Origin of the sequence: Paraburkholderia sp. IMGN_8, from assembly GCF_038050405.1 — a bacterium.
Classification (GTDB): domain Bacteria; phylum Pseudomonadota; class Gammaproteobacteria; order Burkholderiales; family Burkholderiaceae; genus Paraburkholderia.
Map to the genome: position 1 here is coordinate 852589 of NZ_CP150900.1, position 56284 is coordinate 908872.

Below are 56284 nucleotides of genomic sequence, written 5' to 3' on the forward strand. Positions count from 1 at the left end.
GCGATCATCAGCAAGCCGAAGCTGCTGTTGCTCGACGAACCGTCGATGGGTCTGTCGCCGATCATGGTCGAGAAGATCTTCGAAGTGGTGCGGTCGATCTCGGCGGAAGGCATGACCGTGCTGCTGGTCGAGCAGAACGCGCGTCTCGCGTTGCAGGCGGCGAATCGCGGCTACGTGATGGACTCGGGTCTGGTCACAATGTCCGGCGACGCGAAGCAGATGCTGGATGATCCGAAGGTACGGGCGGCGTATTTGGGTGAATGAGTCGGTGGGTAAGCCGGTTTGAGTTTGCCATGCCTATGAAAAAGGCCGCATGCGAATCGCGCATGCGGCCTTTTTCTCTTCTGGGCGCGCCGGGAGCTTAAGCTGCCGATGCAGCCGCTTCACCCAGACGCTTGCCGAGACTGATCACCTCATCGGTGCGATAACCGAGCGCCTCGTAAAACGCGCGTACATCGGCCTTCGCGGACAACACCTGCAAATTCAGCTTCGGGCACCCGCGTTCGGTCAGCGTTTTTTCGACGTGCGCGACGAGACACGTGCCGATGCCATGCCGACGCAGCGAAGCATCCACGGCAAGCGAATACAACCATCCTCGATGCCCGTCGTAACCGCCCATCACCGTGCCGACGATTCGTTCGTCGAGCACGGCGACAAAGAACAGTTCCGGTTGCGTCGCCAGCTTGTTGGCGATCGACAGATGCGGATTGCGCTGCGGTTTCGTCATGTCCCGGTATTCGGGGAATGCTTCTTGCCACAGCGCGACCACGGCACCGGTGTCGCTCGCGTCGAAGCGGCGGATCGATAGCGTTGCGGCCGTCGTCATACGCGCGCTCTGGACGGTTACAGCGTGTCGAGAATCGAACGCAGCATCGCCATCATCTGGTCGATTTCTTCGTTCGTGACGTTCAGCGCCGGCATGAAGCGCAGCAGGTTCGGACGCGCCGCGTTCAGCAGCAGGCCGTCGGGCTGCATCACGCGCGCTTTCTCGACGATCTGATTGCCGATGTCCTTGCCGAGCAGCAGCGCACGCAGCAGGCCTTCACCGCGTTCGCCCGCGAAGCCGCGTTCTTCCGACAATTCGAGCAGCTTCGTGCGCAGATACTCGCCGCGCGCGCGCACGCCTTCGAGGAAGCCAGGCGCCGTCAGTTGCGAGATCACCGAGTAGCCGACCGCGGTCATCAGCGGATTGCCGTTGTAGGTGCCGCCCTGATCGCCCGCTTCGAACACCGCGATTTCAGCCTTTGCCAGCAGTGCCGCAAGCGGCACACCGCCGCCGATGCCTTTGCCGAGCGTCATGATGTCCGGCTCGATGCCCGACAGCTCATACGCGAACAAGGTGCCTGCACGGCCACAGCCGCTTTGCACTTCGTCGACGATCAGGAGCACGTTGTGCTGTTTGGTCAGCGCGCGCAGTTGCTGCATGAATTCGCGGGTGGCCGGAATCACGCCGCCTTCACCTTGAATCGGTTCGAGCATCACCGCGACGGTCTTCGCGGTGATGAGCTTTTCCACCGACGCGATGTCGTTCAGATCCGCCTTCGGGAAGCCCGGCACTTGCGGCGCGTAGATCGTGTCCCAGCCCGGCTTGCCGCTTGCCGACATCGTCGCGAGCGTGCGGCCGTGGAAGCTGTGGTCGAACGTGATGATTTCGAATGCGCCGTCCTTGAATTTCTTGCCCCACTTGCGCGCGAGCTTGATCGCGCCTTCGTTCGCTTCGGCGCCGCTGTTCGCGAAGAACACCTTGTCGAAGCAGCTGTGCTGCGTGAGCAAACCGGCGAGTTGCGCCATCGGGGCGTTGTAGAACGCGGGCGATGGATTGAGCAGCAGTTGCGCCTGCTTGTTCAGCGCTTCGATCATGCCGTCGTTGCAGTGGCCGAGACTATTGACCGCCCAGCCCTGGATGAAGTCCAGATATCGCTTGCCGTTATTGTCGTAGAGCCACGAGCCCTTGCCGTGCGTGAAAACGATTTCGGGCCGGTTCGTGATGTACATCAGCGACTCGATCGGGTACTCATTGAAATTCATGACGGCAGGCTCCAGGCGACGGGGTGAAGGGTGAATGAAGGTTTGGCCAAATGTGAAACGGGGGCCAGGGGAAACGAAAAAGCAAACAAAAAAGCCACGGCATGCCGTGGCTTTCATGATTCGAACAGCTTGCGCCTTTGTGCGGCGCGAATCCGTGACGAAGCCAGCGGCGTCCCTAGGGGAGCGGCGAGCGGCGACGTCGGAGTTCGGACTGGATGCGGTTCATGCGCGAAAGAATACGACAACGCGTGCGATGGTGTAAACCATGAATTTGCATGGATGCGTATCAAGGCGGATTTCTTCGCATCCGCCTTATCGCTGACATGTTGCTCACGAATGGCCCGACCGTCGTACGATCAGGCCGCGTACCCCCTCAAACCGCGTTCGCCAGATCCGCCGCGCTGGTAAACGAATCCGCATAGAACTCGTCTTCCGGCAGCCTATGATGCTGGGTGAAATCGCGCTGCGCCGATTCGACCATCACCGGGGCGCCGCACGCATACACCTGGTACGCCGACAGATCGGGCAGATCCTCGATCACCGCGCGATGCACGAAGCCGACGCGGCCCGTCCACGCATCGCTCGCGTCCGGCTCCGAGAGCACCGGCACGAACTTGAAGTTCGGAATCTCTTTCGCCCATTGCTCGGCCAGTTCGAGCAAATACAGATCCTTCTTGCGGCGCGCGCCCCAGTAGAGCGTCATCGGCCGGTCGAGGTTCTTGAACACCGCGTGTTCGACGATCGCCTTCAGCGGCGCGAAGCCGGTGCCCGAGGCCAGCAGCACGATCGGCTTGGCCGAATCTTCGCGCAGAAAGAAGGTGCCGAGCGGTGCCTCGAAGCGCAGGATGTCGCGCTCTTTCATGGTGTTGAACACGTGATCCGTGAAAGCGCCGCCAGCCATGTGACGAATGTGCAATTCGATCGGACCTTCGGCGTGCGGCGCATTCGCCATCGAATAGCTGCGGCGTTTGCCGTCCTTCAGAATGAATTCGAGGTACTGCCCGGCCAGATACTGCAGACGTTCGTTAGCGGGCAATTGCAGTTTCAGCACCACGACGTCGTCGGCCTTGCGCTCAATTGCGTTGACGCGGCACGGCAGCTTCTTGACCTGCACGTCGCCGACGCCGGCTACTTCGCGGATATCCACTTCGAGATCGGAGCAAGCCGTCGCGCAGCAGAAGAGCGCCATGCCACGCGTCTTCTCGTCGTTCGACAACGCCGACGACGAATGCTGACGCTGCTCGATCTCACCGCTGACTACGGTGCCTTTGCACGAACCGCAGGCGCCGTTCTTGCAGCCGTACGGCAGGCCGATGCCCTGGCGCAAGGCGGCGCTGAGCACCGGTTCGTCCTGTTCTACCTGAAACTGCCGGCCGCTTTGCCGGAGAGTGACGTTAAATGCCATAGAGTGTTCGTTCGAAATCGAAAAGTCGGTAATCGTTGTCGGACCCGCGGTGCCAACTGTGCGGTACCTGCCGCGCTTGACGGCTACAATGCGTCCACCATGAAAGCGACACGAAACTTCCGCCGGCCTCGCGTGTTGATCGTCGGTTGCGGCGATGTCGGCATGCGCTGCGTGCCCCTGCTGCAGCCGCGCGCGCATGTCTTCGCGCTGACCAGCCACGCCGGGCGCCGCGCCGAATTGCGCTCGGCTGGCGTGACGCCGCTGATCGGCGACCTCGACGCGCGCCGCAGCCTGAAACGGCTCGCGGGCCTCGCGCCGACCGTGCTGCATCTCGCGCCGCCGCAAAAGACCGGCGATGATGACCGCCGTACCCGCGCGTTACTCGCTACGCTGAGCGCCCGCCGGAGTCGTGCTCCGCGTGCCGCGCGCGGCACGGTTGCGCCGGTCGCGCGGCTGCGCCGCGTTCGTGCTGCATGGATGGAATCTGAAGCAGCCAATATTGTACCCGACGGGGTACGGCGAACCGCCGGCTCGCGCCCGCCCGTGCGGCTGGTTTATGCCAGCACGACGGGTGTCTATGGCGATTGCGGCGGCGCATGGATCGACGAAACGCGTGCACTGCAAGCAGCCAATCCGCGCGCCAGGCGTCGCGTGTCCGCCGAGCGGCAACTGCGGCGCGCGACGGCTCAAGGCGCGATCGCGGCAAGCATTGCACGGATTCCGGGCATCTATGCCGGCAACCGTCTGCCGCTGGCGCGGCTCGAAAAGCGCACGCCGGCGCTGATCGACGCCGACGACGTCTACACCAACCATATCCACGCCGACGATCTCGCCGCGATTCTCGTGCGCATGGCCACGCACGGCCGGCCGGCGCGCGTGATCCACGCGTCGGACGATACGTCGCTGAAAATGGGCGAGTACTTCGATGTAGTGGCCGACGCGTTCGGCTTCGAGCGTGCACCACGCATCACGCGCGCGGCGGCCGAGCGGCAGATCGAGCCGACTTTGCTGTCGTTCATGCGGGAGTCGAGGCGGCTCGTGAACCGGCGCCTCAAAGAGGAATTGCGCGTGCGACTGCGTTATCCAAGCGTTGAAGATTTTCTGTGTGAGGTTCGCGGCACAACTGACTCTCGAACCACCGGCGAAGCTAAAGGGCCCGATTAAGCTCCACAGTTCGATCCAATGTGTTCCGCCGCGAGCAAAAAGCAACCGCCCCAGGCATCGCCCGAAAAAACGCGCGCCGAGCCGGCCGTGCGCCGGCCGCGCGTGACCCAGCTGCCTTACGTCAACGCCGGCAGTGCCTCCAGTAACAGGAAGCACAGCATGGCGCCGATCAAGGCGCCGATAAGGTTCGGATGATACTTGTGCCGCAGCCGCATCGTGGCCAGCAATCCGCCGATCAGGACCACCCCGAGGCACGTGAAAGCAATCATCACGTACGAGATCTCGACTGTGTCGTGGATGACCATGGCGCCCCTCCTTGAACTCTTTGTAGTCTTTGTTTAATCGAGTATAGAGCGGGTCGTAAGGAAGGGCATGCTGCGATGCAGCGCGCGACAGCGCTTCCAGCAAGGGGTTTGTGCGGATGCGAACATTTTTTTCGTGGCCGCTCAAGGCTTTAAAAGCGCGCTACCTGTTTACCCGCTCCGTAAAGATCCGAGGTCGGTTTCGTCGAGCCATTGCCACGCGCCTTCGGCGAGTGTGACCGGCAATGCAAGTCCGCCGATCTGCTTGCGGTGCAACGCTTCGCAGCGGTTGCCTGCCGCGGCGATCATCCGCTTGACCTGGTGATATTTACCTTCCATCACGGTGAGTTCCAGCGCGTGATCGCCGCGAGCCTGTGCATTCACGGCTGCGATCGGTTTGGGTTCGCCGTGCAGCAAGACGCCGTCGCGCAAGGCGCTCAGTTGTGTGTCGTCGATCGGATGGCGGGTGGTTGCGACGTACACCTTCGGCACCTTACGTTTGGGCGACGTGAACGCGTGCACGAACTTGCCGTCGTCGGAAAGCAGCAGCAGGCCGGTGGTGTCCTGATCGAGTCTGCCCACGCACTGAACGCCGCGTGCGGCGAACTGCGGCGGCAGCAAATTGAACACGCTCAGGTGATGCTGCGGCTCGCGCGAACATTCGTAGCCGGCGGGCTTGTTCAGCAGCAGATAGGCATGCTCGCGATACGGCCAAACGACACCGTCGACGCTGAACTGGAACACGCCGTCATCGGTTGCGAAAACGGTGTCGGGATCGGTGAGGACAATGCCGCCGATTGTTACGCGAGCGTCGGTGATCAGCGCGCGGCATTGGCGGCGCGAGCCGAAACCTTGAGTAAAGAGGATGCTTTCGAGATTCATGGCGAGCGAAGAATAACACCGCAAGAAGCGGAGCGCCGCGCGGGCGCTGATCATCGTCATGTCGCCGGCCGCGCGTCTTGCGCGGCTTCCCGAGCGTGCCGCAGCCGCGTGATGAAAACGGATTTTCATCGCGCAGCGTGACTGCGTGGCTAGTCTCGCCCGGTCATCGGGAAAAACCCGCGAAAATGAAAATGAATTTTTTTCGGTGAGGTTTTCATGTAAATATAATTTCATGCATTTTGACTACGCCCTGCAGGAAGTCCCCTTGGGGGACGGTGGCAGCGCCACTTCGCTCGCATGATCCATCACGCATCCGCTGCATCCAATCCCGCCGAGCAGGCAATCGCCGCGCGCATCACCGCGGCGATGCCGGTTTTGACGCCGATCCATCGGCGCATGGGCGACTACGTGCTGGCCAATCTGTTTCGCTCCGCCACCATGCGTATCGACGAACTGGCCAGCGTGGTGGGCGCATCGGTGGCAACGGCGAATCGCTTTGCTCGCGCGCTCGGTTTCGATGGTTATCCCCAGTTTCGCGAAGCGCTCGTTCGCGGTTTCGAAGCCACGCTCGCGCCAGTCGAACGGCTGCGTAGTGCGCAAGAGTCGCTCGCTCCCGGCGACAATCTGATCGACGCGTCGCTCGAACAGGCGGCAACCAATCTGCACTCCACCCGCACCGCGATCGATAGTGCCGCCGCCGAAGCCGCCGTCGAAGCAATCATTGCCGCGCGCCGTGTTTTCGTGCTTGGCGCGGGCTCCAGCGCGTTTCTCGCGGGCTTGATGGAGCACGGCCTGATGCCGTATCACGACAACGTACAGTCGCTCGCGCTGATCGGCGGACCCTCGCATGCCGCGCGGCGTCTGTTCACTTCGGACGAAGGCGATCTCGTCGTCGCTATCGCGTTCCCGCGTTATGTCGAAGACACCATCGAACTCGCACGCCGTGCCGCAAGCCGCGGTGCACGCGTGCTCGCGCTGACCGACAGCCCGCGCTCGCCGCTCGCGCAATTCGCCGATCTCACGCTCTATATCCGCTCCGAACGGCGGCTTGCGGCGAACGCCGATGCAGCCGTGCTGGCCGTCATCGAAGCGCTCTGCGACGCAGTTGCGTATCGCGCGAAACGCTCCGTCAAAGCGGCGGCGGGCGTGACCGAATTCGTGTTGCCGTGGCTGACCGATCCACAAGCCGTGCCGTCCAGTACGACGGATCAGCCGGAGCGCGCTTCTACCCGTACCACCCGCGCGACCAAAGCGAAACGATGAACTCCAACGCAGTCATTGCCATTCACGGCGGGGCAGGCACCATCCTGCGCGCGTCGATGTCGGCCAGCGCCGAAGCCGAATACCACGCCGCGTTACACACAGTGTTAAGCGCCGGACAGCGCGTGCTCGCTGACGGCGGCAGCGCACTCGACGCCGTCAGCGAAGCCGTGCGTCTGCTCGAAGATTGCCCGCTCTTCAATGCGGGCCGCGGTGCGGTGTACACGGCGGCCGGCACGCACGAACTCGACGCGGCCATCATGGACGGCAGCACGCTCGAAGCCGGCGCGATCTGCTGCGTGAAGCGCGTGCGCAATCCGATTCTGGCTGCGCGCCGCGTGCTCGAAGGCAGTGAACACGTGTTGTTTACCGGCGAAGGCGCGGAAGCGTTCGCGGCCGCGCAAGGTCTCGAATTCGTCGAGCCGGCGTATTTCCATACCGAAGCGCGTCATCGTCAATGGCTGCTCGCGCGCGATCAAAAACGCGCGATGCTCGATCACGACGGCGCGACGCTCGCTGCAGGTGAGGACGACCCGATGCCGCACGAACCGATCGACCCGAATCGCAAGTTCGGCACCGTCGGCGCGGTCGCGCTCGACCAGCACGGCCATGTGGCGGCTGCAACGTCGACGGGCGGCGTGACCAACAAGCAGGTCGGCCGGGTCGGCGATACGCCGCTGATCGGCGCGGGCTGCTATGCGGACGACGCAACCTGCGCGGTTTCGACCACCGGCTCCGGCGAGATGTTCATGCGCATGGTCGCCGCCTACGACGTCGCCGCGCAGATGGCGTACCGCAACGTCTCGCTCGAAGAAGCGGCGAACGACGTAGTGATGAACCGTCTGCCGAAGATCGATGGCCGCGGCGGTCTGGTCGCCGTCGATGCGCGCGGCAATGTCACGCTGCCTTTCAACACCGAAGGCATGTATCGCGGGTTTGCCCGCCTTGGCGAGACGCCGATGACGGCGATCTATCGCTAAGTCCGTCCCGCGCAAGCACGGCTGGTGCCACTTTCATCGCGTGAGCCACTGCATGAACTACCGCTAGCCGCGTTCGAATTCAAAGGAATCCATCGTGCCGATTTCCTCGCACATCGCCCGCCCGCTTATCGAAACCCTGCCGCCGCAACGCGTGCTCGCGGTCGACGATCTGTCCGTCGCGTTTCGCAGCGGCGAGACGACCTTCAACGCGGTGCGCAATCTGTCGCTGACGGTCGAGCGCGGCGAGACGCTGGCGATCGTCGGCGAATCGGGTTCGGGCAAATCGGTGACATCGCTCGCGTTGATGCGGCTGATCGAGCACGGCGGTGGGCGCCTTGCCGGCGGCAGCATCGCCTTCCGGCGCCGCGACGGCAGCGTGCTCGATCTCGCGAAAGCGTCGTCCGGCACGATGCGTTCGATTCGCGGCGCCGACATCGCGATGATTTTCCAGGAGCCGATGACCTCGCTCAATCCGGTTTTCACAGTCGGCGACCAGATCAGCGAGGCGATCGCATTGCATCAGGGCAAGAGCCGGGCCGCCGCGCATGCTGAAACGCTGCGCCTGCTCGAACTTGTGCGCATCCCTGAAGCGCGCCGCGTGGCCGCACGCTATCCGCATCAGTTGTCGGGCGGCATGCGGCAACGCGTGATGATCGCGATGGCGCTGTCGTGCAAGCCCGCGTTGCTGATCGCCGACGAACCGACCACCGCGCTCGACGTGACGATTCAGGCGCAGATCCTGCAGCTGATCCGCGGCTTGCAGGACGAGATGAACATGGGCGTGATCTTCATCACGCACGACATGGGCGTGGTGGCCGAAGTGGCCGATCGCGTGCTGGTGATGTATCGCGGCGAGAAAGTCGAAGAGGGCGCGTCGGACGCGCTGTTCGCCGCGCCGTCGCATCCCTATACGAAAGCGCTGCTCGCAGCCGTGCCGCGATTGGGCGCGATGGACGGCACCGATCGGCCCGCCAGGTTCCCGATTCTGACGGTCGAGCAAGCGGCCTTGACCGGTACCGACGAAGCCGTTCGACCCGCAGCCGCTGTAGCCGAACAAGCGCAACCGTCGATCGACGAAAGCACGCCGCCAATCTTGCGCGTGCGTGATCTGATCACGCGCTTTCCGGTCAGGAGCGGTTTGTTCGGCCGTGTGACGGGCCGCGTGCATGCGGTCGAGAAAGTCAGCTTCGATTTGCGTCCTGGCGAGACGCTCGCTCTCGTCGGCGAATCGGGTTGCGGCAAATCGACGACGGGCCGTTCATTGCTGCGTCTCGTCGAAAGCAAGAGCGGCTCGATCGAATTCAACGGCAAGGACATCAGTTCGCTGACAGGCCCTGCGCTGCAAGCGTTGCGCCGCGATATCCAGTTCATCTTCCAGGATCCGTTCGCCTCTTTGAATCCGCGTTTGACGGTGGGCTTCTCGATCATGGAGCCCTTGCTCGTGCACGGCGTGGCGAAGGGCGCAGAAGCACAAGCGCGGGTCGCGTGGCTGCTCGAGAAGGTCGGCTTGCCGCCCGAAGCCGCGCGCCGTTATCCGCACGAGTTCTCAGGCGGTCAACGGCAACGCATCGCCATCGCGCGCGCGTTGGCGTTGAATCCGAAAGTCGTGATCGCCGACGAATCCGTTTCCGCTCTGGACGTCTCCGTGCAGGCGCAGATCGTCAACCTGATGCTCGATCTGCAACGCGAACTCGGCGTCGCGTATCTGTTTATTTCGCACGACATGGCGGTGGTCGAACGCGTCAGTCATCGCGTCGCGGTGATGTATCTCGGCCAGATCGTCGAGATCGGTCCGCGCCGCGCGGTGTTCGAAGCGCCGCAACATCCGTACACGAAGAAGCTGATGGGCGCGGTGCCGGTGGCCGATCCGGCGCGCCGCCATGCGAAACGGATGCTTGCCGCCGATGAAATTCCGAGCCCGATTCGCGCGCTCGACGACGACCCGATCGTGGCGCCGCTGGTCGCGGTTGGACCGGACCATTTCGTCGCCGGGCATCGGGTCGGCGGCGCTTACTAAATTCTGCTTATTAAACCCTGATTTTTGACCTGACTCTTCACTCGCATCACATAACCCCGTTTCATTTCGCTGCCTGGAGCCAACCTCATGAACCTGCTGATCCCGTCTTCTCCGTTTCGTTTGCGCGCGCTGGTCAGCGGCGGCGCGGTGGTGTTCGCGATGCTCGCGGGCAATGTGGCGCACGCCGAAACGACTGCCGTGATGGCGGTCGCCTCGACCTTCACGACACTCGATCCGTACGACGCTAACGACACGCTGTCGCAAGCCGTTGCGAAGTCGTTCTATCAAGGCATGTTCGGTTTCGACAAGGACATGAAGCTGGTCAACGTGCTGGCCGACAGCTACGAAGCAAGCGCGGATGCGCGCGTCTACACGATCAAGCTGCGTCAGGGTGTCAAGTTCCAGGACGGCACCGACTTCAACGCCGCGGCGGTGAAGGCCAACTTCGACCGCGTCACCGATCCGGCGAACAAGCTGAAGCGCTACAACATGTTCAACCGCATCGACAAAACCGAAGTGGTCGATCCGTACACAGTGAAGATCACGCTGAAGGCGCCGTTCTCGGCGTTCATCAACGTGCTCGCGCATCCGTCGGCGGTGGTGATCTCGCCGACGGCGCTTAAGAAGTACGGCAAGGACATTGCGTTCCATCCGGTCGGCACCGGACCGTTCGAACTGGTGAAGTGGGATCCGGCAGGCGATCTGACGGTGAAGAAGTTCGACGGCTACTGGAAGAAGGGCTACCCGAAGGTCGACGCGATCGACTGGAAGCCGGTAGTCGACAACAACACGCGTGCTGCGTTGATGCGCACCGGCGAAGCGGACTTTGCGTTCCAGGTGCCGTTCGAGCAGGCCGCGCAATTGCAGTCGAGCCCGAAGGTCGATCTGATCGCGTCGCCCTCGATCATCCAGCGCTATATCAGCCTGAACGTGAATCAGAAGCCGTTCGACAATCCGAAGGTGCGCGAAGCGCTGAACTACGCGGTCAACAAGGAAGCGCTGACGAAGGTCGTGTTCGCCGGTTATGCGACGCCGGCTGACGGCGTAGTGCCGCAGGGCGTCGACTACGCGACGAAGCTCGGCCCCTGGCCGTACGATCCGGCGAAGGCGCGCGAACTGCTGAAGGAAGCGGGCTATCCGAACGGCTTCGAAACGACGCTGTGGTCGGCCTATAACTACTCGACCGCGCAGAAGGTGATTCAGTTCGTGCAGCAGCAACTGGCGCAGGTCGGCATCAAGGCGCAGGTCGAAGCGCTCGAGGCGGGGCAGCGTGTCGCCAAGGTCGAGAGCGCTCAGGACGCGGCAACCGCACCGGTGCGGATGTACTACGCGGGCTGGTCGTCGTCGACGGGCGAAGCGGATTGGGCGATCACGCCGCTGCTCGCGTCGGTGTCCTTCCCGCCGAAGATGGTCAACACCGCGTACTACAAAAACGACACCGTCGACAGCGATCTGAAACAGGCGCTCGAAACCACCGATCGCACGCAGAAGGCCGCGCTTTACGCCGATGCGCAAAAGCGTATCTGGGCCGACGCGCCGTGGATCTTCCTCGTCAAGGAGAAGGTCGTGTATGCGCGCAGCAAGCGTCTGTCGGGTGCTTACGTGGCGCCGGACGGCTCGTTCAATTTCGACGAGATTGCGATCAGGTGATGAGCTGACCGTTGAGCGCGGCGTGTTCCATAAGGGCACGCCGGCCGGACGGCCGCTTTCTGACGATCCATCGTTGCCTGCACCATTGCCGGATTGGGTTTCATGCTGAACTTCCTTGTCAAACGTCTCTTTGGCCTGCTGCCGACGCTCTTTATCGTCTCGGTGCTGGTCTTCCTGTTCGTGCATCTGTTGCCGGGCGATCCGGCGCGGCTCGCCGCCGGCCCCGATGCCGACGACGCGACCGTCGCGCTGGTGCGCGCCGACCTCGGCCTCGACAAGCCGATGCCGCAGCAATTTGCTCACTTCTTCGTGAAGATCGCGCACGGCGACTTCGGCACGTCGACGCGCAGCAAGCGGCCGGTCAGCCAGGAAATCGGCGAGCGTTTCATGCCGACGCTGCTACTTACGCTTGCCAGCATGGTGTGGGCGGTCGTGCTCGGCATGGGCATCGGCATCGTTTCGGCGGTGTGGCGCAATCGCTGGCCGGACCGGCTCGGCATGACGCTCGCGGTGTCGGGCATTTCGTTTCCGGCCTTCGCGCTCGGCATGCTGCTGATGGAGATTTTTTCAGTGAAGCTCGGCTGGCTGCCGATTGTCGGCGACGGTTCGTGGCAGAGCTACGTGTTGCCGTCGCTCACGCTCGGCGCGGCGGTGGCCGCGGTGATGGCCCGCTTCACGCGCGCCTCGTTCGTCGAAGTGATGAACGAAGACTTTGTGCGCACCGCACGCGCCAAAGGTGTGCCGGAGTGGCTCGTGATCGTCAAACACTGCCTGCGCAACGCAATGATTCCCGTCATCACGATGATGGGTCTGCAGTTCGGCTTTCTGCTGGGCGGTTCGATCGTTGTCGAAGTGGTGTTCAACTGGCCGGGCCTCGGACGCCTGCTGGTGGACGCGGTTTCGATGCGTGACTATCCGGTGATTCAAGCCGAGGTGCTGTTGTTCTCGCTCGAATTCATCATCATCAATCTGGTGGTGGACGTGCTGTACGCCGTCATCAACCCGACCATCCGTTTCAAGTGAGGCCCGCATGAGCATCTCAGTCGCCGAGGCGAATGCGGCCAAGGCCGCCCTCGTAGAAAGCACGATCCGCACACCGTGGAGTGAATTCTGGCGCAAATTCAGTAAGCAGCGCGTGGCGCTCGCCGCGGGCATTTTTGTGTTGCTGTTGATCCTGGTCGCGATCGTCGCACCGCATATCGTGCCGTACGATCCGGAAAACTTTTTCGACTATGACGCGTTGAACGCGGGGCCAACGGCTGCGCACTGGTTCGGCGTCGATTCACTGGGCCGCGATATTTTCAGCCGCATTCTGGCGGGCTCGCGTATTTCGCTCGAGGCCGGTTTTCTGTCGGTGGCGATCGGCGCGGTGATCGGCACGTTCTTCGGCTTGCTGGCCGGTTACTACGAAGGCTGGTGGGACCGTATCACCATGCGGGTCGCCGATGTGCTGTTCGCATTCCCCGGCATTCTGCTGGCGATCGGCGTGGTGGCGATTCTCGGCAACGGCATGATCAACGTGATCTGCGCGGTGGCGATTTTCAGCATCCCCGCGTTTGCGCGGCTCGTGCGCGGCAATACGCTGATGCTCAAGCAACTGACCTACATCGAAGCGGCGCGCAGCATCGGTGCATCGGACTGGACGATCATCGTGCGGCACATTCTGCCGGGGACGATTTCGTCAGTGGTGGTGTACTTCACGATGCGTATCGGCACGTCGATCATCACGGCGGCGAGCCTGTCGTTTCTCGGACTCGGCGCGCAACCGCCGACGCCGGAGTGGGGCGCGATGCTCAACGAAGCACGCGCCGACATGGTCACCGCGCCGCATATCGCGCTGTTTCCGAGTCTCGCGATTTTCTTCACCGTGCTGGCGTTCAACCTGCTCGGCGACGGTTTGCGCGATGCGCTCGATCCGAAGCTCGAGCGGCCATGAGTTTGACTGAACTTCAAAACGCGCCGCATATCGGCATATTGCCGCGCGGTTCACTTGGCACGATCGCCGATGTGCAAGGCGTGACAGCCGGACATTGCACGTTGGACGAAGGTGCTGTGCAAACCGGCGTCACCGTGATCCATCCGCACCATGGCGATCCGTTTCTCCACAAGGTGCCGGCTGCTGCGTCGGTGATCAACGGCTTTGGAAAAAGCGTCGGGCTCGTGCAGGTCGAAGAACTCGGCGTGCTGGAAACGCCGATCGCTCTGACCAACACCTTTGGCGTCGCGGCGGTGGCGCAGGCGCAGATTCGCGCGGCGATCCACGCGAATCCGCGGATCGGACGCGAGTGGTCGACGCTCAATCCGTTGGTGTTCGAATGCAATGACGGATACCTGAACGATATCCAGGCGCTGGCAGTCGGTGAACAGCATTACAACGAGGCCTGCGCTGCGGCAAGCACTCACGTCGCAAGCGGTTCGGTCGGCGCGGGGCGCGGCATGTCGTGCTTCGATCTGAAGGGCGGAATCGGCAATGCATCGCGCGTGGTCGACGTAGCGGGGCAGTCCTATACCGTCGGCGCATTGGTGCTGGCTAACTTCGGCCGCCTGTCGATGCTGACGATCGACGGCGTGCCGCTCGGCCGCGTGCTGGCCGAGCGTACATCCAAAGCCGCCGCGGCGGCAGGCAAGCCGGAACAAGGTTCGATCATCATGATCGTCGCCACCGACGCGCCGCTCGACGCGCGCCAACTCAAACGTCTGTCGTTGCGTGCAGCGGCCGGCCTTGCACGAACCGGCTCGGTGTATGGCCACGGCAGCGGCGATATCGCGTTGGCGTTTTCAACGGCCTACACCGTGCCGCACGATTCAGATTTTGTCGCACTTCCGCCTTTGCTCGCGGACGCGCGCCTCGATCCGTTATTCCGTGCCTGTTCGGACAGCGTCGAGCAAGCGATTGTCGATGCGTTGTGGAGCGCCTCCTCGGTGACGGGCCGCGACGGTCATCGGCGGTTATCGCTGCACGACACCGCTGCCGACCTCGCTCAACTTCTCAAGCAATCTTCCTGATGAAAGTCCTGATTTCCGCCGACATCGAAGGCGTGGCCGGTGTGTTCCATCCTGAGCAAACGCGTGCGGGCAACGGTGAATACGAAGCCGCGCGCCGCTGGATGACGCTCGAAGCCAATGCCGCGATCGAAGGCGCGTTCGCCGGCGGCGCGACGCACGTATGGGTCAACGATTCGCACGGCGGTTTCCGCAATCTGTTGCCCGATCTGCTCGATGCGCGCGCCCAGCTGGTGCTCGGCAAGCCGCGCACGCTCGGCATGATGGCCGGGCTCGAATACGGCGCGGCGCTCGTGTTCATGATCGGCTATCACGCCATGTCGCAAACGCGTGGCATCCTCGCGCACACCATCAATAGCTTCGCATTCGCGCGGGTTTCGCTGAACGGTGTCGAAGTCGGCGAGGCGGGATTGTATGGCGCGCTGGCGGAAGAATATGGCGCACGTGTGGCGCTCTTGTCCGGTGACGATGTATTCGCCGAGGAAACGTCGCCGCGTTTTCCTGGTGCGCGTTTTGTCGTCACCAAGAGCGCGACGGGTCACGCGAGCGGCGTCACGCAAACGCCGGCCGCCGCACGTGACGCGATCGAAAGTGCCGCGCGCGAAGTGGTGCAACAGCACCTCAAGGCCGGTCATGCGCCGCAAGCCGCTCGTGCTGAAGCAAAGCCCGTCGAATGCGAATTGCGCGTGCAAACCACCGCGCTTGCCGATCTGTTTTGCCAATGGCCGACGCTTACGCGCGTCGACGCCGTCACGTTGCGCTTTAGTGCGGCATCGGCGGAACATGCGGTCCGTATGTTGAACTGCCTGTCAGCGATGTCGTTCATGCTGCGCTAGCCGCATACCAAAGAACGATGCCGGGCAAAGCTCGCGCATACGCCCGAAGTTGCCTACTGCTGCCGGCTGAGTTCTCTCGCCGCCCGATCGATCACATCGGCGATCGCGCCGGCGTGCGACACCGGCGCAAGATGGCTCGATGAGATCGGCACGACCTTCGCACGCATCCGGTCAGCCATGAACTTTTCGACTTCAGGCGACACCGCGCGATCCTTCGTTGTCAGTACATACCAGGAGGGTTTTTCTTTCCATCCCACCTGGCTGACGGTTTCGCTGAACGCCTTCGCGGCGATCGGCTGTTGCGCGGCGGAGAGCACGCGCGTCAGGTTTTCGGGGACGTCGGCGGCGAAGTCGGCGTGATACCTGGTGCGGTCGAACCAGAGAAAGCCGGTCGGGTCGGCGGCGATGTTTTTGCCCGCGGGCATCGGCGCCGCGCGTTTCATCAGATCCATCGCCGATTCATGCAGGTCAGGCGCGATCGCCGCCACGTAGACAAGGCCGGCGACGTTCGGCGCATTCGCGCTCGCTTCGGTGATCACCACGCCGCCCCAGGAATGCCCAACCAGCATGGTCGGGCCATCCTGACGCGCGAGCACGCGGCGGGTGGCGGCGACGTCGTCGGCGAGGGAGGTGAGCGGGTTCTGCACCGAACTTACGTGATAGCCCTTCTGCTGCAGCTTCGCGATAACGCCATTCCAGCTCGACCCATCGACGAAGGCACCGTGAACCAGCACGACGTTGCGCACGGGGCCAGTCATCGGCGCTGCGGGTAGCGGGGCGGCTGCGGCCGGCGCAGCGGGTGCTGCTGGCGCTACTGGTGCGGGTGCTGCTGCTGGCGTTGCCGGCGTTTCGGGAGCCGGCGATTCCATGTCTGGCGCGGACGCCGGTTCGGCGGCGGATTCGGCAGTGGGTGCCGCGGTTTGCGCGACGGCGCTCGCCCCAGCGAACCAGAGACACAAAGCAGCAGCGCAAAGCAGACGTTTGGGCGACATGTTGAATCTCCGAAGGCTGAAACATCGACTAGGGCAACATACCGAAGCGGCACGCCTTGTCAATCGATATCGTCGCGGTTAGGTGCGGTGCAGAACCAAGGGCGGGTTGGTCCCAGTATTTAGGCAATATCGGCCGCGGTAAAATTTTTGGTTCTGCCCGGCCAGACCATAAGTCTGATCGGGTGATCGATATCCATACTCTGGGGCGCAATTTTGAATAGTGCACAGCGGCAAGATGGCCTGAAGCGCGGGCTTAAGAATCGCCACATCCAGCTGATCGCGCTGGGCGGGGCGATCGGCACGGGCCTCTTTCTCGGCTCCGCCAGCGTGTTGCAGGCAGCCGGCCCGTCGATGATTCTCGGCTACGCGATCGGCGGCATCATCGCATTCATGATCATGCGGCAGCTCGGCGAGATGGTGGCGCAGGAACCGGTCGCCGGTTCGTTCAGCCACTTCGCGTACAAATATTGGGGCGATTTTCCCGGCTTTCTGTCCGGCTGGAACTACTGGGTGCTGTATGTGCTCGTGAGCATGGCCGAGCTGACCGCAGTGGGCACCTACGTGCATTACTGGTGGCCGGGTGTGCCAACATGGGTGTCTGCGCTGGTGTGCTTCGCCGGCATCAACGCGATCAATCTCGCCAACGTCAAAGCCTACGGCGAAACCGAATTCTGGTTTGCGATTATCAAGGTGGTTGCGGTGATCGGCATGATCCTGTTCGGCGGCTATCTGCTGATCAGCGGTCACGGCGGTCCGCAGGCCTCGATCACCAATCTCTGGGCGAATGGCGGCTTTTTCCCGCACGGTTTCCACGGCCTGTTCATGATGCTCGCGGTCATCATGTTTTCGTTCGGCGGCCTCGAACTGATCGGTATCACGGCGGCTGAAGCCGACGATCCGCAGCGAAGCATTCCGAAGGCCGTGAACCAGGTGATCTACCGGATCCTGATTTTCTACATCTGCTCGCTGACGGTGCTGCTCTCGTTGTATCCGTGGAATCAGGTGGCCGCCGGCGGCAGCCCGTTTGTGATGATCTTCTCGCAGATCGGTTCGACGCTGACGGCGAATGTCCTCAACGTGGTGGTGCTGACCGCGGCGCTGTCGGTGTACAACAGCGGCGTGTATGCGAACAGCCGGATGCTCTACGGTCTGGCGGAACAGGGCAACGCGCCGCGTGCGCTGATGAAGGTCGACCGGCGCGGCGTGCCGTATATGGCGATCGGTCTGTCGGCGCTCGCCACCTTCACCTGCGTGATCGTTAACTACCTGATTCCTGCCGAAGCGCTCGGCCTGCTGATGGCGCTCGTCGTCGCCGCGCTGGTGCTGAACTGGGCGCTGATCAGCCTGACGCATCTGAAGTCGCGCAAGGCGATGGTTGCGGCGGGCGAGACGCTGGTGTTCAAGTCGTTCTGGTTTCCCGTGAGCAACTGGATCTGCCTCGCGTTCATGGCGCTGGTCCTCGTGATTCTCGCGATGACGCCGGGCTTGTCGGTATCGGTGTGGCTCGTGCCGGCGTGGCTGGTCGTGATGTGGGTCGGCTATGCGTTCAAGCGTCGACGCGCGGCGGCGGGTGGCGGCGTGACGGTGGCGGAGTGATAGGGGACGTTAGGCTGCGTGGCGTGCGGTCTTCCGTGCGCACGCCGCCTGACCGACGCGAGTGGCTGGTTGGCTGCGCTGTTTGCTGCAATACGCGTAGACTGCGGGCGAGATCGCCAGAAACGACAAACCCCGCAGGCAGAACGCGCTGGCGGGGTTCGAGGAAAAGCTGAAGACTGTGTGTCTGTTGAACGCAGTCGAATTCTTGGTGCCCAGGGCCGGAATCGAACCGGCACGCCTTGCGGCGGGGGATTTTGAGTCCCCTGCGTCTACCAATTTCACCACCTGGGCAGGTCTTGCAGCGCGAGCGTCAGGTTATGGCGCGCGGCGAAGACCGAGATTATGGCCGAAAATTCGACGGCGGGCAAGCCGGTCACGTCCAACGCCTCCACGGTCTTCAAACCGTGCGGGAAAACCGCTCGAGGGTCTGCTGGCCGAGGTAACGGTCGAACACCATCGCGATGTTGCGCACCAGCATGCGTCCGGCCATCTGCACTTCGAGCTTGCTGCCGTTCACCGACACCAGCCCGTCTTCCTCGAAGCCGCGCAAGCGTTCCAGTTCCGGCGCGAACGTATCGGTGAAACGAATCCCGTAAGCGGCTTCGAATTCGCCGAAGCGCAGCTCGAGATTGCACATCAGTTGCGTGATCACATCGCGACGCAGACGATCGTCCGCGGTGAGCCGCACACCGCGCGTGATCGCGAGCTGGCCAGCGTCGATTGCCGCGGCATAGCCGGGCAGATCCTTGACGTTCTGCGCGTACACATCGCCGACCTTGCCGATCGACGACGCGCCGAAGCCGATCAGATCGCATTCCGCACGCGTGCTGTAGCCCTGAAAATTCCGATGCAGCGTGCGCTGTGCCTGAGCGCGCGCGAGTTCGTCGGTGGGCAGCGCGAAGTGATCCATGCCGATGTAGACGTAGCCCGCGCTCGTCAGCCGCTCCACAACCCGTTGCAGGAGCGCGAGCCGCACCGCCGGCGAGGGCAGCGTGGCAGGGTCCATCTGACGCTGCATCTTGAAGAGCTGCGGCATGTGCGCATAAGCGAACACCGACAACCGATCCGGCGCGAGCTCGAGCATTGTGTCGAGCGTGCGGCTGAAGCTGTCGACGGTTTGATGCGGCAGGCCGTAAATCAGATCGACGCCGATCGAGTGGAAGTCCGTGTCACGCGCGGCCTGCATCACCGAAGCGGTCATATCCAGCGGCTGAATCCGGTTGATCGCCTGTTGAACCACTGGATCGAAGTCCTGCACGCCGAGGCTGAGCCGATTGAAGCCGAGCTTGCGCAAATGCGCGATAGTCTCGGGCGACGCCTCGCGCGGATCTACCTCGATCGAATATTCGCCCTCGGTATCGGGCCGCAACGTGAAGTGCTGGCGCGCCGCTGCCATCAGTTCGGCCATTTCGTCGTGCGACAAAAAGGTCGGCGTACCGCCGCCCCAATGCAGTTGCGACACCGGGCGCCGGGTGTCGAAATGCGCCGCCTGCAGGGCCATTTCACGCTTCAACCGTTCGACGTATGGACGCGCGTGCGCGCGGTTCTTCGTGGCGACCTTGTTGCAGCCGCAATAGAAGCACACGGTGTCGCAAAACGGAATGTGGAAGTACAGCGAGAGATCCGTGGCGGATGCGCCTGGGTCGGCGGCGGCGCGTAAATAGTCGGCGGAATCGAACTCTTCGCGGAACTGCAGGGCGGTCGGATAGGACGTATAACGTGGACCGTTCGCGCTGTATTTGGCGAGCAGGTCGGGGCGGAATAGCGTGTTGGCGGTGGTCATGAGGGGCTCGGGTCTGACGGCCACCGTTGAAGAGGCAGGAGCCGGCGACGTCACACGACCGGATCGAACAGCGCGGGCGCCTCTTGAGCGTGGCCTTTCGTATCGGTCAAGTTTACGTGAGCGATTGCATGCCGGATTGTGTAAAAAGGTCGCACGTGAGGCGATGGCACAATGCGAGTCTGGTGACGTGTTGCCGATGTTCGATTTCAGGAAAAATGCTGTGAGCGATTTAGCGACAAGCGGGGTAAAGAGCGCTGTGAAGCGCGAGTCCCCGTTTCATGTGGACGGTCACGCGTGCCGCCCCGATTGCGGCGCGTGCTGTATCGCGCCGTCGATTTCGAGCCCGATTCCAGACATGCCGCAGGGCAAGCCGGCGGGCGTGCGCTGCGTGCAGCTCGGCGACGATCTGCGCTGCGCTATCTTCGGTCAGCCGGAGCGGCCGGCTTGCTGTTCCGGTCTGCAACCACAGATGGAAATGTGCGGCACGAGCCGCGGCGAAGCGCTCGCCTGGCTCATCGAACTTGAAACGCAAACTCAACCGCAACCGGCGCTGCGCCGATAGCACGCGCGCCGAGCCGCCACGCAATCCAACACGGCAAACCAGCCCAACACAACGCAACCGCATGCTCGAGAAGGCTTCCACAGGAGATTTCGCATGACTCGACCCGCTGCGCCGACCCGGCGCCGCTTCTTGCTTGCAGCGCTAACAAGCTGCACGGCGTTTGGCATCACGGTGTCGCTGACAGCCTGCGCCGCGTCGATTTTTCCGTTCATCCCGTCGCATTACACGTTCTCGCAGCAGCAGGTGCAGGACGCGGTGCAGCGTAAATTCCCGTATCAGCGCACGGTTTCGCAGGTGTTCGAGGTCGCGCTGACCAATCCAGTGGTGGGCTTGCTGCCGGACGCCAACCGGGTCTCTGTGAAGCTCGACGCGCGGCTCGCGAGCCCGTTCATGCCGCAGCCGGTCGACGGTGTATTCACGCTGTCGAGCGAACTCGCCTACGACTCCGCCAGCAAGTCGGTCGTGCTGAAGTCGCCGAACGTCGACAACGTGAGCGTGAGCGGTCAGGCGCAGGCTTACACGCAACAGATCAACGCCGCCGCCGCGCTGCTCGCCACGCAGTTGCTGACCAACTATCCGATCTACACCTTCAAGCCCGAACAGCTGCAATTTGCCGGTGTGAACTACGAACCCGGTACAATCACCATCCTTACAAACGGCATACGCGTACAAATCGTCGAGAAGTGACGACGTGCGCGGCCGGCGGGGCCGCGCACTACCGTGCTGACCCTGTTCCGACTATCTACAGCGATAAGGGTCACGGATGGACTGGCTAATGGCTTGCAAGGCGCTGATTCTGGGCATTGTCGAAGGGTTGACGGAGTTTTTGCCGGTGTCGAGCACCGGCCATCTGATCGTCGTGGGCAGCCTGCTCGACTTCACTGACGAACACGTGAAAACTTTCGATGTCGTGATCCAGCTCGGCGCAATTCTGGCCGTCTGCTGGGAATTCCGCCGTCGTATCGGCAGCGTGGTGGCGGGTCTGCCGAGCCGGCCTGACGCCCGCCGTTTCACGCTGAACGTGATCATCGCGACGATTCCCGCAGTCGTGCTCGGCTTGCTGTTCGAAAAAGCCATCAAGGAGGCGTTGTTTTCGCCGGTGCCGGTTGCGTTCGCGCTGGTGGTGGGCGGCGTGGTGATCCTGTGGGCGGAGGCGCGCCAACGCGCGCGAGGCGACGCCGCGCCGCGCGTGCAGAGCGTCGACGATCTGACCCCGCTGGATGCGTTGAAAGTCGGCCTCGCCCAATGTTTCGCGCTGATCCCGGGCACGTCGCGCTCGGGTTCGACGATCATCGGCGGGATGCTGTTCGGTCTCGATCGGCGTGTCGCCACGGAGTTTTCATTCTTTCTCGCGATCCCGATCATTTTCGGCGCGACCGCGTACGAGCTCCACAAAGGCTGGGAAGTGCTGTCCGTCGACACGCTCGGCATATTAGCGCTGGGCTTCGTGGCCGCCTTCGTTAGCGCCTTCATATGCGTGCGTTGGCTGCTGCGCTATATCGCCGCGCACGACTTCACCGCGTTCGCGTGGTACCGCATCGGCTTCGGACTGTTGATCCTGCTGGTGGGCTACAGCGGGGCGTTGAGCTGGACGGAATGAGTTTTTAGTCCGCCCTGAATAACCCGGAGAGCCTCGTGCGACGGAGCTTTTAGGCCGAAATGGTGTTGTGAGATTTGCAGGAACCTGGCACATTAACGCGAGAATCCTGCATTTTTCGACGAGGTGCAGATGGGCCCGAAGACACCTATGCCGGAACAAGATTTCTTCCGGCATCCGCTGCGCGAACAGATCAACCTGAAGCATCCGCTGGTGCGGTTGGCCGAGCTGATCAACTGGGAGCGGCTGGGCGCGTTAATGAGCGAGAGCTTCGTGTCGGGCAAAGGTCGACCGGCGAGCTCGCCGCGCCTGATTGCGGGGCTGCTGTATTTGCAGCACACATTCGATCTGTCCGACGAAGAGGTCGTCTGGCAATGGGTGGAGAACCCGTACTGGCAGGTGTTCACCGGTGAGACCTATTTGCAGACCGAACCGCCGATCGACCCGTCGAGCCTGACGCGCTGGCGCAAACGACTGGGCGAAGCCGGCGTTGAAGAGCTGCTGGCCGAGACGATCGAGGCGGCCAAACGTGCCGGTGTGATCAAGGCCGCGAGCGTGAAGCGGGTGATCGTCGACACCACGGTGATGGAAAAGGCGATCTCCCATCCAACCGATTCACGCCTGCTCGAGCGGTGTCGCGAACATCTGGTGAAGGCGGCCGCGCGGCATGGCCTGAAGCTGCGGCAGAACTACAACCGCGAGGCGCCGCGTCTGGGGCTGCAGATTGGCCGCTACGCTCACGCGAAGCAGTACAAGCGCATGAGGAAAGCACTGCGCACGCTGCGTTCACGCGTTGGACGGGTGATGCGCGATGTGGAGCGACAGGTCGCCCAGGTGGCAGACCCCGGCCGTGCTGCATTGATGGAGCTGATTGGCCGCACGAAGCGCATCCTGGCGCAGAAGCCGAAGGACAAGAACAAGCTGTACGCGCTGCATGCGCCGGAAGTCGAGTGTCTGGCCAAAGGCAAGGCGCGCAAGCCATACGAATTCGGCGTGAAGGTGTCGATCACGACGACTCACAGGGAAGGACTGGTAGTTGGCATGCGCTCGATGCCGGGCAATCCGTATGACGGTCATACGCTGGCTGAAGCGCTGGAGCAGGCGGCAATCCTGAGCGACGTCACGCCGGAAGTCGCCATCGTCGACCGTGGATACAAGGGTGTCGCCGTCGACGGCGTGAAGATCTACCACCCGGGCCTGCGGCGGGGTATCACACGCGGACTACGCGCGATGATCAGACGGCGCAGCGCAATCGAGCCAGCCATCGGTCACATGAAGACAGACGGAAAACTCGATCGGAACTGGCTCAAAGGTGCGCTGGGCGACGCGATGCACGCGGTGCTGTGCGGCGCTGGCCACAACCTCCGGATGATCCTGAGGAAGCTACGGCTTCTTTGCGTCTTTATTCTGGCTGCCATGCTTAACCGCCGCAATGCTGCGGTCCCATCGCCGTAACGCCGGTGGTCGGCAAAACGAATTGTTCAGGACGGACTTTTTAGTCGCCGCTCGAAAGAAATGAAAAAGGTCCGCGAGAAATGCGGACCTTTTTTGCTTTTGGTGAACGCGCTATGGAGCGGTTTTACGCAGCTTTGCGCTTCCTGAACACCAGATCCCACACGCCGTGTCCGAGCCGCAGCCCGCGGCGCTCGAACTTAGTCACCGGGCGATACTCGGGGCGCTGCGCGTAGCCGTCGGCGGTGTTTTCCAGCGCGGGTTCAGCGCCCAGCACTTCGAGCATTTGTTCAGCGTAGTTCTGCCAGTCGGTCGCGCAATGTAGATACGCGCCCGGCTTCAGACGCGAGACAAGCAGCGCGACGAACTTCGGCTGGATCAGCCGGCGCTTGTGATGACGCGCCTTGTGCCACGGGTCGGGGAAGAAGATATGCACGCCGTCGAGGCTGTCCGGCGCGATCATCTGTTCGAGCACTTCGACTGCGTCGTGTTGGATGATGCGGATGTTCGACAACCCTTGCTCGCCCATCAGCTTGAGCAGCGCGCCGACGCCCGGTTCGTGCACTTCGACGCCGAGAAAATCGTCGTCCGGACGATGCGAGGCGATCTCCGCGGTGGTCGCGCCCATCCCGAAGCCGATCTCCAGCACGCGCGGCGCCTCGCGGCCGAATACGCTGTTCCAGTCGGGCTGCTGCGGCGTGAACGGCACGACGAAACGCGGTCCGAGTTCATCCATCGCGCGGCGCTGGCCGGTCGATACGCGGCCGGCGCGTGTGACAAAGCTGCGGATGCGGCGTCGATGCAGTGCTGCTTCGGCGGGTGCGTCGTCTTCGATGGGTTCGTCTTCAGTTTCACCGGAATTCGGCGGGAGGTCGTCCGGCAAGCCGGCGTCGTTTGGATCGTGGATCATCGTCGGTGCTGCTACAAGGGTGAGGGCTTCGAGGCTGCGTGGCGTGCCGTAAGGCGCGGTCCGCGCGGTCGTGCGGCTCGGGCCGCCGCTCGCACGGGTCGCCATGCCAAACCGCCGCCACTACAAAAAAGCCGCCTTCATGGAGGCGGCTCGTGCTGGATTCCGCTGAAAGCTCAGCAGGAGGTGGAGCGGGCGTTGCAAGTGCGCGTAAGGTAGCACAACCGAAAAGGGTGCGTCCAGACGGCGGGTGGACTGAAATCGGGAGTGAGATTACATTCAGATTACCGAAATTTCGATTCGTATGATCTAATTGATCTGTAATCCATCCCGTTGCAACGATTATCAAAACGAAAATCAACCATGGGCAAATACGCACACAATCATCGTCAGACAAAAGCGGCCAAAGAGAGTTGGGTCGCTATCGGTCCGACTGCCGTTCCGGCTACCTCTCAGAATGCGCTTCGTAAAGCGATGTCCATTGAAGGGGTGCCGCTGACTCAATTCAACGACTTGCTGTGGCTGATGGCGCAGGAGTCTGGCGGCGTAGTGGACTTGCTTAATCCGAAGTCCTCGGCGCGCGGGCTTTACCAATTATTGCCGCCCCAATATGAGCTGAATCCGAATGGCGAAAAATCGTTCGGTAATGCGGTCGAAGAATGCCAGGGCGGAATTCGCTATATTCTCGGCCGGTATTACACCGCCGCGTCCGCGCGCGTGGTATGGGAAACGAATCATTGGTGTTGAAGCAATGAGAAGGCTTCTGTTGATGGGCTTTGTTTCCGCCATTTGCTGTGTCGGTGCGGCGCGAGCCGCTGACGTCAACGTGCCGCGCTTTGAAGATTTTGCCGTCAGCGACACGTTTACCGGTAAAGCGGCGAAAGTGCGGCTCGTATCCGCGGACGATAAGGAATATGCCACGCGTATACGCGAAGCCAGCCATCAGAGGCCGAATTTCGCCGGGCACTATGTGCTGGCAAGCTGGGGATGCGGGGCGTCCTGTGTATCGAGCGTCGCGATCGATGCGAAGACCGGTCACGTCGCCTGGCTGCCTTTCACTGTGTGTTGCTGGGATGTGGATGTGAAGGAGCCGATCGAGTCCCGGCGCGATAGCCGCTTGATCGTGGTTCACGGTAGCAGGAACGAAACGGGCAGCGGGACTTACTACTACGTGTTGGACAAAGGCGGCTTCAAGCTGGTCAAGGCCGTTGAGAAGACCGCGAAGAAGTAGGCTCGAGCTGGCAAGTCGCCAAGGCAGGCTGGAAAAGCATTGGAGCGGGCGATGGGAATCGAACCCACGGCTCTAGCTTGGGAAGCTAGGGTATTACCATTATACGACGCCCGCAGAGCGCGCTATTTTACAGGGGTTTCGGCGCTTTGGGGAGTCGGGATCGTGTTCAGTGGCGTGAAAAGTGTATGCACTTCGGGATTTTTCGCTGGCATCGCTCGGAGAGCGATCTGTCGCCCGCGGTGAAGGGGCCAGTTCAGAGTTCGGCGTATGATCACACCTTCTATTGCTACAGGCGACTGGCGATGACGCCAACTAGCGTTCCATTCCAAATATCAACCCACGCACAGTCCGAAATCGATCGATTTAGGGCTCTCGCGGAGCATTGGACGAGTGCCGCGCAGCATGTCATCGTGTCGTACTTGGCTATCGAGGCCGCAGGTACAAAGTGGCTCCACTGGGCGATAGTTCGATACGTCTATGAGACAGTCCAGCCGATTTTGCTCGAACCTTCCGTTGTACGGCTCGACGGTGTCGTAGTAGGGCGAGTGCCGATCGATTTGGCGAACGCGAACTTCGATCTTGATCTAATCCTCTGCGCAGGGCAGCTCAAGATCAATGGGGAGGTCTACACCCTGCCACAAACTGACGGGAATTCACTGAGTGCAACGTTTTTTGCGGACAATCATCCTCAGGCTCAACCAAGCCAGGCGAGATCCCCAGCGCTGATGCTGTCGGCCGGCCGGGCGCTGAATGTGGATCCGCGATTTCTCGGAGATATTGAGCATCGGGTGCGATGTCTCGATACTCCCTACGATGGCTTGGCCGACTTGTTGAGTGAGCATCTGTTGCCCATTGCAGTCATGCAACGTACAGAAACGGCCATAGAAATCTTGCTCGAAAAGCCTGCAGAGACGAAGTTGGCCGATTCGACGATCAGCGATGGCAAGCTTTCAGCTAAGATCGTCGCTAGCCCGCGTGTCGATCCGACCTTGCTCAAGATCGGCGTGAAAATTGTCCCTGACAAGCAGAACGCTACGCGGTTGTCGATACCTGGGGCAAGGCTTGCGTGGTCCGCTCAAGAGGATGGGCTAATTGCCGCACGAGTCGAGCAAGATGTTGGCGATACCCCGGTCTGCCAAGTCTTTCTCAGCTATGGTGGACATCATATTTCGCGTTGGTGGGTGGGTGATTCCACAAGACTGCCAAGTCAGCGCGCGGCATTCCTTGCTCAATTCGACAAGGATCTTACAAAGCTGCGCGAAGAACTACTGTCCCGCGAGTCGCGAGGCCACCCTTTCGAACGAGTCTTTGCTCTTGTTCTGGAAGAGCTTGGCTTCGACTGCATGTATCTTGGAGATGTGTCTCACTTGCAGGACGCGCCGGACATCTATTGCGAGACTCCAACGCGAAGGATCGCGGTGGTTGAGTGCGCGGCAGTTGTTTCTAACGCATCCGAAAAGCTTTCGAAGCTACATCAACGTGTTCTGCGAATAAGAGATAGTTTTGTCGCACAGCGACTCGGGAATGTTCAGGTAAATGGTGTCCTCGTCACGAAGCATGGAGATGCAGAAATCGCGCCATTTGCCGAGGAGGCAGAGCGGTTTGGACTGGGCATTGTCGGACTCTCTGCGTTAACGCGTCTTGCGGATGGATTGCGCTTACGGGTTCAGCCTGACGCCCTATACGACGCAATATTCAGTCCCGTCCAACGCTCTGCCGATCTATTCGATCAAGTTGGTGCAGGTACAGGAACCACTCCGTCGTCAATCATATAGTTAGCTCTTCTAGGCGAAGATCTTGGAGGGCGTTCCTCAAGAACATGCAACGAATCCATAGAGATCCAGAACGTTTTGGTCCACTGGAACTGGCTGATTGTATCGGGACAGCAAGAAACATCGACCTTGCTCAAGTCGATAGTGCCATCTCCTTCACAGAATTGCTTGGCGCGGCCCGGACTGACGAACGTTTGCTTCACGGGAAACGAGTGGAGAATATGTTCGAGTATGTTGTCGCCTCACTCGGGAAATCGTTGATCATCAAGCGGGAAGATGCGGGAGAAATAACTTCCCTCGATCCGCGGGTTCAACCGCCGGACTATCGGGTTGTATTGAAGGACGGATCAGAGTATTTGATCGAAGTTAAGAATTGCCATGTACACGGCTTTGATCAGGCGTTTTCGATGTCTAGAAAATATCTGGAGCGACTGAGTGCGTACGCCAATTTGTTCAAAAGGCCCTTACTACTCGCGATTTATTGGTCCAGCCTGCGTATGTGGACGGTTGTAAAACCAGAGGAGGTTTTGACGCGTAGGGGTGCGATTCAACTGAAGTTCGCGGACGCAATGATGCATAACTGGTCCGTCCTTCTCGGAGATATGATGCTGTCAACGATCCCGCCGTTGACTTGCAGAATTTGGGCAGATAAAAGTAAGCCTCGGGCGCTGCAGCCTGACAACACTTTACGCTTCATCATATCAGCCATTACGTTCTATGCAGCGGGGTATGAGATCCTCACCGAGGAGGAGAAGGTGTGGGCTTTGTATTTCATGCTGCATTCGCGATGGACAGAGACAAAAGCCGAGCCCGTGTTGAATGGTGATCAGCTCGAATACATCGAATACGAGTCAGCTCCGCGCGACGATACGCTGGAACACGACTTCCAGCATCTCGGAACGCTAAGTGGGATGGTGTCAAGCTACTACAACTATTTAACGGTCTCAGAAGACGGGAAAGTGACTCGACTGACCCCTTCCATTGGGCCCGCTGCCTTAAGCTTAAGTCTGCGCGAAGGATTCTATGGTGACGTGTTAAAGCTTTGGATGTTCGAAGTGTGGCCGAGGTCAAAGCCGGAAGGTAAGCTGATCGAAGCTTAAGGGAACGACACACGCTCGACGTAGGGAGCCATCGCTATTTCACTACCTTTCGATTTGAGCAGTAGCTTTGACGATGAATGTTGCTCTGCACCTTTTACGGAAGCTGGAGACACCTCATGGAACACGAGATGTTGATAAGAAACTTCCGCGATGCTCTTTCCTCAATAGCCGAGCCACGACTTTTCGAAACAGAACGTGGCTTTCAAGGGGCACTTCTCGCGGAACTGCATCGACTTGTCCCACTGCCTGTTGGTACCGTGATCGAGCAGGAATACCAAAAGCGCTTGCAGGTGCACGGCTTGTCGCAGCGACCCGATATCATCATTCACGAACCGTTTGACCCGACCCGACATCGAACCCCGGCCGAAGGTAATCATGCCGTGGTTGAACTCAAATTACAGGCTACGCGCGCGCAAGCGATTGTTGACTTCGGCAAGCTCTGCGTCATTATGGACGTGCTCGAATATCCGCTTGCGATATTCGTTAATGTCGGATCACCGGTCAATCATGTCGAGGCTTCCCCACCTGCATTGCGCGGCCGTCTTGTCTGCTTCGCTGTTTGGAAGGAGGGAGCAAGCGTCAAGGTGATTGAGGATCGGACATAGTTGGTCGCGTATCGCCGGCCAGATTTGCAGACCGGCGATGGCCATTCAGGACGATTTTGGCCGAGGGCCTACCGCGTACCGAATTCTGCGACAAGCTGGTACACACGCTCGAAGAAGTGTCGGGCTACGAGTCGGGCGACGTTGGGTCGGCGCTGATCGAATCGGCGTGGGCTCAGTACACCCAACCTCACCGTGGCGTCACTCACCGGCGTGTCAGCACTTGAAGCACCAGTCCGACGATCTTGAGTACGGTATCGGTAAGCCATGGGAAATTGCTTCGCCACCACGGTGCGCTTTGCTCGGCCCCGGCACCAACAGCGTCGTCCGACTCGGCCATTACATATTCCGAGCATTCGGAAAAATGACCGGTATCCAAGACCCTGTATTGTACTTCCCAATATTTGTCGTACTCTCCCTCGGTAGTCGGAGCACCTGTTAGCCCCGGGATTGCACGCGAGGATTCGAATAGCTGGACCTCGGGACAGAGACCTCGCGCAATGAAGTTGTCCCGTCCGCCCGCGCTGCATGGCCCTTCGCCAACCACACGGACAATAGGCACTCGAAGTTCGGCGAGTTTAATGGAGTCTTCGAAGGGCCAATCGTTAGCAATGGCCAGAGTGTGCGCGCGGCGTTCGCAACGATTGAGGATAGGGCAGCGCGCGGGTAACTTTTGCGTTCGCGAGAACTCGAAGTACTCGGATTTATTGTTTAAGTTGGGCATCAGCAGGTCAGTTGGGGTTCAATTTTGGGAGACACGCTGCACCACTTCGTTCATCGAATAGTGCACGAACTGCTTGCCCAGTTCAGTAAGGACGTATTGCTTGTTGCCGTCGAACGCTGACTCGACGGTGGTATTGGCTGGGCTTGGTGGTTTACGCACCGCTTGCTTGCGCAGAAATTGCCCATCGGCGTTTGTGTCACGCGCTTGTCGAATGACACCGCCGGTACTGAGATCGCGGATCAGCAGCTTGTATAGGTCAGCTTCCGCCGAGTCCTCCCGAACTAGGTTGCCGTAAATCTCGGTCCAGATATCAAATCGTGTCGAGCCCGGATTGCTGAAGATTTCGCGGATTACCGCCAGATGGGATTCGTGATAAGTGTCCAGCCAGTCGATGAAGAGGCGAACCACGTCATCGGAGCATAGCCGGGTCCCAGCGGCGTTCGTCACGAGGTTCGCCACGTAGCGGCGCTTTTCTTCAGTGTCGGCCTTGTCCCAAGTGCGAAAGGCCTTCCGCACGATGTCCAGATATTCGCCGCTCGCTAGCCGCTCATCGATCTCATCGCCGATTGCCTCGAATCGCCGACCGATATCTTGCATGGTCCCACTGAGGGTTTCCATCTTGGCTTGATGTTCTTCGAGCCATTGCGTCTGGAGGGATGATGCATGCAGACTGGGCTCTTCGGTCTTCATGCTCGCTAGCGCGCTGATGAAACCGCCGACCCATGGAATACTACCGAGCGCCGCTAAAGCAAACTTTTCAAGGATGCGGCGTTTCGTGCTCGGGTTAAGTTTTTCGAGCTGAATCCTAATTTGATCGACGGCCGAATCCGTTGGAACGATCGGGTTATCTGTGCTGTCATCCGAATTCATCCAGCCTCCACGCGTTGCGCTTTAGGGCACGGACAATTCTACAGCACAGGTTCTTGGATTCTTGCGTGGACGAGCGATAGGGGGTGTCAGCAATCGCCCGTAGTCAGCGCGTTGACGGTCTCGGACCGTGCGAAAATCTACCGGAGCTCAGTGGGGGCACGCCGGCGACTCGGGTTTTGGCGTCACTCGGTTTATGCTTCACAGACCGAGCGAGCCAATCTGAATTGATGTGCTCGTGCAGCGTACCATCTAGTCAGAGCACAGTTCGATCACCGTCTGCTTAAACGTCGCGTTGACCAGTTTGCCGCCATCAAAATACTGCACGGTGACGTCGCCGTCGTCAAAACCTTGCATCTTCAGCATTCGCAATGGGGAATCAGGTCCAATAATTCCACTAACCGTCATTTGCGGACCGCCAGACTTCAACCGCACTACATCGCCCTCGTTATAACTCATCAATGTCTTCCTAAGGTGGATTGTTGGATGACGCATTCGCTAGTCTACATGGGAAATTTCACGGATTCGAGCTTGGAAAACGTTCCGAGAAAAATTCTTAAGAGGCGGAATGCAGTCAGTTAAAACTTTCCGTTTGCCGTCTTAGGGGAAGGCGGTTTCGTTGTGTTGAGCCCGGGACTGCGAGGATAGTCTGCGCATGAACGATACCCGATGCCAAAGCAATCTCCAGCCGCTGACCATCGACCAGATTCGCGATCTCGCCGTTGCCGCTCGCGAAGTATTCGGAAGCAACCTCTCTCGGGCGCAGTTTACCGACAGGCTGCTGATGTTTCTTGAGGACGTGCCGGGATATGAATCTGACGATGCGTCGTCATCGCTGATCGAGTCGGCATGGGCCATGTATGCCGCTCATCGACCGTGACGGGTTACTTGCGGCGGTGCGACTTGGCTGGCACGGAATCGAACATAAGCATCTCGCTCGGCACGACTTCCAAGGTCGAGGCCAGCACACAGATGTTGTATAGCGCGATATTCCGTTGCCCGCGCTCGATGCCGCCGACGTAAGACCGCGCCAATCCGGATTCGAGCGCGAGTTTCTCCTGCGACCAGCCCTTTGCCTTCCGCAGTTCCACCACTCGTTTTCCGAACAACTCTAGCGGGTCGTAATCCATCGTTGGGCGTCCAAAAACAACCAACGAAGGGTATGGATTTGACCTCTATGAATCCACGCTCTATAGTGACACGCACTATAAGTGACAATTCAGTGTGGCTGCTGTTGCTATGGCCATTGGTGGTCGCTAGAAAATTGCAGAAGCCAAACGGGGTGACGTGAATGATCAAGCTGGAAATCAGCCTTACAGGGGCTGGCCAGGACGAAGTACGTCGGCTGGAAGATCTGATGCAGAAGATATTGACGTCACTGGAACCTCATATGACGGGCATTGAGGCGACTGTCAAACAGTCGGTGCCAGTTGATCCATACGCCAAGACAAAAGCAAAGATTCTCAGCGTAATTGAAAGAGCGGGGGTAAGCGACCGTTGTATGGATGAGGAATTTTGGCTGGTATATATCCAGGACTGGCTGAATCCAAAAGATAAAGACAATCTGCGTGCAGCCCTCGATTCACTATGTGAAGAAGGGATGCTGGAAGAGGGTATTGAGCCGTGGGAATACTACTTGACCAGAAAAGGGTTTCATTTGATCTATTAGCGTGTAGGAGGGGTTGTCATGCTGTTTCCGACACGGAAGAGCTTCGAGCGTTACAGTTCAGATGGGCTGACGTACTTCAGCACGGGTCTTCATCCCAATCCACGGCTTTTCAAATATCTGTGGCAAATATGGACGCCAGATTCTCCATTGGAAGGAGAGGAGTTTCTGCGCTCGGGGCCACTGCTATCGACAGGGAAGTTCGTAGAGATTGAGCAGCAGATGCTGCAAGCCAGAAAATCCGGCTTTGTCTATAACCGATGCCGGGTGAGAATGGGACTGGGATCACCATTTAATCTGGACCATCCGCGATGGAAAGTCACCGAGTGGGCGCCTTCATGGGACGACGATCCAGACCCCGTTTGGAACGGATACAAGTAAGTTGGAAGGTATCGACGTTCAAGGGTTGCGACATGATCGGCAAAACATAGGTATGAATCGTTGTGCTCATCTGGTCAAGTTGCAAGTTGTCGCTGCCACCGACCCAATCGATAACAAAAGCTTGAAATGATCAACTCACATCTTGTAGAGCGTGCCGCCAATCTGATTCACGACGCAGATGCGCTGATTATAGCGGTAGGCGCTGGGATGAGCGTCGATTCAGGGTTGCCGGATTTCCGTGGATCAAATGGTCTGTGGACAACTCTTCTCCCCAATGGTATGCGAGAACGCGATATCCAGTCATTGACGCAGGGAGACTGCTTTGCGAGGGATCCGGTAGCCGCGTGGCGTTTCTATGGGCGAGCACTGCAGGTTTGTAGCCAAACAGTGCCGCACGAAGGATACGGGATACTCCTTCGCTGGGCGGAACGGGCGACGCATGGTGCATTTGTCTATACGAGTAATGTCGATGGTCACTTCCACGCTGCGGGATTTGACGAGGAACGCGTGGTCGAGTGCCACGGATCGATCAACTTTATGCAATGCACAAAGCCGTGCTGTCCCTCGATCTGGGCGGCGGGGAGCATGGCGGATGCGTTGGGAGATATTAATCGTCTCACTTCCGAAAATCTACCGCGATGTTCGTACTGCGGTGGGGTTGCGCGACCGAATTTCCTGCTATTTTCTGACCCGGCTTGGCTGGCATCACGAACGTCTAAGCAGCAAATGAATTTTCAGCAGTGGCAGAAGGAAGCGCGGAAGGCAGTCGTAATCGAGATTGGCGCCGGACTTGCTTTGCCTAGTATCCGTATGTTTTCTGAAAGTCTTGGCATCCCGCTGATTCGAATCAACCCGGAGGATGCGGGCATTGGGGACCTTGAAGGAGTCGCCTTTCGGGGTTCGGCATTAGCAATGCTTCGGTGTATCGATCGGGAAATGGTCAATTAAAAAATCGGATGATAGCAGATGATGGATTTGTGGTGGTTTTTTGGGGAGCTAATCGGATCGAGTAACTATGTGAAAAATGGTGGTGATCATCGGCGGTAAGGTCTTATTGTGCCTCTGGGGTGAGGTACGAGTGACGGTGAAAATAAAACCATGGATAATCCGTTCTTAGCTTTTCTACGCCGGGTTGTGAATTTGTTTTGGGTTGTGGTTTGGATAGCAGCTCCCTTAGTAGCCTTGTCGTTATTGGTAATATCGTACTGCAAACGACGACAGACGAAAGACAGGGACGAGATCAAGTTTTGGAAAGATCAGGGAAGGTTGGGATGGACGGGACTGTATGTTTGTGTTTTCGGCTATGTTTGGATGTTTCAAGACATTCTCGTGTATCCGTTTAACGACATTGAAGCAGCTCGGCACTGGATACAACTAGCCTTCAGCGTTCCTGGTTATTTTTGGTTCGTATTGTTTCATGGCGGTGAAGTCGATCTTATTTCATGTGATATTGCTTCGTTCATCATTATGTTTCTCATGATGGTGTATTACATGATCAAGGATTGGTTGAAAGTGAATGGGGATCATGATGCAAACCTAAACTGGAATCCAACAGCTCGAATCAACAAGAGGCGTCGTGAGCAGTGGGAGAAAGATGAAGCGCCATTTAGGGTTTTGTCACGACAGTATCAAGAGATGCAACGCAGGCATCCTAAAAATCTGGAAGGATGGAAAGGGATGTCGAAAGCGAAGCAAGACCTTCTTGTTGAAGAATGGGAAGAAGAGGAAGCTGCCCTAAGAGCAGAAATGGATCGTTGTCCACGGTCACAAGTGTTTAATCGAAAATAATCGAATGGCCGGTCGTTGGGGTTAATGCTATACCGGTCCGGGGAATAAATTTTCGGTGAAATCTGTGGTTAATCGCGCGGGATGCCCGATCAGTGTGCGCTGTCGTGGGGTACGGCGTCACCCAGATGTGATTATTGAGGCTTGATATGGGATTCGAGAATTTGTTTGAAGGGAAGTCGTGGCCGGAGGTGCAGGAGCGGATCGGCGTCATGTCGGTCGATACGCTCAATCGGATCTGGCAATTCGTTCTTGAAGAGGACGGTTACCTCATCGCCATTGCGAAGGACGGCAATGACGCATTGCTCGGGCGCATGGGCAAACGCAACGACGGGAAGTTCTGCATTGAGATCGTAGTTCGTGCCGAAATCGAAAACAACGAGCTACATCACTACGAGTTCTGGTACGTCGATAAGGTCGATAAGCCACGATATGCTCGGCGGCTCCTTGAGGTGATACAGGAGCACCTCAATCAGTCGTAGATAGACTTCGCCGCGTACCATGAACTGGAGGCATGATTGGCAATTCGTGGTTGGCCGAGGCGACTACGCGGTGCCGGGTTCCGGAACCCGATGTTCGACGTGGCCATGCAGAAGCCCGAGCATGATAAGCACGGTTAATGCGGGGGGCAGACTGAGACCAAGTCCCGATATGTTTTCGCTCCCGAAGAATCCCGGATTTATACGCGCTGCATCAGACGAAAATCGCGCCCTATTTTCAGGCTAGAGCGGAAGCGGAAACGGCGCCTAATCTCGCAGGTGCTCCAGTATCTGTAACAAGCGAAATACCGGGTTGCGGGCATCATGTGTCGTCTCGGCGGCAAGTGCCTGAAGTTCGCCGATGCGGCGCTTGTAATCGCCATTGATCACGCACTGCAGACCATCGATTTCGGAAAAGGCTTGGGTCAAGAATCCCGTGGGCACGACAGGCGACCAGAGCATGTGCTGGCACGAAAAATCGCTGAGATACTTTGCGCCGTATTGCTGCTGCCGCTGGAACTTCTTCCTGATTCGCGCGATGGTCGTGCTGTGATCGCCATACTGAAGGCCCCGAATGTGCGTCGTGACCTCGCAGAGGTACGCGGTCCGCGTCTTCAAGTTCAATCCGATGACATCCAATTCCTCAAGGCCCTGAAGTCCGCCGCCAGGCGGGCGCACGTTGTAGTCGACCACGTCGCAGTCGAGCTTCAATTGTAGGTACGCCCCGACGATGTATTCGCCAATGTCAGTCAACATGCGTGGTCCCCGTTGCTCGGCGTAATGTGTTTGCCGATTTATACACCGGGGACGATCCCGTATCAATGAATTAGGCCGGTTGCAACAGCGAATCGATGACCCTGACGGCCTTCCGGCTCGCATCGTTCGGGCTCAGATGCGCATATCGCTGCGTCATCTTCGGGTCGCTGTGGCCGAGCAATACCGATACCTCGTACAAACTTACGCCGGCTCTGACTAACTTGCTCGCGAACGTGTGTCGCAGCGTGTGAAGGGTGACGCGTCCGCCGCGTTCCTTGACGACTGCCGGATCATTTAGCCCCGCGCGCTCGATCGCCTTCTTGATCGATTTCGTGCTGTAGCCGCGTTCATTGCCGGTGCGATCTTCAAAGACGTACCGCTGACCGGGTCTGCGTTCTTCCCACCGGCGACGAAGAATCGCTTCGAGTCGCGAGGTCATGTGCAAGACATCCTCGTTTCGTACTTTGCTCCGGTACAGACTGATTGTGCATGCATCGAGGCTGATCGCCGACCACGGAATGTTTGCGACCTCGGAATAGCGACACCCCGTATCTAGCAGGAAAACTGTGATGTCGTAGTTGTCCTGCACATTCCGCGTCATCTCAGGTGTTCGCGTTTCTAACGGCTTTAAACCGTTTCTAAGCCGCTCCGGATCGAGTTCGAGCAATAACGCCGACTCTTCGCTGGAATCCAGATATCGAAGCCTATAAGAAGTCTTAAGCGCTGGAAATACGATTTCGCGATTAACTTTGAAGCCGAGCTTTGTCATCTCGTTGATGGTTGCGCGCAGCAAGCCAATCTCGTGCTTGATGGTCGCTGGCTTGTCGCCTTCGGCCTTGCGTTTGGCGACGAGGACTTCGAAATCACGCGTTGTCAGTTCGTGCAGCAGCATGTCGGGCGAAAATCCATAACAGGGAAGCTTCGCCTTCGTCTTCGAATGAAGCTTGTACCCCATCGCTTTCCGGATGCCTGACCACATGCCGCTGTAATAGGCGGTGCCCTTGCGGGACTCAACGTATTGCTCCAGCGCGTCCTTGACGGTGATCTCTGGGGCATCGCCAAGATACCGCTCGCTGTGCGCGCGATTGCGGACTTCGCGTTCGACCTGCGCGGCTTTCGTCTTGTTCGGCGTCCCGGTCGAACCGAAGAACTTCTTTCCCTGAATCTGGAACTGGTAGTACCAGTTCTTGCTGTTGTTTCGACGGATGAGCGTCATGGTGTTGCTCCTTGCAAAAAGTAATTAATGAGCAACACCATCCGGGCTGACACGGGGTATGACAACAGCTTTCGCCCATGCCAGGGGTAAGAGAACCGATCGAGCACAGGGCGTTTAGCGCGCGCTCTGGCGGGTTACAAATGGCTGTTGGGGGGTATGTGCCACGGGCGACTTGTAAGCCGCCTAACGGGCGACGTCGTGGCCGAAAAAAAACGGACCGTGCACTGCACGGTCCGTTCTAAAGGGACATTACGATAAATTAAGCCGAGACACGATCGTCGTCGCCGGACATCCGGTCAAGAAGCGTCTCCTGCCAGTCCTTCCGCCGTTGCTGGACCTCGTCGTGTATGAACCGATGGCCGACATAGGCACCCGTGTTCTCGTTGAATTCGAGGTCCACGACCAGCCTCAGGCCCTTGTAGACCCGATGGGGCCTAGATGCCGGCTTGTACCCCTTGTCCTGCAATATCATGCCGAACCGCTTGCCGGAATACGCGAAGTTGTACTGCGACTCGCTCCATGCCTTGAAGAACTTATAAGTGTCGCCGAAGTGGATTTCGCCTTCCGGGTCGTTGCGGGTGAACTCTGAGAGCCAACTGCTCACGATGTCCATTTCGCCGCGGTACTCGGCGACCTCGTTCGTGATGACCTGGGGTTCATTGAGCTTATACCCGTTCTCCCGCCAGTGCTGGCAGCCGACCAGGGCCCAGTTCAAGATGCCGGGCAGTTCCGCGCACAGCTTACGCTCAAGGTCCGGGTCGCGCTCTTCAGGCGGAATCGTGACCGTGAAAGGGATCAACTTCATACGACGCCAGATGCCGTGGTCGGAGCCCTTGACCGTCGGCTTGTAGTTACCAGCGAGCCAGAGCTTGAACCGGGGCTTGAACTCGAATGCGTTCTGGTACAGCATGCGCGCCGTGATGACTTCGCCGCCGGTATACCACTTCACGGTCTTCTCGCTAAAGTGCCGTCCGTCTTCGACTTCGCTCATGGCGACGAGGCGTTTTCCCATCAGGCGGGCGACTTCGCTGCTCGCTGCGTTCTGGCTCATGCCCGCTGCGCCATTTTTTTCGAGGAGCATGTCGCCGTTGGCCTGCGCGCCGAGATCGCCGAACAGAGCACGCAGCACATTGAGAAAGGTTGATTTCCCGTTCGCACCACTGCCGTACGCGAAGAACAAGGCGTGTTCCGATGTCTGGCTGGTCAACGTGTAGCCGATGGCGCGACGCAGGTACTCCACCAGTTCGACATTGCCGCTCATGATCTGCAGCAGGAAGGCTTCCCATATCGGGCAGGTGGCATCCGGATCGTAGTCCACTGCTGCAGTATACGTGATATGCAGGTCTGGCCGCATCGGCATGAAGGTGCCGGTCTGCAAATCAATGAGTCCATTCCGGACGGGGAGCAGCCAATCGCCCTGATCAAGGTCGATTGCCGAAACCGCGATACCGGACTCCGACCGGAACAGATCGACGGCGTTCTTCAGGCCAGTGTTGCTCTCGGTATATTGTGCGTGCAAAGCCATTGACTGGCGATTGCCGGGTGACAGCCGAAACATCTCCTCGTAGATCAGGGCGATCAGTTTCCGGGCGAGGAAGAGCACATGCAGTTCATCGACGCGCCGCCAGACCCCCGAGCTCTGTTTTTCCAGCCACTGTTTGGTTTCACTCACGTAACGAAGCGACTCACGGTACAGTTCGGACATACGCTTCGCGTTGCCGAGGTCGGTCGTGTGCATGACACTGCCGACGTTTTCCTGATGCGACCTGATGACGTTCACGGCGGTTTGCGCGACCTCGGACTCGGGGAGCGGCGGGTTGCAGCAATCTGCGTTGTACTCAAGTAACTCCTCTTCCAGCCGATCGGGGTCGAGACCGCCGTTGAGCAGGGAGAACGCATAGAGCATGATCGACTGGTTGCGATTGCCTGCAGGGACAGGCTTGGCCTTGGCAAACTTGCGTTTATGGCTAGTAGTGCCATGCTTGGCGAGTTCTTCCAGCAGCTTCGCAGGTGCGGGTTCAATCGGGGTGCTCCGATCGACCCAATCGTATTCTTCACCGTTGATGGAAGAGGGCGGAGCAACGCAATAGGCGCCGTCACCCCGGACGTCGATGCCCTCGCGGAATCCAACCTTGCTCCGAATTTTCATACCTTCGGGGTATGTGTACAACTTGTGAAATCCCCCTGACGGCGTCAGCACCGTCCGGGTTTCGGGGAAAGGGCCAAGCTCTTTTTCGAGGGCGATGTATGACTTCGCGCCGGATTTCTTGTTTTTTACATCGACGTCGATCACGAGCAGGCGTCCGGACGGAGTCCCAGTAGCGTATGCAATGTTCGAGTTGGGGAATTGCTTTGCCCACGCCCGATGTTGCTCGGGGTCCAGGCTCGCGTCCTTAAATCCGTTTGACGTGAGGGGGCGTTTTTCGTTCGGAACAATCGGGAAGCAGGCGAAACCCTCGGCGGCAAGGACGGAGTATTTTTTGACTGGATCGATATTCATAAGTTAGGAATGCATAGTATCTGGACGGAGGGTAGCGGATGCCGCCTCCGGGTATAGTTCAGTACGGAATTTGGGGTGTCAGCGGTTGGTTATGGAATCGTCAGTTCGCTGTCGCGAGGATTACAGGCGCCCCATACAAAGTACTCGTTCGGGGGGAGTTCCCTAGCTGCATAGATGGTATTGCAGTCGTTGCAGACGATGCCGCAGGCTTCGCCATCCATTCCAATTGTGCGGGCAGGATTGTGCCGGGTCAGGTAATTGGGACAGCGGACGCAATCCCAGATCCGGAAGCAATAAACGGGGTACGGTCCGTCACCATCGTTGGCTGGCCAAATGGGGTGATCGGGGGGGAGATGAGCGATCTGATAGTCAGGGGCGGACTGACGGATGTCGCCCTTCCGGAGGAATACGTTGAGATAAGGCGTGATGCTACGGTTTGCCATGAATTGGCCTCGCTGTGAATTAGCGGCCGATGGCGAGCTGCATGAGGATAGAGGCTGATGCAGTGGACGTCATCGACCAAAGTCCGTTCGTCATGAACGGGGCTTTGATCGAAAGTCGTACCACTGCAACCCAGGTGACTGGGCAGGGATCGCTCAGAACGCGATTTCCCGGGGCGCTCACACTACCTTATGGCCCCTGCGGAGTGAGTAACTACGACCTCATCGAATGATGTCATCCGAGGAAATCTGTGCATAACTTCCGACAGGCGAACTGTACCGAGGCCGGATGGCTGGAGCAAGGGCCTGAGCGAAACTAGTATACGTTGCATGTCCCAGGCTGGCGCCACCGCGGCGAGCAGGTTTTCCGAATACGTGGGCGAGAAGGGCTGTTACAAATCCTCGCGGAAGGTTTGTCGTGCAGCGGTCATTGTGAGACGCACCGCAGGTCCATAGATTCGCCCAGCGCACCTTTTCGGCGTCCGGATACCCTCCCGGTTCGCGGCTCCGCTCATCCCGACCTCACTCGTTGCATGTGCGCAACACCATTAAACAATTCAACGATTTCATCGATTTTCAAAAAGTTCTCCACTCATCTTCTTCTATATAAAAACTTTTAAAAAACAAGAGAAATTGTTTAATCGTTTAAAAACCGCGCTCTTCGATCAGAATGATGTGATGTGTCCCACCCCCTCCACCTGCGCGGTCGGCGACGGCACGAGCATGCGGACCGGACAGGGATGGTTCTACGGCAGAATCTAGTTAAGCTAATGATCTGGCTCAAAAATCCCTGTTGGATCAAGAGGATATAGCGCTGGCGCGTAAGGATGGCGTGAAAACTGTCACTGTTGCTCGTCGGACTTCGCTGTGGTCGCCGTCGCGTAGGTCGTGTTTGCTTGTTCACCATTGCATTGAAGGGAGGTCTGCTAGACCTAGATGCACTTTCACCGAATGGGATGAGACCGAGGTTGATCGAAAGCAAGGTCAACGAGCAGGGACGAGAAGGTGGCCAGGCCGGCTACTGCGGCAACCATTTCGAAGGGAAATAGTCCTGCAGCGAAGGCGGCACCGGCTACGCCGACCAAAATGAAACTGGCGACGGAGAGTCGGCGTCGTGGCCAGTGGCGGTGAACGTGCAGGCGTGAGTCGTGCTACGGTCGTCAGGCTGCTTTGCGACCGGCGTTGTCTGCGGCTTCTTTGAACGCCTGTTTCCAAGTTTTGCTGCCCGTGAGTGTTGAACGTACGACGGTGATCTTCTGACAGTCTTCGATGTTATTTATGATGTTTCGCGTCGTCGAAACAATAGACTCTGGTAACCAAGGACTGAGAAGGACGCGTGAAATGGTATCTAACGGGATTTCGACATCGAAATACGTGTGTTTCTTGTCTGCGCTTTCATAGATTGCACGAAACTCGTTCTCGTGCCGGTAGCCCCAACGCTTCGTGAACGGCAAGTCGTCGAGCTTCAGTTTCCCTTCCTCCAGGTCCGCCAGCTTCTTGTAGGTGACCTTCTTGTGACGCACTTTCTTTTCATCAAAGGTCGCCAGCAACTTGTCTTTGTCAAATACGATACATGCACCACCGGCGCCGCCCGCGAACACGTGCCAATGATGATATGTCTCATCGCCCCAAGCGAAGCAAAGCGCAACAACAGACGTCAATTCCTTTCGTTTGCGATACAACTCCATGCCCGATGAGTCGTTACTGTCATCCCACTTTTTGGGGTCAAGCAATGTGAGCTTTCCGTTTTGAAGCATGTGTAGCAGCGACGGTAGATTCGTGTAGCGACGGAGTATTGTCATTTCCTGATTCCCGTTATTTTTTAATTGCACATGCGCCAGTGGTCAACCAACAGCCTATCTTATCGTCAAGTTGTAGCTCAACTTGAGTGCTTGTGCTGTAATCGAGCCTGTCCACAGCGAGCACGGCGCCCGGAGTGTTCGGAAAACCGACTCTTCAACCCCAGCTTCTCGACTTTGCAATCACCATTCGTTCTCTAATGCTAAAGGCGGTGTGTCATCTGCGAATGAAACAGGGCCAACCGGAGGTTCGTCCTACTGTTAATAAGCTCATGACGTGGCTCGAAAATTCCGGTCAGATCAAGGGGATGGCACAGGTTCGAGTGAGGGTGACGTGAAATCTGTCACTGTTGCGCGCTGAATTTTTGAAGTGGCAGCTATCGTATTGATACGATGTGGGCACGAATCGACGTTGCTGCCGACTGGGCAGCAATCCGATCCATGTGCGCCAATTCATTTAGCATGTAGAGGCGTGCATAGAAAACGCTTCGATCTGCGGGGAACACTCATGAGGGTTTCGGATCCAGAGTATCAAAAGCACGTCCTCTTCGACGAGCTGGAACGGTATGCCCGATTTTACGAGAGCCTCGCCGATGGCGTTTTCCAGTTCGTCTCTGTGGGAACGACTGCAATCTGCAATATCGATACTTACGTTTACTCCGCGATTGCGGGCACGATCGCATCCATCAGCATGGTTCTACGAGATGGTCGGATCAACGATGCCTATGCCCTGTTGAGAAAATACTACGATTCGGCCGTGATCAACGTCTATTCGGACCTGTACCTTCGAGAGCACCGCAAGGGATGGGATTTCACCGCGAAGACGCTACTGGCTGAGCAGATCAACGGTTGGCTGCATGGTCGAGTGAAGTTGCCCGAGTACCGCGTGATGTCTAATTACATACGGTCTAGTGAAACGCTTCGTACGATCAACAGCGTTCTCCATGCGGACGATAACTACAAGAAGATCCGAAACCGATGCAACGATAACACTCACTATAATTTCTTCGAAAACGTCATGCTGAACAATCGGGAAGTGTACAACCGCAACCGAGGTACCGCTCTCGAACAGATCCGGTTGGACGCGATTGCGATCTTCGTTCTCCACTTCTCCTATGTGGTCTCGGTAAACGAACATTACGTGATGTCGGGTGACTACATGGATCATATGGAGTGCGGATCAACCCCTCCTGACGGATGTGAGTATTGGGTCGCACCCTACGCACGAGAGACGTTCGACTCGATCCTGCGGGTCCACAGGCCGGATCTGGCAGAAGCCATTCAAAAAAATAGCGCAATGCAATTTGATAGCTGACGATAGGTCGATTGCTTTAAGCACGCAATTCCTTCACCACCGTTATCAGAGCAACGACGACAGAGCTACCATGAGCACTGAAATTTCTCTTGAAGTCGGCGGGATGACCGTTGATTGGAGTCAAAATGTAAGGGGTAAAGATCACGGTCCTCTCTACCAGGAGCAGGACCGCAAACGCCTTGAGTGCGATGGAATCGACTACGGATACTTCGAAAGGGAAGGGCAAAGCCCCGCTGGGTTTGAAATGTCGTTCAGTCGGTCGCTTGACGCCATCGTTCCTCGTCTGGAATTGCTGGGTTTTCGTCTGGATACAGTTCGTCACTTCTATGAAGTGGCCACGAAGCAGTGGCGGGAGGATCGACTTGCCCTATTGGAAGCTTTCGATACCAACGGAGCCGAGGCGGAGGCGGTCCCCGAACCGATGAGTTTCGATGAATATTTGGACTTCATTAAAGCCTATCCGATCGAAGCCCTGAGCGGCGAAGTTATCGAGGATATAAATGATGAAGGTGAGCGAATATTCCGGGATCGGTTCGGCGGTAAAAAACAACTTGCGCGTATTCCCGGTGATTCAGACGGCAAGAGTTGGGCGTATTCGGAAAGGTCATTTTTTGGAGCTTTGATCGATTTTCTCGGCCCGTACTCGATGTTGCGGCTACTTGCCGAATGCCCGGCCAACCGACGCCTAACCGTGGATTGGAGATACGGTCCATTAGTTGAAGAAGGGCGAGCAAGCGTAGATGAGTTCACTCCTTGCGCGCGGCGGAGGCAAACTTTCCTAATCGTCACTGAAGGATCATCGGATGTCCATATCCTGACGCATGCGATTCAGTTACTGCGGCCCGAGGTGGTCGATTTCTTCCGTTTCATCGATGTCAGCGAACGACATCCTTTCTCGGGCACAGGAGGGTTGGTTAGGTTCGCTGAGGGGTTGGCAAAGATCGACGTCCAGAACAAGATCGTATTCGTGTTCGACAATGATGCTGAAGGCGTTGATGCTTTAAAAACGGTGCGCCGGTTTAAGTTGCCTCTTAATATGGGAACACTGGTCTTGCCTGACATGCAGGAGTTCCGGCAGTTTCCCTCGCAGGGGCCCGATGGCGTTAGAAATTCGGATATCAATGGGCGAGCAGCCGCAATCGAGTGCTACCTTGACCTGAACCTCCCGCAGTACGGACCGGCCAAAGTCGTGTGGACAAACTACAAGAGGGACAGCGGTGTCTACCACGGCGCCTTGGAATACAAAGAATCGTATGCCAATGAGTTCTTCGATCAGAAACGAGAGACGATCCGGGACGGCCGCTACGACGTGAGTAAGATTGAGCGCGTGCTGGATGCGTTGGTGGAAGAATGCAGTTGGTTAGCTGTTGCGGAGTTTTGCTGACAGCGAACATTGCTCAATTAATTATTCTCGCCACCCCTGTAAATTTGCCCGCACGTGGCCGGTTGCGATCCGCGGCGTAGCGGCGGATTGTGCGTCGAGTCGAATGACGAATGGTAGCGCAGCTTAACCCCTTTAAGCTAATAATCTGGCTCGAAATTCTCCGTTGGATCAAGGAGATATAGAGCCGGTGCATGAGGGTGACGTGAAAACTGTCACTGTTGCTCGATGAATTTCGAGGTGGTCGGCGTTGTGTTTGTCGTAGTCGTTCGCTTGCCGTTGCCTTGAAGGTGGATCTCCTGGACCCTGGACGCACTTTCAACGAATGGAGTGCGATCATGGTCGATCAGAAGCAAGGCGTGGCGGGTAAAGACGAGAAAGCAGGTAAGCCTGTTGGCGCCGACGTGAAGGCAAATGTCGGTACTGCGACGACGAACGATACCGCAGCGAAGGCTGAACCGGCTACGCCGACGAAGATGGAACTGGCGACGGAAATCTACAAGCGGATGCGTTCCGTCAAGGACGTGACGCGGAAAGACATCATCGAGAAGTTCATCTCCGAAGTGAAGCTGACGAAGGCGGGAGCGAGCACTTACTACCAGATGATCAAAGACAAGCACGAGCCGATGGGTAAGAAGTGACGGCCGGATTGCGGGAACAGAGGGCTCCTTCGGGAGCTTTTTTTTCGTTCCGACGAAAAGGGCAGTTAGTGAACTCGTCGAAATATTCACACACAGTGAACATTTGCCTTGCACGTGTTGATTTTTCGTGGTCTACTGCTTCTCGCAGGCTAGGCGTATCGCCTAGGTGAGCAGTGGCATTTTCCCATCACGTCGAGGAATCAGTTGTGCATTTGCCCGTCCGGCAGAACGCGGAACGGGCGGCTCTAGCGTCCAGGGTTAGAGAGGTATCGGTGCGCGGGTCGGGTACGGCCGCGTCGAGGAAGCCGGATCGTCGTTCCGTTGTGGGACGACCGATGGGACTTCCTCCAGCCGAAGGGACTGGTGTTGGGCTTGCGCGTCGGTTGGCTCCTTTCGATTCATTCGCCGTGAGGAACGTTGGGCTACGCCGATACGGGACAGCGGCGGTGGCGCCGCGTTCTGGGAGCTGCGAAATGCAGAGAGATGCTTTAACAGTAGCAATCGCGACGCTGCAAAAGCTGCGCGAGATCTATCACAGCCAACTCGACGCTAGTGTACTGGCGGAACTCGATGATGTACTCGAATTGCTGAAACAGCAGTCCGAACGCCTCGAAGTTGTTCGGCGTGGAGAACTCGAAGGCCGAGTTTTTCGCATCTTCGCAATGGTCTTGAGGATCGTGACTAACATCACGGATCTGATGGATCGTTGGCAGTAAAGCCAAGTCACGGCAAGCCCCACAGTTGATTGGGTGAGTACTATGAACATGGGTCAGGCTATCAAGATGTGTCGGACTCGTAGGTCGTTGTCACAGGCTGAATTAGCGGGACTTGCGGGTTGTTCGATTTCTTACCTTTCCATGTTGGAAAGCAATCAAAGGGATCCGTCGCTATCCACTTTGAAGAGCATTGCTGGAGCGTTACGCATCCCAACGGAGATTCTGTTCTTTCTGGGATCAGATCGAGAAGAGCTTGCAGGTATGGATAAAGAACTCTCCGGTCAGCTCGCCCGCGCGGCGTTGGAGATATTGAGTGATACACATGAACCGGTCAGGGGTTCCTAGGTACACGGCTACTCCCATAGAAAGTATGGCGGCATTGTCGCGAGCGCTGGGTGTAACAGCCGAGCAACTCGCTGCAGTCGCCGCCAAAGCTTCCTCTCTTTACCGAGTCGCGGACAAGATCGAAAAAGCGGACGGTACGCTCCGCGAAACGTTTGATGCGAAGCCGGTGTTGAAGGACATTCATCGGCGGATCAAGCTGGCCATTCTCGATCGAGTAAGGTTTCCCAACTACCTGACTGGCAGTGTGAAAGGGCAGGACTATCGCACGAACGCGCTGCTGCATCGCAATTCAAAGATCCTGATTAGCGAAGACATACAGGGGTTCTTTCCCTCGACTACGCAGCATCTCGTGGAGGAAGTCTGGTCCCAGTTCTTCGGTTTTTCTGCCGACGTGGCACAGTGCCTAGCAGCTCTTTGCACCAAAGATGGCGCTCTCCCGCAAGGGGCCATCACAAGTCCGCATGTCGCGAATCTCGTCTTTTGGCGTGTCGAACCAGCGATACATGCGGAGATGGCGTCTCGAGGAATACGATATTCGCGATATGTTGACGATGTTTGTATTTCTTCCAGCACTGGCATTGCTCATATCGATAAGCAGTCAGTGATCGCAGTCGTGTACGCAATGCTGGCACGACACGGCTATTCTGCCAAACGATCGAAACACAAAATCCTGACGGCGAGCGGCCGCATCACAGCAACCAAGCTTGGCGTCAACGGGGATCCCAGCCTGTCAGGTCAGCAGCGAGGACAGATTCGCGCTGCCGTACACAAGCTCGAACTGACATTCGCGACTGGCGCTTTCTCGGAGGCGCGAGCGCTTTTACCCTCCGTCATAGGTCGGGTCAGCATGCTTGCGCGTTTTCATTCTACTGAGGGACAAGCGTTGAAGCGACGCATCGCTTTCATACGAGAGCAATTGCAGCTCGTCCCAATGGTGACAAAAAGAAAGAACTCGATTGACGTCGTAGTGCCCGTTGGGGTTGACGGCATGTCAACTGTTCCTTGGTGATCTGCGCGGCAGCGACGCACGGCCGATTGGACATTGGTGAACTTAACTATGAAGCGCAGCGAGTTATACGAAAGGGTCTGGTCGGCACCGATGACTAGGCTAGCCAAGCAGTTGGGAATATCGGACGTGGGTCTAGCCAAAGCTTGCCGTCGTCATGACGTGCCTGCCCCGCCCCGGGGTTACTGGGCCAAACTCGCCGCTGGGCACAAGCCCCCGCGAACTCCGCTGCCAAACCCGAAACTTGATGTCGAGGTGCATTTCACAACCCTTGATCCCAACCAACTGGCGCGCAGAAGAGCCAATGAGAGTCGGCGCGCGGAGTTGCGACCGATATCGGATGCATCGGAGAAAGAACGAGCACCGATTGTATTCGCAACTGACCTCGAAAGCGCACATCCGTTAGTTAGGGCTACACACAGGTACTGCGACCGCCTTCCGCGCTTGATCGAGCGCGCCATGCGCAACCGGGGCAAGGGCTGGATAGATACAAAGCCGGAGGATCGCCCACCTCCTGAGCAGCATGGCCGGTACCATTTAATCCGGGAAGGATGCCTCGACATCAACGCATCACTTGTATCCATGGACTGGATTCTGCTGTTCCACGCCACGCTTTTGCGCGGCCTGTCAGACGGCGGTATGAAGATCGTGAGGCTGGAGAAAACCGAAGCAACGTACGCTCGGCGTCGTAGTGAAGCGGTAATTGAAATGAGACTGGGAGATGAGACTTTCTCGCTCAAGTTTTCCGAGGGGTACCGCCGTATTCGGCTTTCCCCGGCCGAGGTAGCGGAGAAACGGAAGGAATCGTCATGGGCGAGCGATTATGAGACGAAGCCGTCCGGAAATTTCACCTTCAGCATTCAGGGAACAGAGTATCGGGCCAGTAAAACCTGGCAGGGCACGCAGGAAAAACTGCAAGGGCTTCTCGATGAGATCGTGCGAACAGCATTGCTGTTGCCCGCGCTGCAGATGCGGTTGCGAACAGAGCGAAAAGCTACCGAGGCCGATCAACAACGCGCAGCGGAGGCGCGAGCGCGAGAGCAGCGACGAAGCGATGCCCAAGCGGAACAGCTGAAGCAGGCTTTCCTCATGATGGAGGCGGACGCACGTGTTCAGCAGTTAAAGAGCTTTCTGGATCGGCTAGAACAGAGAGCCGACGATTTTCAGCCTCCCTATGACGACCGGGTGAAGATATGGCTGAAGGTTGTCAGGAATGAACTCGCTGCTCGAAATCCGGCAGACGAGATTTTGTCCCGATGCGTTACTGTTCCATCGTGGACGACCTGGCCCCCTGCGTGGTGGCCGACCGATACCAAGCTAGATATCGTCGATTGACTTGGTGCAAGCGGAAACTCGATATGAGTTCGAGAAATGTATTCATGGCCGCACGGAGCCGCTCAGCGCTATTAGGCCGATGCGAAACAGGATGGCCGACAATATGCCATCCAGATTATTAGCTTTTAACTTGATGTGCTGGGATGAAAACTGGCGTCGCCGTCAAACCCGCATGACACGTGGTTTCTAATGGTGCCCGCTGGAAAACCACGTCTTAAACCCGCATGAATAGTGGGTTTGCTCAAGCCGTTGCAGCTTGGGAAGCTAGGGTATTACCATTATACGACGCCCGCAGAGCGCATGATTTTACTCGAAAAAGGGTAGTTTGCGCAAATCGCGCTACTACCACCCTTTCCCATACGGCGCATCGAGCGCCGTTCAGATCACGAAGTAAGTCAGCTGAACAGCCGCGCGCGTCACCACCATCAACAGCACCTGCACGATTACGAACAGCAGAATCGGCGACAGGTCGATGCCGCCGAGCTGCGGCACCACACGGCGCAGCGGATTCAAAAACGGCGCTGTCAGCTGATACAGGATCGGCATGGCAGGCGAGCGCGGATTGAGCCACGACAGCAGCGCCATGAGGATCGTCAGCCAGATGATCAGATTGAGCGCCCATTTGACGAGGGTCAGCACCGCAACGATCAGCAGGGTCGGCAAGAGCGTGAGCGGATCGGCGCCGGTGAGCAACACCATCAGCACCACGTAGACGATCGCGGCGATCAGGGCCGCGACGATGCTCGCCCAGTCGATATTGCGCGTACTCGGCAGGATGTGCCGCAGCGGCAGCACGAGCCAGTTGGTGGCTTGCAGTACCGCGTTCGTGACCGGGTTGTACGGCGGCATGCGCACGACCTGCAGCCAGGCGCGCAGCAGCAGTGCGGCGCCAAACAGCGTAAAGACGGTATTGAGCAGAAAACGGGCGATATCGCCAAACATCTCGTGTCCTTATCCTTCGAATGACGGCCGTCGATCGGCCGCAGGGCGCTGACGCTGATCAATCGGTGCGCCAGCAGGTTCATTTGGATTCCATGCGCCGTGCCCGCGGGACTGCGTGTCTCAAGCGGTGGCGCTGTGATTCAATACCACGGTATTCGGGCAAGCCGAATCGGCGAGTCCGACACCGCCGAGCCGTCCTGGCTCACCACAAATCACTGCGAAATCTTGATCTCACTGATCAGAATCGTACCGTTGCCGCCGTCGGTGTAATTGGGGATGTCGGCGACCAACTGCTCCGAAGCTGGCTTGAAGACCTTGTAGAAGTCGTCCGCGCTGTCGAACAGGAAGTGTCCTGCTGCAACATACGGCGGTGGCGTGCCCGGCGGCCCGGCGTTGATGCCGACGTCGACCGACCAGCCCTTGAGCGACGGCCCGAACAGCTTGGCCGCAAGCGGCATGTGCGTGACGCAGTAATACTCCACGTCGAAGTGGCCGTTTTCCCGGTATGGATAAAGGATGCTGACCTTGATCATTGTGCGTTCTCGTCTGTTGGTCCCGAAGCGCGGCGCTGGCGGATTGCGCGCGGCGCCGGTCGTCACATTATCACGGCTTACTTGACGCTTGCACCTGCTGCCGCCTGATTCAGCGAACGGTTAAGCGATTCTTCGACGGCCTCGGCGATCGCGTCGATCGCAGCGGGTGGCTTGTCGCGGCGCTCGGCCAGCCCCACTGCGCGCCGCGACAGCAAACCGTACAGCGCGGCATGATCGCCGCCCAGACCTTCCAGCAGCGCCAACTGCTTCTCCACGACGCCAGTGTCGCCGCGTGACACCGGGCCGGCCAGCGCATTGGGCAAGCCTTTGTCGCGGGCGGTTTCGATGGTGCCGGCCAGCATCGGCAGCAGCGCGCGCAGCGCGTCGTCTTCGGCAAAGCCCAGCGTGCGCCACAGCGCGACGCATTCGGCGAGGCTGCACAGCGCGAAACTGGCGGCGTAGTGCGCGGCAGCGTGATACAGCATGCGGCCGCCCGCCGGGATCGACAGCGGATGGCAGCGCAACGCGACGGCCAGCGCCGTCAGCGCCTCTTTAAGCGCGCCGTCGGCCTCGATCGTGACCGAGCAGCCGGCGATCCGTTCGATGTCGGCGGGATCGCCGCTAAACAGGTAAAGTGGATGAAAACCGCCGATCGATGCGCCCTGGTCGCGCGCCGGTGCCAGCAATTCGACCGGCGAGGCGCCGCTGCAATGCACGAGCGCCTTGGCGTGCGGACCGCCCGCAGCGTCCGGGGCGAAGCGCAGTGTGTGTGCTGTCGTACCGATACTGTCATCGGGAACGGCTAAAAAGACGATATCGGCGGCGTCGACGGCCTGTTGTGGATCGTCGAATGCCGCGCAATGCTGGATTTGACTGGCGAGCCGGTTGGCCGAGGTTGCCGTGCGGCTCGCCACCGCCGTGACCGGATAGCCGGCGCGAGAGAAGCCGTGCGCGAGACACCGCGCGAGCCGGCCCGCACCGATGAAACCGAGACGCGGCAGAGAGGGCTGGGACATGGTTGCCTGCTCCAGACGGGACAGTTGAACGGGAAAGCAGAAGTATCGCGCATCCGCCCGCCGGTGGCGCGGCCTTGACGCCCGCTTTCCTCAGGTCGATGTGCGCGCGATATGGCGCGCCCGGCCGGTCATCCGGCGGCGCGCGTCCAGTGGGCTCAAAAATTGCCCACAATTTTCTGATGAGCCGGTTTGGCAGTTGCAGTTCTGGGTTGTTCGTCTCGCAGTCAGATTCGGGAGGTAACAATGAATATTTTTTCTTACCGAAAACACTTGCGGTTCTTGACGCATTCGCAGCGCCGTCGCTGGTGGGATCAGAGGAAGCGCTTGACCCCTCGCGTGCGCATCAGTGGCGCATACGTTCCACCTAACGTCTCCAGAGAATTCACCTATGTGAAAGTAGGTTGAAAGCTTCGCCTGCCTGAGGGTAAGAAATGCCCGGCGCGTTTGTGCCGGGCATTTTTCGTTTGGGCCGTCAGGATTGAAGCTAATTTGTAATTAAAGATTACTGACAAGTCAGCGCATTGCGCGCCGGGATCGGTGAGGCGGCCTATTCTCGACTCTCGGACTCGCTTAACCCCTTGGTTTTCAGCGCGCTACGCCACCGGACCGCGGCGCGCCATACGAACGCCGCTTGCGACTCATTGCCACCGATTGCAATTTGCAACAAATGTGAACAGATATGCGATGGCTTTTTCGATACATTGATTTTGTAGCATGCAAAGCATGCAAGTCGGCGACCTTAGTGGGCCGCGCCAGGAGAACAAAAGTGAAAAAGGTCATTCCGTTTGTTGTTGCCGCTGCGCTCGGCGTGGGGCTCGCGACTGCTGCGCAGGCGCACGTTTCTGTCGGTATCGGTATAGGGATTCCGTTCGCGCCGGCGTATCCGGTTTATGCCGCGCCGCCGCCGGTCTATTACGCACCGCCACCGCCGGTCTACTATGCACCGCCGCCGGTCTACTATGCACCGCCCGTCGTGGTGGGTGGTTATTACGGTTACGGCGGTCCTTACTACCACCATGGCTATTACGGTCGCGGTTATTACGGGCGCGGTTACTATCGCCGCTAATCACGGCAGAGCGAATGCTCGATGAGTTGTTGACGGCGTAACGCCGGCTTGATCGCCGGGTTACGCCGTTGGTGTTTTGCGAGGCCGCGTTCGTCCTGAGGGCAGAGGGCCATCGCACGGGTAACATTCCAAAGCATTGTCGAAGCTGGGAGAATGGCTGTTTAGCCACCGCTCTGGAGAGTTTCGCCGATGCAAGTGCTTCCCGCCCCCACTTTCGACGATGTACTCGACGCCGCTGCGCGTCTTGCAGGCGTCGCGCACCGCACCCCCGTTCTGACGTCGAGCACATTCAATGAGCGCACGGGCGCGTCAGTGTTCTTCAAGTGTGAAAATTTTCAGCGCATGGGCGCGTTCAAGTTTCGCGGCGCCTACAACGCGATCTCGCACTTCGATGCGACGCAGCGCGCGGCGGGTGTGCTGACGTATTCGTCGGGCAATCATGCGCAGGCGATTGCGTTGTCGGCGCGCCTTGCAGGCATCCGCGCGACGATTATCATGCCGCACGACGCGCCCGCTGCCAAAGTCGCGGCGACCAAGGGCTACGGCGGCGAAGTGATCAGCTACAACCGCTACACGGAAAATCGCGAAGAGATCGGCCGGCGGCTCGCCGAAGAGCGCGGTATGACGTTGATTCCACCGTACGACCATCCGCATGTGATCGCGGGGCAGGGCACGGCGGTCAAGGAATTGATCGAAGAAACCGGGCCGCTCGACATGCTGTTCGTTTGCCTCGGCGGCGGCGGCCTGATTGGCGGCAGCGCATTATCGGCGGCGGCATTGAGCCCGGCGTGCACGGTGATCGGCGTCGAGCCCGAAGCGGGTAACGACGGCCAGCAGTCGCTCGCGCGCGGCGAGGTTGTGCATATCGACGCGCCGCGTACGATCGCGGACGGCGCTGCTTCCACCCATCTCGGCGACTATACGTTCGCGATCATCCGGAAGCTGGTCGCGCAAATCGAAACGGTCAGCGACGAGCAGTTGATCGAGACGATGCGCTTTTTCGCGCAGCGCATGAAGATCGTGGTCGAGCCGACGGGCTGCCTTGCCGCGGCCGCGGTGCTCAACGGCATCGTGCCGGTGAAGGGCAAGCGCGTAGGCGTGGTGGTCAGCGGCGGCAACGTCGATCTGGCGAAGCTGGCGCAGTATCTCGCCTGATACGTCGCTTGGTACGTGCTTGCTACGTGCTTGTTACGTATTACGCTGCGATTTTGGAATGACGGAAGACGGCTCGTCGACGCGAGCCGTTTTTTTAGCTCGCTGCGTGCGCGGTCTGCACGATCAGATCGCGATACCCGTTGACGATCACGCTATACGAGAAGTACGCGAACAGCAGCGCCGACAGCACGTGACAGGCGCGCAGCAGACCGGTGCCGGCGCGTTTGCGTCCGTGGCTGCCGAGTCCGCAGATAAAGATCGTCCAGCACAGGCCGCCGAGAAAGAAGCCGCCGAGGAACACCGGCGCAGTGCTCACGCTGGCCGCACCCGCTTTCGCGATCAGCGCACCGCCGACTGCCGCGAACCACAGAATCGCGGACGGCGACGACACCGCCAGCAACACGCCGCGCAGAAAACCGCGCCAAGCGGACAGATGCGGCGCATTCGGGTCCGCTTCGCCTGCAACCGGCGGCGCCGATGCCGGGAACATCGCTTCGCGCGCCATCTTCCAGGTGAGAAACAGCAGAATCGCCGCACCGCCGATCCACACGACCCAGCGGACCGATTCGAACTGCAACAGCGCCGCCATGCCCGCGAGCGCGAGTGCTGCGTAAATCAGATCGCCGATGCAGGAACCGAGACCCAGCCAGAAGCCTGGTTTGAAGCCATGCGAGAGCGTCAGCGAAATCATCGCGACGTTGACGAGACCGATATCCAGGCACAACGACAACGACAGAAAAAAGCCATCCGACATCATTGAAAAGGCATGCATCCGCGCAACTGCTCCATCAGTTTTGTTATTCAGACTTGTTCTGTTTTGCAGGCTCGCGTTACAGACCCAACTCGTTCCAAAGCGTGTCGATGCGCTGTTTGACCGCGTCGTCCATCACAATCGGGCGGCCCCATTCGCGATCGGTCTCGCCGGGCCATTTGTTGGTCGCGTCGAGTCCCATCTTCGAACCGAGCCCCGCCACCGGCGACGCGAAATCCAGATAGTCGATCGGCGTGCGGTCGACCAGCACGGTGTCGCGCGCCGGATCGATGCGCGTGGTGATCGCCCAGATCACTTCCTTCCAGTCGCGAATGTTCACGTCCTCGTCAACCACGACGATGAACTTCGTGTACATGAATTGCCGCAGGAAGCTCCACACGCCAAACATCACCCGTTTGGCGTGGCCTGGGTAGCTCTTCTTCATCTGCACGATCGCCATCCGGTAGCTGCATCCTTCAGGCGGCAGGTAAAAATCGGTGATCTCGGTGAACTGCTTCTGCAACAGTGGCACGAACACTTCGTTGAGCGCGACGCCGAGCACGGCGGGTTCATCGGGCGGCTTGCCGGTATAGGTGGAGTGATAGATCGCGTCGCGCCGCATCGTGATGCGCTCGACCGTGAAGACGGGGAACCACTCCTGCTCGTTGTAATACCCGGTGTGGTCGCCATACGGACCTTCCAGCGCGTGTTCGTACCCGGCCGAGGCACCCTTGGACGGACGCGGCGGCGCGCCGGACGGGACAGGCGAGGGCGCGCCTTCCTGAGGATAGATGAAGCCTTCGAGCACGATCTCGGCGCGCGCCGGCACCTGCAAAGTGTCGACACCCGGCGTAATGCACCTGGCGAGCTCGGTGCGCCCGCCGCGCAGCAGTCCGGCGAACTGGTATTCGGACAGCGTGTCGGGCACCGGTGTGACCGCGCCGAGGATGGTTGCCGGATCGGCGCCGAGCACCACGGCCACGGGATACGGTTTGCCCGGATTCTGCAGCGCGAATTCGCGGAAATCGAGCGCGCCGCCGCGATGGGCGAGCCACCGCATGATCAATTTGTTACGGCCGATCAGTTGCTGGCGGTAGATGCCTAAGTTTTGGCGGCTCTTATTTGGACCCTTTGTGACGGTCAGACCCCATGTGATCAGCGGTCCCGCATCGCCCGGCCAGCAGGTCTGAATCGGCAGCTTCGCGAGGTCGACATTGTTGCCCTCCCAGACGATTTCCTGGCAGGGCGGCGCGCTCACTGTTTTCGGCGCCATGTCCCAAACAGCCTTCGCAAGCGAAAACAGTTTGCCGGCGTCCTTGAGCCCCTTGGGCGGCTCCGGTTCCTTGAGTGCCGACAGCAGGCGTCCGACGTCGCGCAACGACTCCAGCGCGGCGCCATCCCCTTCACCGGCTTGTGCGTCGACACCCATGCCGAGCGCGACGCGGCGCGGCGTGCCGAACAGGTTGCCGAGCACCGGGAACGCATGCTCCCGCTTGCTCTCAAACAGCAAAGCTGGACCGCCGGCGCGTAGCACGCGATCGCACAGCTCGGTCATTTCCAGGATTGGCGAGACGTTTTGCGGGATACGGCGCAGTTCCCCGATCGTTTCGAGACGGCCGACGAAGTCGCGCAGGTCTTTGTATTTCATCTGGTCCGGTTCAGTGCCGCGCGAGCGGCTGGAATGAAGGGCGCAGCAGGTCTTTGCAACGCCAAAACGATTGTCGATTTTACCTGTGTTGACTGGGGCACGTAGATCAGCCAAATGATCCAACTTGCGGGCACTAATCGAGATAGCCGAAGAGGCGCGCACGGCGCGGTTTTCCGCGCGCTGAACACTGTTCATTATTACAATTAGTTATACATTTGCATATCTATAGTGTTGACGATCTATAAAACCCTGCATAGAATCCGTCCACATTGGTTGCAGGGCGTGAACCTTTTTACCACCGCCCCCGGTCCCTTCAGACGCAACGCGTCACCGTTTACCGCCCCCCTGCACGGTATTTGACGGTCTTATTGAAGTCCTCGCCAGCGCCTGTTGACGCTGGTTTTTCGCGTGGGAGCCTCCGCCTGCATGTTTTTTTGGCATGCCGCGGTCTCTTTGCAAGATGGCTCCCCACAAACGGTATTTGCCGTTTTCCCGACGTCGCAGCTGCCCTAACCAGACAGAGCGCGCGACGTCTTGACTCTGCGAATGTGCGTTACCGCCTGTTCAACTGGCGGAGTTCGCGGATCATGCAACATGGGAGATCTGAATGAACGCCTGGTTATCGTGGCGTCCCGATGAGCGTATCGCGCAAGTTGTGCGTGGTGCGTTGCGTCGAGGGACGCGAATGAGTCATCACCTG

Annotated in this window: 56 protein-coding genes and 2 tRNA genes (2 of these 58 running past the window's edge); 36 read left to right on the forward strand and 22 right to left on the reverse strand. The window is 58.9% G+C overall.

Translation table 11 applies throughout. The features are described from left to right. A protein-coding gene (locus WN982_RS04100; RefSeq protein WP_341314510.1) for an ABC transporter ATP-binding protein crosses the window boundary here: on the forward strand, positions 1 to 264 show its end. Its footprint begins 453 nt before the window's first position; the window shows 264 of its 717 coding nt (coding positions 454-717); the start codon falls outside the window, past its left edge; the stop codon is at positions 262 to 264. Between the two features lie 97 nt (positions 265 to 361). Here WN982_RS04100 and WN982_RS04105 read toward each other — a convergent pair whose 3' ends face one another. The 3 genes from WN982_RS04105 to WN982_RS04115 all read right to left on the reverse strand — a co-directional run bounded on the left by WN982_RS04105 (position 362) and on the right by WN982_RS04115 (position 3433). Continuing rightward, the gene (locus WN982_RS04105; protein WP_341314511.1) at positions 362 to 826 is read right to left on the reverse strand and encodes a GNAT family acetyltransferase; all 465 of its coding nucleotides are present in this window, start codon (positions 824 to 826) and stop codon (positions 362 to 364) included. A gap of 17 nt (positions 827 to 843) precedes the next feature. Then, on the reverse strand, positions 844 to 2028 hold the full coding sequence (locus WN982_RS04110; RefSeq protein ID WP_341314512.1) for an acetylornithine transaminase: 1185 nt from the start codon (positions 2026 to 2028) through the stop codon (positions 844 to 846). A 373-nt stretch (positions 2029 to 2401) separates the two neighbouring features. After that, positions 2402 to 3433, reverse strand: a complete 1032-nt coding sequence (locus WN982_RS04115) for a CDP-6-deoxy-delta-3,4-glucoseen reductase (RefSeq protein WP_341314513.1) — start codon at positions 3431 to 3433, stop codon at positions 2402 to 2404. Between the two features lie 99 nt (positions 3434 to 3532). Here WN982_RS04115 and WN982_RS04120 point away from each other — a divergent pair, with 99 nt between their 5' ends. Further along, positions 3533 to 4597, forward strand: a complete 1065-nt coding sequence (locus tag WN982_RS04120) for an NAD-dependent epimerase/dehydratase family protein (RefSeq protein ID WP_341314514.1) — start codon at positions 3533 to 3535, stop codon at positions 4595 to 4597. Between the two features lie 116 nt (positions 4598 to 4713). Here WN982_RS04120 and WN982_RS04125 read toward each other — a convergent pair whose 3' ends face one another. Together WN982_RS04125 and WN982_RS04130 are read right to left on the reverse strand one after the other, a co-directional pair. After that, positions 4714 to 4902 carry a hypothetical protein gene (locus WN982_RS04125; protein ID WP_341314515.1) on the reverse strand — a complete coding sequence of 63 codons (189 nt, stop codon included), beginning with the start codon at positions 4900 to 4902 and terminating at the stop codon, positions 4714 to 4716. Between the two features lie 168 nt (positions 4903 to 5070). Further along, positions 5071 to 5781 carry a 16S rRNA pseudouridine(516) synthase gene (locus WN982_RS04130; RefSeq protein WP_341315713.1) on the reverse strand — a complete coding sequence of 237 codons (711 nt, stop codon included), beginning with the start codon at positions 5779 to 5781 and terminating at the stop codon, positions 5071 to 5073. A gap of 297 nt (positions 5782 to 6078) precedes the next feature. Here WN982_RS04130 and WN982_RS04135 point away from each other — a divergent pair, with 297 nt between their 5' ends. From WN982_RS04135 to WN982_RS04170, 8 genes are all read left to right on the forward strand, one after another. Continuing rightward, entirely contained in the window at positions 6079 to 7044 is a 966-nt protein-coding gene (locus tag WN982_RS04135; RefSeq protein WP_341314516.1) for a MurR/RpiR family transcriptional regulator, read from the forward strand. Next, the gene (locus WN982_RS04140; protein WP_341314517.1) at positions 7041 to 8021 is read left to right on the forward strand and encodes an isoaspartyl peptidase/L-asparaginase; all 981 of its coding nucleotides are present in this window, start codon (positions 7041 to 7043) and stop codon (positions 8019 to 8021) included. Before WN982_RS04135 ends, WN982_RS04140 begins: the two co-directional genes overlap by 4 nt. Positions 8022 to 8115: 94 nt before the next feature. Further along, positions 8116 to 10038, forward strand: a complete 1923-nt coding sequence (locus WN982_RS04145) for a dipeptide ABC transporter ATP-binding protein (protein WP_341314518.1) — start codon at positions 8116 to 8118, stop codon at positions 10036 to 10038. An 87-nt stretch (positions 10039 to 10125) separates the two neighbouring features. Then, on the forward strand, positions 10126 to 11688 hold the full coding sequence (gsiB, locus tag WN982_RS04150) for a glutathione ABC transporter substrate-binding protein GsiB (protein ID WP_341314519.1): 1563 nt from the start codon (positions 10126 to 10128) through the stop codon (positions 11686 to 11688). Positions 11689 to 11790: 102 nt separating this feature from the next. Continuing rightward, positions 11791 to 12711 (forward strand): glutathione ABC transporter permease GsiC, encoded by a 921-nt coding sequence (gene gsiC / locus WN982_RS04155; protein WP_341314520.1) that lies wholly within the window; start codon positions 11791 to 11793, stop codon positions 12709 to 12711. Between the two features lie 7 nt (positions 12712 to 12718). Beyond that, positions 12719 to 13624: a glutathione ABC transporter permease GsiD gene (gene gsiD / locus WN982_RS04160; RefSeq protein WP_341314521.1), complete on the forward strand. Its 906-nt coding sequence runs from the start codon at positions 12719 to 12721 to the stop codon at positions 13622 to 13624. Continuing rightward, positions 13621 to 14694: a P1 family peptidase gene (locus tag WN982_RS04165; RefSeq protein WP_341314522.1), complete on the forward strand. Its 1074-nt coding sequence runs from the start codon at positions 13621 to 13623 to the stop codon at positions 14692 to 14694. Before gsiD ends, WN982_RS04165 begins: the two co-directional genes overlap by 4 nt. Beyond that, positions 14694 to 15527, forward strand: coding sequence for a M55 family metallopeptidase (locus WN982_RS04170; RefSeq protein ID WP_341314523.1), 834 nt, complete (start codon positions 14694 to 14696; stop codon positions 15525 to 15527). The genes WN982_RS04165 and WN982_RS04170 overlap by 1 nt, the downstream gene beginning before the upstream one ends. A gap of 53 nt (positions 15528 to 15580) precedes the next feature. Here WN982_RS04170 and WN982_RS04175 read toward each other — a convergent pair whose 3' ends face one another. Further along, entirely contained in the window at positions 15581 to 16519 is a 939-nt protein-coding gene (locus WN982_RS04175; RefSeq protein WP_341314524.1) for an alpha/beta hydrolase, read from the reverse strand. A 213-nt stretch (positions 16520 to 16732) separates the two neighbouring features. Here WN982_RS04175 and WN982_RS04180 point away from each other — a divergent pair, with 213 nt between their 5' ends. Beyond that, positions 16733 to 18115: an amino acid permease gene (locus WN982_RS04180; RefSeq protein WP_341314525.1), complete on the forward strand. Its 1383-nt coding sequence runs from the start codon at positions 16733 to 16735 to the stop codon at positions 18113 to 18115. A 206-nt stretch (positions 18116 to 18321) separates the two neighbouring features. Here WN982_RS04180 and WN982_RS04185 read toward each other — a convergent pair. Both WN982_RS04185 and hemN read right to left on the reverse strand, forming a co-directional pair. Continuing rightward, a tRNA-Leu gene (locus WN982_RS04185) sits at positions 18322 to 18406 on the reverse strand. 106 nt (positions 18407 to 18512) lie between these two features. Beyond that, positions 18513 to 19898, reverse strand: coding sequence for an oxygen-independent coproporphyrinogen III oxidase (hemN, locus tag WN982_RS04190; protein ID WP_341314526.1), 1386 nt, complete (start codon positions 19896 to 19898; stop codon positions 18513 to 18515). A 220-nt stretch (positions 19899 to 20118) separates the two neighbouring features. Here hemN and WN982_RS04195 point away from each other — a divergent pair, with 220 nt between their 5' ends. The 4 genes from WN982_RS04195 to WN982_RS04210 all read left to right on the forward strand — a co-directional run bounded on the left by WN982_RS04195 (position 20119) and on the right by WN982_RS04210 (position 23512). Next, a complete protein-coding gene (locus WN982_RS04195; protein ID WP_341314527.1) occupies positions 20119 to 20460 on the forward strand; it encodes a YkgJ family cysteine cluster protein in 342 nt (113 codons plus the stop codon). 93 nt (positions 20461 to 20553) lie between these two features. Next, complete coding sequence (locus tag WN982_RS04200; RefSeq protein WP_341314528.1) at positions 20554 to 21147, forward strand: DUF1439 domain-containing protein; 594 nt, start codon at positions 20554 to 20556, stop codon at positions 21145 to 21147. Positions 21148 to 21223: 76 nt separating this feature from the next. Continuing rightward, complete coding sequence (locus WN982_RS04205; protein ID WP_341314529.1) at positions 21224 to 22060, forward strand: undecaprenyl-diphosphate phosphatase; 837 nt, start codon at positions 21224 to 21226, stop codon at positions 22058 to 22060. Between the two features lie 129 nt (positions 22061 to 22189). Continuing rightward, entirely contained in the window at positions 22190 to 23512 is a 1323-nt protein-coding gene (locus WN982_RS04210; protein ID WP_341312674.1) for an IS5 family transposase, read from the forward strand. Positions 23513 to 23636: 124 nt separating this feature from the next. Here the strand turns inward: WN982_RS04210 and trmB are convergent, their stop codons facing one another. Next, entirely contained in the window at positions 23637 to 24419 is a 783-nt protein-coding gene (gene trmB, locus WN982_RS04215) for a tRNA (guanosine(46)-N7)-methyltransferase TrmB (protein WP_341315714.1), read from the reverse strand. A 360-nt stretch (positions 24420 to 24779) separates the two neighbouring features. Here trmB and WN982_RS04220 point away from each other — a divergent pair, with 360 nt between their 5' ends. Together WN982_RS04220 and WN982_RS04225 are read left to right on the forward strand one after the other, a co-directional pair. Continuing rightward, positions 24780 to 25163 (forward strand): hypothetical protein, encoded by a 384-nt coding sequence (locus WN982_RS04220; protein WP_341314530.1) that lies wholly within the window; start codon positions 24780 to 24782, stop codon positions 25161 to 25163. 4 nt (positions 25164 to 25167) lie between these two features. Next, the gene (locus WN982_RS04225; protein WP_341314531.1) at positions 25168 to 25647 is read left to right on the forward strand and encodes a hypothetical protein; all 480 of its coding nucleotides are present in this window, start codon (positions 25168 to 25170) and stop codon (positions 25645 to 25647) included. 40 nt (positions 25648 to 25687) lie between these two features. Here WN982_RS04225 and WN982_RS04230 read toward each other — a convergent pair. Further along, positions 25688 to 25761, reverse strand: a tRNA-Gly gene (locus WN982_RS04230). 71 nt (positions 25762 to 25832) lie between these two features. Here WN982_RS04230 and WN982_RS04235 point away from each other — a divergent pair. The 3 genes from WN982_RS04235 to WN982_RS04245 all read left to right on the forward strand — a co-directional run bounded on the left by WN982_RS04235 (position 25833) and on the right by WN982_RS04245 (position 29124). Continuing rightward, positions 25833 to 27422 (forward strand): hypothetical protein, encoded by a 1590-nt coding sequence (locus WN982_RS04235; protein WP_341314532.1) that lies wholly within the window; start codon positions 25833 to 25835, stop codon positions 27420 to 27422. 44 nt (positions 27423 to 27466) lie between these two features. Then, positions 27467 to 28519 (forward strand): hypothetical protein, encoded by a 1053-nt coding sequence (locus WN982_RS04240; protein ID WP_341314533.1) that lies wholly within the window; start codon positions 27467 to 27469, stop codon positions 28517 to 28519. A 116-nt stretch (positions 28520 to 28635) separates the two neighbouring features. Continuing rightward, positions 28636 to 29124 (forward strand): hypothetical protein, encoded by a 489-nt coding sequence (locus tag WN982_RS04245; RefSeq protein WP_341314534.1) that lies wholly within the window; start codon positions 28636 to 28638, stop codon positions 29122 to 29124. A 739-nt stretch (positions 29125 to 29863) separates the two neighbouring features. Here WN982_RS04245 and WN982_RS04250 read toward each other — a convergent pair. Next, entirely contained in the window at positions 29864 to 30715 is an 852-nt protein-coding gene (locus tag WN982_RS04250) for a hypothetical protein (protein ID WP_341314535.1), read from the reverse strand. A gap of 249 nt (positions 30716 to 30964) precedes the next feature. Next, positions 30965 to 31171, reverse strand: coding sequence for a DUF2158 domain-containing protein (locus tag WN982_RS04255; RefSeq protein ID WP_341314536.1), 207 nt, complete (start codon positions 31169 to 31171; stop codon positions 30965 to 30967). Positions 31172 to 31367: 196 nt separating this feature from the next. Here WN982_RS04255 and WN982_RS04260 point away from each other — a divergent pair, with 196 nt between their 5' ends. Further along, positions 31368 to 31592 carry a hypothetical protein gene (locus tag WN982_RS04260; protein WP_341314537.1) on the forward strand — a complete coding sequence of 75 codons (225 nt, stop codon included), beginning with the start codon at positions 31368 to 31370 and terminating at the stop codon, positions 31590 to 31592. A 4-nt stretch (positions 31593 to 31596) separates the two neighbouring features. On the opposite strand, the gene WN982_RS04265 is transcribed toward WN982_RS04260, so the two are convergent. After that, positions 31597 to 31842, reverse strand: a complete 246-nt coding sequence (locus tag WN982_RS04265) for a helix-turn-helix transcriptional regulator (RefSeq protein ID WP_341314538.1) — start codon at positions 31840 to 31842, stop codon at positions 31597 to 31599. A gap of 161 nt (positions 31843 to 32003) precedes the next feature. Between WN982_RS04265 and WN982_RS04270 the strand changes: the two genes are divergently transcribed. From WN982_RS04270 to WN982_RS04290, 5 genes are all read left to right on the forward strand, one after another. Beyond that, the gene (locus tag WN982_RS04270) at positions 32004 to 32381 is read left to right on the forward strand and encodes a hypothetical protein (protein WP_341314539.1); all 378 of its coding nucleotides are present in this window, start codon (positions 32004 to 32006) and stop codon (positions 32379 to 32381) included. An 18-nt stretch (positions 32382 to 32399) separates the two neighbouring features. Beyond that, positions 32400 to 32759: a hypothetical protein gene (locus WN982_RS04275; protein WP_341314540.1), complete on the forward strand. Its 360-nt coding sequence runs from the start codon at positions 32400 to 32402 to the stop codon at positions 32757 to 32759. Positions 32760 to 32885: 126 nt separating this feature from the next. Then, a complete protein-coding gene (locus tag WN982_RS04280) occupies positions 32886 to 33707 on the forward strand; it encodes a Sir2 family NAD-dependent protein deacetylase (protein WP_341314541.1) in 822 nt (273 codons plus the stop codon). A gap of 150 nt (positions 33708 to 33857) precedes the next feature. Continuing rightward, a complete protein-coding gene (locus WN982_RS04285; RefSeq protein ID WP_341314542.1) occupies positions 33858 to 34547 on the forward strand; it encodes a hypothetical protein in 690 nt (229 codons plus the stop codon). A gap of 146 nt (positions 34548 to 34693) precedes the next feature. Continuing rightward, a complete protein-coding gene (locus WN982_RS04290) occupies positions 34694 to 35026 on the forward strand; it encodes a hypothetical protein (protein WP_341314543.1) in 333 nt (110 codons plus the stop codon). 264 nt (positions 35027 to 35290) lie between these two features. On the opposite strand, the gene WN982_RS04295 is transcribed toward WN982_RS04290, so the two are convergent. The 4 genes from WN982_RS04295 to WN982_RS04310 form a co-directional block, all read right to left on the reverse strand. Continuing rightward, positions 35291 to 35779 carry a hypothetical protein gene (locus WN982_RS04295; protein WP_341314544.1) on the reverse strand — a complete coding sequence of 163 codons (489 nt, stop codon included), beginning with the start codon at positions 35777 to 35779 and terminating at the stop codon, positions 35291 to 35293. Positions 35780 to 35849: 70 nt separating this feature from the next. Then, complete coding sequence (locus WN982_RS04300; RefSeq protein WP_341314545.1) at positions 35850 to 36995, reverse strand: site-specific integrase; 1146 nt, start codon at positions 36993 to 36995, stop codon at positions 35850 to 35852. A gap of 259 nt (positions 36996 to 37254) precedes the next feature. Next, the gene (locus WN982_RS04305) at positions 37255 to 39495 is read right to left on the reverse strand and encodes a phage/plasmid primase, P4 family (RefSeq protein WP_341314546.1); all 2241 of its coding nucleotides are present in this window, start codon (positions 39493 to 39495) and stop codon (positions 37255 to 37257) included. Between the two features lie 1600 nt (positions 39496 to 41095). Beyond that, the gene (locus WN982_RS04310) at positions 41096 to 41737 is read right to left on the reverse strand and encodes a DUF2971 domain-containing protein (RefSeq protein WP_341314547.1); all 642 of its coding nucleotides are present in this window, start codon (positions 41735 to 41737) and stop codon (positions 41096 to 41098) included. A gap of 505 nt (positions 41738 to 42242) precedes the next feature. Here WN982_RS04310 and WN982_RS04315 point away from each other — a divergent pair. The 7 genes from WN982_RS04315 (at position 42243) to WN982_RS04345 (ending at position 48473) form a co-directional block, all read left to right on the forward strand. Continuing rightward, entirely contained in the window at positions 42243 to 43049 is an 807-nt protein-coding gene (locus tag WN982_RS04315) for a hypothetical protein (protein ID WP_341314548.1), read from the forward strand. Between the two features lie 70 nt (positions 43050 to 43119). Next, entirely contained in the window at positions 43120 to 44433 is a 1314-nt protein-coding gene (locus WN982_RS04320; protein WP_341314549.1) for a HEPN/Toprim-associated domain-containing protein, read from the forward strand. A gap of 335 nt (positions 44434 to 44768) precedes the next feature. Next, a complete protein-coding gene (locus WN982_RS04325) occupies positions 44769 to 45071 on the forward strand; it encodes a hypothetical protein (RefSeq protein WP_341314550.1) in 303 nt (100 codons plus the stop codon). Between the two features lie 473 nt (positions 45072 to 45544). Continuing rightward, positions 45545 to 45787 carry a hypothetical protein gene (locus WN982_RS04330; RefSeq protein WP_341314551.1) on the forward strand — a complete coding sequence of 81 codons (243 nt, stop codon included), beginning with the start codon at positions 45545 to 45547 and terminating at the stop codon, positions 45785 to 45787. Between the two features lie 66 nt (positions 45788 to 45853). Next, the gene (locus tag WN982_RS04335; RefSeq protein WP_230417525.1) at positions 45854 to 46132 is read left to right on the forward strand and encodes a helix-turn-helix transcriptional regulator; all 279 of its coding nucleotides are present in this window, start codon (positions 45854 to 45856) and stop codon (positions 46130 to 46132) included. Between the two features lie 25 nt (positions 46133 to 46157). Then, positions 46158 to 47141 carry a reverse transcriptase family protein gene (locus WN982_RS04340; protein ID WP_341314552.1) on the forward strand — a complete coding sequence of 328 codons (984 nt, stop codon included), beginning with the start codon at positions 46158 to 46160 and terminating at the stop codon, positions 47139 to 47141. 456 nt (positions 47142 to 47597) lie between these two features. Next, positions 47598 to 48473 carry a hypothetical protein gene (locus tag WN982_RS04345; protein WP_341314553.1) on the forward strand — a complete coding sequence of 292 codons (876 nt, stop codon included), beginning with the start codon at positions 47598 to 47600 and terminating at the stop codon, positions 48471 to 48473. 378 nt (positions 48474 to 48851) lie between these two features. Here WN982_RS04345 and WN982_RS04350 read toward each other — a convergent pair whose 3' ends face one another. The 3 genes from WN982_RS04350 to WN982_RS04360 all read right to left on the reverse strand — a co-directional run bounded on the left by WN982_RS04350 (position 48852) and on the right by WN982_RS04360 (position 50964). Next, entirely contained in the window at positions 48852 to 49415 is a 564-nt protein-coding gene (locus WN982_RS04350; RefSeq protein WP_341314554.1) for a YggT family protein, read from the reverse strand. A gap of 212 nt (positions 49416 to 49627) precedes the next feature. Then, a complete protein-coding gene (locus tag WN982_RS04355) occupies positions 49628 to 49948 on the reverse strand; it encodes an EthD family reductase (protein ID WP_341314555.1) in 321 nt (106 codons plus the stop codon). A gap of 77 nt (positions 49949 to 50025) precedes the next feature. Next, positions 50026 to 50964: a DUF2520 domain-containing protein gene (locus WN982_RS04360; protein WP_341314556.1), complete on the reverse strand. Its 939-nt coding sequence runs from the start codon at positions 50962 to 50964 to the stop codon at positions 50026 to 50028. Between the two features lie 766 nt (positions 50965 to 51730). On the opposite strand from WN982_RS04360, the gene WN982_RS04365 reads away from it, so the two are divergent. Together WN982_RS04365 and WN982_RS04370 are read left to right on the forward strand one after the other, a co-directional pair. Then, positions 51731 to 52030: a hypothetical protein gene (locus WN982_RS04365; RefSeq protein WP_341314557.1), complete on the forward strand. Its 300-nt coding sequence runs from the start codon at positions 51731 to 51733 to the stop codon at positions 52028 to 52030. A 189-nt stretch (positions 52031 to 52219) separates the two neighbouring features. Then, positions 52220 to 53185, forward strand: coding sequence for a threo-3-hydroxy-L-aspartate ammonia-lyase (locus tag WN982_RS04370; protein WP_341314558.1), 966 nt, complete (start codon positions 52220 to 52222; stop codon positions 53183 to 53185). A 94-nt stretch (positions 53186 to 53279) separates the two neighbouring features. On the opposite strand, the gene WN982_RS04375 is transcribed toward WN982_RS04370, so the two are convergent. Both WN982_RS04375 and WN982_RS04380 read right to left on the reverse strand, forming a co-directional pair. Next, entirely contained in the window at positions 53280 to 53957 is a 678-nt protein-coding gene (locus WN982_RS04375) for a LysE family transporter (RefSeq protein ID WP_341314559.1), read from the reverse strand. A 58-nt stretch (positions 53958 to 54015) separates the two neighbouring features. Further along, positions 54016 to 55584: a UbiD family decarboxylase gene (locus tag WN982_RS04380; RefSeq protein ID WP_341314560.1), complete on the reverse strand. Its 1569-nt coding sequence runs from the start codon at positions 55582 to 55584 to the stop codon at positions 54016 to 54018. Positions 55585 to 56191: 607 nt separating this feature from the next. On the opposite strand from WN982_RS04380, the gene WN982_RS04385 reads away from it, so the two are divergent. Then, positions 56192 to 56284, forward strand: partial view of a transglycosylase SLT domain-containing protein gene (locus tag WN982_RS04385; RefSeq protein ID WP_341314561.1) — the start only. The gene runs 1089 nt beyond the window's last position; 93 of the gene's 1182 nt are visible here — the first part of the coding sequence; the start codon lies at positions 56192 to 56194; its stop codon lies off the right edge, out of view.

Coding starts and splice junctions, on each gene's coding strand:
- WN982_RS04105 (WP_341314511.1), bottom strand. CDS start 826: ATGACGACGGCCGCAACGCTATCGATCCGCCGCTTCGACGCGAGCGAC.
- WN982_RS04110 (WP_341314512.1), bottom strand. CDS start 2,028: ATGAATTTCAATGAGTACCCGATCGAGTCGCTGATGTACATCACGAAC.
- WN982_RS04115 (WP_341314513.1), bottom strand. CDS start 3,433: ATGGCATTTAACGTCACTCTCCGGCAAAGCGGCCGGCAGTTTCAGGTA.
- WN982_RS04120 (WP_341314514.1), top strand. CDS start 3,533: ATGAAAGCGACACGAAACTTCCGCCGGCCTCGCGTGTTGATCGTCGGT.
- WN982_RS04125 (WP_341314515.1), bottom strand. CDS start 4,902: ATGGTCATCCACGACACAGTCGAGATCTCGTACGTGATGATTGCTTTC.
- WN982_RS04130 (WP_341315713.1), bottom strand. CDS start 5,781: ATGAATCTCGAAAGCATCCTCTTTACTCAAGGTTTCGGCTCGCGCCGC.
- WN982_RS04135 (WP_341314516.1), top strand. CDS start 6,079: ATGATCCATCACGCATCCGCTGCATCCAATCCCGCCGAGCAGGCAATC.
- WN982_RS04140 (WP_341314517.1), top strand. CDS start 7,041: ATGAACTCCAACGCAGTCATTGCCATTCACGGCGGGGCAGGCACCATC.
- gsiB (WP_341314519.1), top strand. CDS start 10,126: ATGAACCTGCTGATCCCGTCTTCTCCGTTTCGTTTGCGCGCGCTGGTC.
- gsiC (WP_341314520.1), top strand. CDS start 11,791: ATGCTGAACTTCCTTGTCAAACGTCTCTTTGGCCTGCTGCCGACGCTC.
- gsiD (WP_341314521.1), top strand. CDS start 12,719: ATGAGCATCTCAGTCGCCGAGGCGAATGCGGCCAAGGCCGCCCTCGTA.
- WN982_RS04165 (WP_341314522.1), top strand. CDS start 13,621: ATGAGTTTGACTGAACTTCAAAACGCGCCGCATATCGGCATATTGCCG.
- WN982_RS04170 (WP_341314523.1), top strand. CDS start 14,694: ATGAAAGTCCTGATTTCCGCCGACATCGAAGGCGTGGCCGGTGTGTTC.
- WN982_RS04175 (WP_341314524.1), bottom strand. CDS start 16,519: ATGTCGCCCAAACGTCTGCTTTGCGCTGCTGCTTTGTGTCTCTGGTTC.
- hemN (WP_341314526.1), bottom strand. CDS start 19,898: ATGACCACCGCCAACACGCTATTCCGCCCCGACCTGCTCGCCAAATAC.
- WN982_RS04200 (WP_341314528.1), top strand. CDS start 20,554: ATGACTCGACCCGCTGCGCCGACCCGGCGCCGCTTCTTGCTTGCAGCG.
- WN982_RS04205 (WP_341314529.1), top strand. CDS start 21,224: ATGGACTGGCTAATGGCTTGCAAGGCGCTGATTCTGGGCATTGTCGAA.
- WN982_RS04210 (WP_341312674.1), top strand. CDS start 22,190: ATGGGCCCGAAGACACCTATGCCGGAACAAGATTTCTTCCGGCATCCG.
- trmB (WP_341315714.1), bottom strand. CDS start 24,419: ATGATCCACGATCCAAACGACGCCGGCTTGCCGGACGACCTCCCGCCG.
- WN982_RS04220 (WP_341314530.1), top strand. CDS start 24,780: ATGGGCAAATACGCACACAATCATCGTCAGACAAAAGCGGCCAAAGAG.
- WN982_RS04225 (WP_341314531.1), top strand. CDS start 25,168: ATGAGAAGGCTTCTGTTGATGGGCTTTGTTTCCGCCATTTGCTGTGTC.
- WN982_RS04235 (WP_341314532.1), top strand. CDS start 25,833: ATGCACTTCGGGATTTTTCGCTGGCATCGCTCGGAGAGCGATCTGTCG.
- WN982_RS04240 (WP_341314533.1), top strand. CDS start 27,467: ATGCAACGAATCCATAGAGATCCAGAACGTTTTGGTCCACTGGAACTG.
- WN982_RS04245 (WP_341314534.1), top strand. CDS start 28,636: ATGGAACACGAGATGTTGATAAGAAACTTCCGCGATGCTCTTTCCTCA.
- WN982_RS04250 (WP_341314535.1), bottom strand. CDS start 30,715: ATGAATTCGGATGACAGCACAGATAACCCGATCGTTCCAACGGATTCG.
- WN982_RS04255 (WP_341314536.1), bottom strand. CDS start 31,171: ATGAGTTATAACGAGGGCGATGTAGTGCGGTTGAAGTCTGGCGGTCCG.
- WN982_RS04260 (WP_341314537.1), top strand. CDS start 31,368: ATGAACGATACCCGATGCCAAAGCAATCTCCAGCCGCTGACCATCGAC.
- WN982_RS04265 (WP_341314538.1), bottom strand. CDS start 31,842: ATGGATTACGACCCGCTAGAGTTGTTCGGAAAACGAGTGGTGGAACTG.
- WN982_RS04270 (WP_341314539.1), top strand. CDS start 32,004: ATGATCAAGCTGGAAATCAGCCTTACAGGGGCTGGCCAGGACGAAGTA.
- WN982_RS04275 (WP_341314540.1), top strand. CDS start 32,400: ATGCTGTTTCCGACACGGAAGAGCTTCGAGCGTTACAGTTCAGATGGG.
- WN982_RS04280 (WP_341314541.1), top strand. CDS start 32,886: ATGATCAACTCACATCTTGTAGAGCGTGCCGCCAATCTGATTCACGAC.
- WN982_RS04285 (WP_341314542.1), top strand. CDS start 33,858: ATGGATAATCCGTTCTTAGCTTTTCTACGCCGGGTTGTGAATTTGTTT.
- WN982_RS04290 (WP_341314543.1), top strand. CDS start 34,694: ATGGGATTCGAGAATTTGTTTGAAGGGAAGTCGTGGCCGGAGGTGCAG.
- WN982_RS04295 (WP_341314544.1), bottom strand. CDS start 35,779: ATGTTGACTGACATTGGCGAATACATCGTCGGGGCGTACCTACAATTG.
- WN982_RS04300 (WP_341314545.1), bottom strand. CDS start 36,995: ATGACGCTCATCCGTCGAAACAACAGCAAGAACTGGTACTACCAGTTC.
- WN982_RS04305 (WP_341314546.1), bottom strand. CDS start 39,495: ATGAATATCGATCCAGTCAAAAAATACTCCGTCCTTGCCGCCGAGGGT.
- WN982_RS04310 (WP_341314547.1), bottom strand. CDS start 41,737: ATGACAATACTCCGTCGCTACACGAATCTACCGTCGCTGCTACACATG.
- WN982_RS04315 (WP_341314548.1), top strand. CDS start 42,243: ATGAGGGTTTCGGATCCAGAGTATCAAAAGCACGTCCTCTTCGACGAG.
- WN982_RS04320 (WP_341314549.1), top strand. CDS start 43,120: ATGAGCACTGAAATTTCTCTTGAAGTCGGCGGGATGACCGTTGATTGG.
- WN982_RS04325 (WP_341314550.1), top strand. CDS start 44,769: ATGGTCGATCAGAAGCAAGGCGTGGCGGGTAAAGACGAGAAAGCAGGT.
- WN982_RS04330 (WP_341314551.1), top strand. CDS start 45,545: ATGCAGAGAGATGCTTTAACAGTAGCAATCGCGACGCTGCAAAAGCTG.
- WN982_RS04335 (WP_230417525.1), top strand. CDS start 45,854: ATGTGTCGGACTCGTAGGTCGTTGTCACAGGCTGAATTAGCGGGACTT.
- WN982_RS04340 (WP_341314552.1), top strand. CDS start 46,158: ATGGCGGCATTGTCGCGAGCGCTGGGTGTAACAGCCGAGCAACTCGCT.
- WN982_RS04345 (WP_341314553.1), top strand. CDS start 47,598: ATGCGCAACCGGGGCAAGGGCTGGATAGATACAAAGCCGGAGGATCGC.
- WN982_RS04350 (WP_341314554.1), bottom strand. CDS start 49,415: ATGTTTGGCGATATCGCCCGTTTTCTGCTCAATACCGTCTTTACGCTG.
- WN982_RS04355 (WP_341314555.1), bottom strand. CDS start 49,948: ATGATCAAGGTCAGCATCCTTTATCCATACCGGGAAAACGGCCACTTC.
- WN982_RS04360 (WP_341314556.1), bottom strand. CDS start 50,964: ATGTCCCAGCCCTCTCTGCCGCGTCTCGGTTTCATCGGTGCGGGCCGG.
- WN982_RS04370 (WP_341314558.1), top strand. CDS start 52,220: ATGCAAGTGCTTCCCGCCCCCACTTTCGACGATGTACTCGACGCCGCT.
- WN982_RS04375 (WP_341314559.1), bottom strand. CDS start 53,957: ATGCATGCCTTTTCAATGATGTCGGATGGCTTTTTTCTGTCGTTGTCG.
- WN982_RS04380 (WP_341314560.1), bottom strand. CDS start 55,584: ATGAAATACAAAGACCTGCGCGACTTCGTCGGCCGTCTCGAAACGATC.